Consider the following 57,435-nt stretch of genomic DNA (forward strand, 5'->3'; position numbering starts at 1 on the left):
CCCGCGGCCGGGTGCTCACCAGCCTCAGCCGCCTCGCCTCCCTGGACGCGCTGGTGGGAGACCGGGCCTATGTCAACTGGCTCACCGGGCTCGGGGTGAACACCGCCGACCTCGACCCGGAGCAGGCCGCGTTCATCATCGGCAACATGCGCAAGGACACCAAGGCCGCCGAGGACTGGTTCACCCGGGCCCTCGCCGAGTCCTCGGCGGGTGCGCCGCGCCTGCGTGCCCCGCTCGTCTCCGTCGTCGGCGACCGCGACCCGGCCGCCGACTTCTACCAGGAGCGGTACCGCGAGTGGCTGCTCCTCGCGGAGCGCTCGGCCGTGACCGTGCTCGACCAGGGCGGGCACTTCTTCCTCAAGTACCGGGCCGCCGAGGTCGCCGACATCGTGACCACCGTGCACCCGGCCCTCCTCGCCGAGCGCGCCGACGACCTCCCGGACGCCGCCCCGACGGCCTCCTGGTGGCTCCACGGCGACACGGGCCCTGCGGGCGCACGCCCGGGCACCGACACCGGTGCCGATCCCGACGCCGAGCCGCTGATGCCCGTACAGGCCCCCGAGGAGACGGGACCGCCGCCCGCCCGCAGGCTCCGGGCCCGCGAGCGTTCCGCCCCGGAGCCGAGCATGCGCCGGTTCCTGGTGGTGGCGGGCGGGCAGCTGGTGTCGATCACCGGCTCCGCGCTCACCGAGTTCGCGCTGCCGCTGTGGATCCTCGTCCACACCGGCTCTTTGACCCGGTACGCGCTCTACGCCGTGGTGGCGATGGTGCCCGGCATCCTCGTCGGGCCCGTGGCCGGAGCCCTCGTCGACCGCTTCGACCGGCGCCGGATGCTGCTCGCCGGAGACGCCGCCGCCTGCGCGACCCAGGCGGGCCTGCTGACGCTGCTGCTCACCGACCGCCTCCAGTCCTGGGAGGTGTACGTCCTGCTGGGCGTCCTCTCCGTGGCGCTGACCTTCCAGCGGCTGGCCTACGCCTCCGCCGTGCCGCAGCTCGTCCCCAAGCGATACCTCGGACACGCCAACGGCATCGTGCAACTCGCCTTCGGCACCGCCCAGTTCGTGGTGCCGCTCGCGGCCGTGGCCCTGATGGCGGCGATCGGCCTGAGCGGCATCCTCGTCATCGACGTGGCCAGCTACGCCCTCGCCCTCGGTGTCCTCCTCGCGGTCCGCTTCCCGCGCAGTCTGCCGTGGACGCGGCGCGAGTCGCTGGTCGCCGAGATCCGGCACGGCTTCGGACACACCTGGCGCAACCGCGGCTTCCGCGCCATGCTCCTGTGGTTCGCCGGTCTGAACGTGTTCCTGTCACCGCTGTTCCTGCTGGTCACCCCCCTGGTGCTCGCCTTCGACGATCTCCAGGGCGCGGCGCGGGTCGCCGTCGCGGGGGGCGCCGGAGCCGTCATCGGCGGGATCCTCATGGGTTTCTGGGGCGGCCCCCGGCGCCACCGGCTGCGCGGCATGCTCGCCCTCGCCTCGCTCCTCGCGCTGGCCGGGGCGGTCACGGGACTGCACCAGAGCCTGTGGGTGATCGCCGCCGGCGCGTTCGGCATGTCCTTCGCTCTGTCCCTGGTCAACGGCGTCTACGCGGCGATCGTCCAGGTGAAGGTCCCCCAGCGTTTCCACGGCCGCGTCTTCGCCCTGAACACACTGGTCGCCTGGTCCACGCTGCCGCTCGGGCACGGCGTCATCGCCCCGCTCGGCTCGAAGCTCTTCGGCCCGCTGATGGAACCGGGCGGAGCGCTGGCCCCGGTCTTCGGCCCGCTCATCGGTACCGGACCCGGCCGCGGGATCGCCCTGATGTACGTGCTGTTCGGCTGCGCGATGCTGGGCCTGGTCGCGCTCGGCCTGCGCCTGCCGGTCCTCGCCCGCTTCGACCGGGACGTGCCCGACGCGGAACCGGACGACCTGGTGGGGCTGCGCGAGCGGGCCCGCCTCGCCGCCGCCCGCCGCGCGAACGGGGGCAGGCCGTGAACCCCGCCCCTCGTACGCTGCCGGAGCTGCTGGAGCGGCGGGCCCTCGCCCACGGGGAGCGCACCGCGCTGATCACGGGCGCGGAGCGGCTCGACTTCGCTTCCTGGCAGGCCCGTTCGGGCGCCCTCGCCGCCGCGCTGCGCGGTGCGGGGCTGCGGCCCGGCGACCGGGTCGCCCTGCACCACGGCACCGCGCAGTGGAACGAGTACGCCGTGGCGTTCCTCGCCGTGCTCCGCGCCGGCGGGGTGGCGGTGCCGCTGTCCGACCGCGCGGCACCGGCCGCCGTCGACCACGTCCTGCGCGACGCCGGGGCCCGCTTTCTGCTGCGCGGCGCCGACGGTCCGGCCGCACCCGCCGGGGTCACCGCACTGACCGAGCGGGACGCCGCCGGGCACACCGCCCCGGACGGCCTGCCCGCCCCGGCGCCCGACGACCTCGCCCAGATCCTCTACACCTCCGGCACCACGGGCGCCCCCAAAGGCGTCACCGCCCGCCACGCCAACCTGACGCACGGCTGCACGCTGGACGACCGTCGCCGCCCCCTGCGCCACTCCGAGGCGTTCCTGCACGCTTTCCCCGTCGGCACCAACGCCGGCCAGACCATGCTGGTCAACGCGGTGAACGCGCACGCCGCCTGCGTCACCGCACCCCATTTCACGCCGTCCCGCTTCCTGCGGCTGCTCACCGAACACCGGGTCGGCAGCGTCTTCGTCGTCCCCGCCATGGCCATCGAACTCCTCGCCTCTCCCGCCCTCGCCGCCGGAGCGGCGGGCGCCCTGGACGGCGTGCGGCTGGTCGGTTCGACGGCCGCCGCGCTGCCGCAGCCGGTCGCCCTGGGCCTGGCCCGTGCCTTCGCCCGCGCGCAGGTCGTCAACTACTACACCTCGACCGAGGCGGCGCCCGCCCAGATCACCCTGCTGTTCGACCCGGCCCGGCCCGCCTCCCCGGGGCGCCCCGCCTCGCTCGCCGACCTCAGGGTCACCACGCCGGACGGCCGCCCGGCGGCGCCCGGTGAGCCGGGCGAGCTGTGGCTGCGCAGCCCCGCCGTGCCCCGCGCCTACCTGGGCGAGCCCGACAGCGAGGTGTTCGCGGGCCGCTGGGTGCGGATGGGCGACCTGGGCCGGCTCGACGAGGAGGGGTTCCTGCACCTGCTCGACCGGGAGCGCGACGTCATCAAGTCCGGGGCCCACAAGGTGTCCACGCTCCAGGTCGAGGACGCCCTGCACGCCCACCCGCGGGTGCTGGACGCGGCGGCCGTCGGCGTCCCGCACCCCGTGCTCGGCAGCGTCGTCGCCGCCGTGGTCGTCGCCGAAGGGGAGCTGACCGCCGCCGCGCTGCGTGCTTTCCTCCTCGACCGGCTGGCCGCCCACGAACTGCCCGACACCGTCGTCTTCCGTTCCGAACTGCCCCGCAACGAGGCCGGCAAGGTCCTCAAGCGCGACCTGCGCCGCATCCTCACCCCCGACCACCGCGAGGTGCACCCGTGACCCAGTCGTCCCGCCGCGTCAGCACGGCCCTGAGCCCGGCCCAGCACGGTGTCTGGCTCACCGAACGGGCCCTGGCCGCCGACGCCGCGTACCACCTCGCCGTGACCGTCGACCTGGCCGGCCCGCTCGACCCCGACCGGCTGCTGCGGGCCTGCGCCGCCGTCGCCGCCCATCACCCGGCGCTCACCACCGGGTTCGGGCCGGAGGGCGACCCTCGTCCCGTCCCCGCGGGCACGCCCCGGCGGGCCGCGTGCGCCGAGGACGGGCTCGACGCGTTCCTGGCGGACGAGCGGTCGCGCCCCTTCGACCTGGCGGCCGGCCCCGTGCACCGCTTCGTCCTGGTCGCACTCGCCCCCGCCCGGCACGTCCTGTCGCTGACGGTGCACCACCTCGCGTTCGACGGGGAGTCCAAGGAGCGGCTGGTCGCCGATCTCGCCGCCGCCTACCGGGGCGAACCGTCCGCTCCTGCCGGCACACCCCCGCACGCCGAGCCCGCCGCGCGGGCCGTCGCCGACGCCGAGGCGTTCTGGGCTCCGCGCTGGCAGGAGCCCGACCTCCCACGGCTTCCCGGACTCGCGGCCGTACCCGGAGCGGGGACGCAACCCGCGCCCGGCGCCGAGGTCGCCTTCGCCCTCGGCGCCGACCGCGCCGCCCGCCTGGACGGCGTCGCCCGCAGACTCGGCATCACCCGCTTCGAACTGCTCACCGCCTCCTGGCACGCCCTCCTCGCCCGCTACGGCGACCCCGCCCCGGTCACCTCGGTCGAACTGTCGCTGCGCCGCCCCGGCACCCCCGTGGCCGTGGGGCTCGCCGTCAACGAGCTGCCCCTGTCCAGCACTTGGAGCCCGCACACACCGTTCGCGACCTGGTCCCAGTCGGTGCGAGCCGGACTGCGCGCGCTCTACGCCCACCGGGACGTGCCGCTGGGCCGGTGCGTGCGCGGTCTGACCCCGCGCACCGCCCTCACCCCGCTCTCCGTCAGCTACCGGCGCCGCCCGCACGACGGCCGCCCCGACTTCGGTCCCCAGGTCCGCGCGGACGTCCGCTGGACCGGCTTCTGCGGCACCGCCCGCAATCTGTTGCACGCGCAGTGGGTGGACACGGGCAGCGAGGTCCTCACGAGCCTTCAGTTCCGCTCCGACGCCCTGACGGCCGACGCCGTGCGGCGCATCGCGGGGCACTGGACGACGCTCCTCGACGGCGCGCTCACCGACCCGGCCACCCCGCTCGGCGAACTGCCGCTGCTCACCGACGCGGAGACCGCCGCCCACCTCGCCACCGACGCCCCGCGCCCCGGTCTCGCCCGACGCACCGTGCCCGAGCTGTTCGCCGAGGCGGCCCGCACCCGGCCCGGCGCCGTGGCGGTCGTCTCCGGCGCCGCCACCCTGACCTACGGCGAACTCGCCGACCGGGTCGCCCGCGCGGCGGCCGTCCTGCGCGCTCGGGGCGCGGACCCCGGCACCCTCGTCGGCATCGCCCTGCCGCGCGGCACCGACCAACTCGTCACGGTCCTCGCCGTCCTCGCCTGCGGCGCCGCCTACCTGCCCCTCGACCCGGACTACCCTTCCCAGCGTCTGGAGTTCCTGCGCGCCGACGCCCGGCCGGCCCTCTGCGTCACCGCGCTGCCCGCCGGTCCCGACGAGCTGGGCCCGGCCGACCTCGCCGCCCCCGGCCTCCGTCCGGCCGCGCTGCCACCGCCCGCGCCCTCGGACCCCGCCTACGTCCTGTACACCTCGGGATCGACCGGCCGCCCCAAGGGCGTGGAGGTCCCGCACGCCGCGCTCGCGAACGTGCTCGGCGCGCTCCGCGACCACCTGGGCTCCGCCCCCGGGAACCGGTGGCTCGCGCTGACCTCCCTGTCCTTCGACATCTGCGTGGTCGAACTGCTGCTCCCCCTGACCACCGGAGGCAGCGTCGTCCTGGTGCCCGAAGGGGCGCACCGGGACGGACCGCTCCTGCTCGACCTCGTCAAGAACCAGGGGATCACGCACGTCCAGGCCACCCCGAGCGGCTGGCGGATGCTGCTCGACGCGGGCCTCGCCGACATCGCGACCGGCCTGACGGCGCTGACCGGCGGCGAGGCCCTGCCCGACGACCTCGCCACGGAGCTTGCCGAGGTGAGCGAGCGGCTCCTGAACGTGTACGGCCCCACGGAGACGACGGTGTGGTCCACGCTGGCCGAACCCGTCCGGGCCACCGACGGCCGGGTCCGGATCGGGCGGCCGCTGGCCAACACCCGGGCCTACGTCCTCGACGCCGGGATGCGGATCGTGCCGGACGGGCTGCCGGGGGAACTCTTCCTCGGCGGCACCGGCGTGGCCCACGGATACGTCCGCAGGCCCGGGCTGACCGCCCGGCGGTTCGTGCCCGACCCGTTCGGCCCGCCCGGCAGCCGCCTCTACCGCACCGGTGACGTGGTGCGCCGGCTGCCCGACGGGAGCCTGGTCCACCTCGGCCGCGACGACACGCAGATCAAGCTGCGCGGTCACCGCATCGAACTCGGCGAGATCGAGACCCGGCTGGCAGCCCACCCCGACGTCGCCCAGGCCGTGGTCACCGTCCGCGGCGACCCGGGCCGGCAGTGGCTCGCCGCCTACGTCGTCCTCTCGGGACCGGCCGCCCCCTCGGCCGCCGACCTGCGCGCCCATCTGGCCGCATCCCTCCCCGCGGCGGCGCTCCCCGCCACCTGCACCGCACTCGACGCCTTTCCGCTGACCCCGAACGGCAAGCTGGACCGGGCGGCTCTGCCCGAGCCCGTCCTGCCGCGGACCGCACCCGGCGGGGACAGCGGCCGCGACGCCGGACAGGACGCCGTCACCCAGGCGGTCCTGGACATCTGGCGCGCGGTGCTGGAGCTGGACGATCTGGGCCCCGACGAGGACCTGTTCGACCTCGGCGGGCACTCGCTGACGATCACCGCCATCGCCGCCCGGATCCACCGGGCCCTCGGCGTGGACGTCCCTCTGGACGTCTTCTTCGACACCCCGACCGTGCACGGCGTCAGTTCCGCCGTCACCGCGCTGCGCAAGGAGCAGACCCCATGAGCCGACCCGACCGCTATCTCGTGGCCGTCAACGACGAGGAACAGCACGCGCTGTGGCCCGACGGCACACCGCTGCCCGCCGGCTGGCGCGAGGAGGGCTTCCACGGAACCGAGGAGGAATGCGCCGCCCACGTCGACGCGGTGTGGCCGGACATCCGGCCGCTGAGCGTACGCCGTCGGCTGGCCGGAGACTCGGCCGCCGCGCACGGCGGCACCCGGTGAGCGCGACCACGCCGGACGTCGCCCGGCTCGCCGAACTCGTCGCACGGGCCACGGACGACCGGGTCACGGCCGAGGAGATCGTCGGTTCGACCGAACCCCTGGCCGCGCTGGGCGTCACCTCGCTGGCTCTGCTGCGACTCGCGGACAGCCTGGAGAGCGAGTACGGCATCCTGATCGACCTCGGCGACCGGGCGCTGCACACCGAGGGCCTTCCGGGACTCGCCGTGCACGTCGAGGAGTTGACGATGCGGGGGACGCGGTGACCCCCGCCACGGCGCGGGACACGGTCCTCACCGTTCCTTTCGCGGCCGACACCTCGGGCACGAGCCCGCTGACCTGGGGGCAGCGGGCCATCTGGAACGCCATCGGGCGCACCGCCCCCAACGACCACTACTTCAACATCGGCCGGGTACTGCCGCTCGCCGACCGCGGTACCCCGGTCACCGTGCCGCGCCTGGCCGAAGCGGTTCGCTCCCTGCTGGTACGCCACGAGGCGTTGCGCACCCGGGTGACGACCGGGCACGAGGACGGCCCGCACCAGCAGCTGCACGCGACGGGCGCTCTGGACGTGACCGTGCGCGACGTCACCGACGCCGAGGACGCGGAGCGAGCCGCGTCGGCCTTGCAGGACGCGCTGCTTTCCGACCGGTTCGACTACGCCGGGGAGTGGCCGCTGCGCGTGGGCGCCGTACGGCAGGGGCAGCGGATCACGCATGTAGTACTGGCCGTGTGCCACCTGGCCGCCGACGGCCACGGAGCCGAACTCCTCGTACGCGACCTGCGGTTGCTGGTACGGCGCGGCTCCGCGGGATCCGCGCCTCCCACGACCCCGTTCGCACTCGCCGCGCACCAGCAGTCGCCGGCCGGGCTGCGCGCGGGCCGCGCCGCGCTCGCGCACTGGGAGAACGGGCTGCGCCTCGCCCCGCCCACCATGTTCCCGACCCCGGTCGCCGTGCCGCGCACTCCGCGGTTCTGGACGGGACGGCTCGTCTCCCGCGCGCTGCCGCCCGCCGTCGACGCGCTCGCCGCCGAGCGTCATGTCAGCGGCTCGACCGTGCTGTTGACCGCGGCGGCCGCCCTGGTGGCAGCAGGCCAGGGGCACCGCGTCGCCGCCGTCATGCCGATCGCCGGAAACCGGGCCGTGCCCGAGCACCGCACGCTCCTCAGCACCATGTCGCAGGACGCCCTGTTCGTGCTTCCGGTGGACGACGCGGGCCCGGACGCGGACTTCACCGACCTGCTCGCCCTGGCCTGGCCCGCGGCGCTCGCCGGATACCGGGCGGCCGCCTACGACCCCACGGCCTGGGACGCCCTGCTGGAACGGGCGACCCGGGAACGCGGCACCGATGTCCACCCCTACTGCTGCTTCAACGACATGCGCCTGGCGGAGCGGCCCGTTCCCGCCGGGCACGCGCCGGGAGCCGACGCACTCGCCGCACTGAGCCGGCACACCGTGCTCGACTTCCCGGCCACGCAGGACCGGGTCGCCTGCCGGTACTGCCTGCACGTGACGGGCGACGACCGCGCCCTCACGGTCACGCTGACCGCCGACACCGCCTATCTGCCGCCCGACGCCGTCCACGCCCACCTGCGCGCCATCGAGGACGTCGTCGTCGCGTCCGCGTCCGGTTCCCCGCCGCGCGTGGACGAACTGGCCGGGCTGCTCGCCGCCCGGGGAGCGGGACGATGACCGGCCGCGCCGCACCGGTACCCCGTCCCGTGGCGTCGGCGGGCGCCACCTCGTGCGCGCAGGGCGGCACGCTCCTGTTCACGGTGGCGGCCGGGGACGGCGGCCCGCTGCGCGGACACGTGGTCGTCACCGACGTCGTCGCCGGGCGGGACGTGCTCCGGGCGCCGGTGCACGGAACCCGCTGGACGCTGGACGTCCCCGCCGCCTGGCCCAGTTCGCTCTACCGGGCCGCTTTCCACGACGATCGTCCGGAGGAACCGGAGCCCGAACGCGACGCCGAGCACGAGGTGTGGTTCGCGGTGCGGGCCGAGCGGCCCGGCACGGACTCCCGGATCCTCGTCTCCGTACCGTTCCCGACCTGGCGGGCCTACCACCGCGCGGGCCAGGCCGGGCGCAGCATCTACTACGCGGAACAGCCCCACCGGGCCGCCCGGGTGCGGTTCACCGACCCCGGTGGCGGGCCGCCTCCCGAGCGGTGGGAGGAGCCGCTGCTTCGCTGGCTGCCCCGCGCGGGGTACCGGGTCGACGTCTGCTCCGCCCTCGACCTGCACGACGGGGACGAACTGCTGTCCGCGTACCGGCTGCTGGTCGTCAACGGGCACGACGAGTACTGGACCGCGGGCATGCGCGACACCGTGGAGTCCTTCGTGCGCCGGGGCGGCAATCTGGCGGTCTTCGCCGGGAACACCGCGTGGTGGCAGATCCGTCTGGAGGACGGCGGCACGACGATGGTGTGCCACCGGGACGCGACCGCCGACCCGATGGCCTCCCTCGATCCCCGGCTGACGACCGTCGAGTGGTCGAGCGCTCCCGTCGACCGGCCCGAGAACCGGATGACCGGGGTCAGTTTCCGGGCCGGGGCGGGCGCCTGGGGCGAGGGGATGCGGGTCATGGGACGCGAGGCGTACACGGTGCGCTTCGCCGACCACTGGGTGTTCGAGGGCACCGGACTGCGCGACGGCGACTCCTTCGCACGCGGCGCGCTCGGTTACGAGACGGACGCCTGCGAACTGGACTGGTCGGCGGGGGTGCCCCGGCCGAGCGGACGTGACGGGACCCCGCGGTCCTTCGCCGTGCTCGCCACGGCCGACCTGCGTCACTGGCGGGCCTACGGCCAGGGCGGCTGGGCCACGCTCGGTGTGTTCTCCTCCGGGGCGGGGACCGTGTTCAACACGGCCACCATCAACTGGGGCCGCGCGCTGAGCGATCCGCAGGTGGACCGCGTCACCCGCAATGTCCTCGACCGTCTCTCGGGCGTCTCGCCGGGACCCGGCTGGCACAGCGCCGGGCCGGCCGAGGGGCTCCGGGCACTGGCCGCGTGCGAGGGTCTGCTGTTCGCCGTCGGCGCGGACGGCTCCACACTGCTGCAGCGCGAGCCGTCCGACCAGAACCTGCCCTGGTCCCCCTGCGCGGACGTGCCCGGACCGCAGCCGGTGCTCCGGTGTCTCGCGGCGCCGCGTGAGGCATCCGGTGCGGTGCCGCTGGCGCTGCTCGCCGTGGACGACGACGACCGGCTGCTCACCCGGGAACCGACGGCGGGTGCCGCCCCGTGGTCGCCGATCGGCCGGGTCCCGGCCGGGACGTCGGCGCTGGCGATGTGCGACAACACCCTCTTCGCGGTGACGGGCCACGACGACACGCTCCACCAGTGTCCGGCCGCCGACCCGAACGGGCCCTGGACGGTGCTGGGCGGCGCCGATAAGGCGGGCTGCCTCACCGTGCTCGACGCCCGGCTGTACGCGGCGGGTCCCGACGGTCTGCTCGAGCGTCCCCCTGTCACCACCGACACCGCGTTCCGGCCCGTCGGCGCCTTCCCCGCCGTGACCGCGCTGGCCTCGTACGCCGGCCGGCTGTTCGCGGTGTCCGACGACGGGCGGCTGACGGTCCATGTGCCCGGGGTGGCTCTGGCCAGTCCTCGCCGGTCCTGGTGACTCACAGACCAAGCCCCAGCACCACGGCGAGTGCCACCAGCAGCACGCACAGGACGACATTGGCCTTCCGGTGCTCCCAGAACACCGCGACGAACTCCCGGATCGTGGCACTCGGCCAGAAATAGGAAGCGGTGGGAGAACCCAGCACCTGCCCGCGCACCCCCTCCCGGCGTGCGGTCATGGCCGCGCGGAACGCGTGGAAGTTGTTGGTCACCACCACGCACACGTACCGTTCGTCGGCCTCCTCCATCATGGCGCGGCTGAAGCGCAGGTTCTCCGATGTCGTACGGGATCGGGGCTCCTCCAGGACCAGCGCGGGGTCGGCTCCCTCGTCGATCAGCCAGCGGCCCATCGCCCGGGCCTCCGGGAGTCGTTCGTCCGGGCCCTGGCCGCCGGAGACCAGCAGCACCGGAGCCTCGGCGCCCCGCGCCACCTGCTGCGTGTGGATGCTCAGCCCGGCCCGGAGACGGGAGGCGAGCAGCGGCGGCACGCGGTCACCGCCGATGAGCCCCGAACCCAGCATCACCACGAAGTCCACGTCGCCCCGCACCCGGATACGCCCGTACAGAAAGGCGTAGGCGAGAAAGCACAGGAAGAGAAACGCGATGTAGCCCGTGACGAACACGACGGCCAGGATGAAGGCCCGGTAGCCCTTCGAGTCGCCCACGTAGTCGGCCGTGATCACGAGGGCGAGGATGGCGAAGATGCCCACCCCGGCCAGGGCTGACAGCAGATTGGCCGGTCTGCGGCCCTCTTTGCGGACCATGGTGAGACCGTTGGCGATGAGGAAGCCGCCGAGAACGATGACGGCGAGTACGGGCAGGAGAAAGACCAGCGAATACACCAGGACGGCCAGATTCTGCGGCAGCCTGTCCACCTGGGTGAGCAGGGCGAGCGAGAGGCTCAGCACGGTCAGGCCGAGCAGAACGGCGTTGCGGAACTGGCGGCGGTCCTGCCGGACACCCCAGCAGAACCAGAGCAGAAGGACGGTCGGCGGAGCGAAAGCGAGCACGGAGGACCTCGGGGGGGGCGTGGGCCGCGCGGACGTCGGCGCGGAGCAGAACGGGTGGGGGCCGGGGCGGAGTCGGCAGCGCGGGCGGTGGCTACTCCCCCGACCGGTGGTTTTCCTCCACCCAGTCCTTGTTCGTCTGCCAGGCATACAGGGTGTCGTTGTCCAGCGAGACGTAGTAGGAGCCGCAGCGCCCCTTCGCGGCGTCGTCGGCGTCCGCGGGGAACCATGAGGCGCTGATCTCGGGAGGCGGAGCGGTCCTGCCGTCGAGCGGCACGCATTGCGCGGGCAGTCGGCCGGTGCCGAGCGTCGCTTTCAGGATGCGTTCACCTCCGGTGGTCCTCATCGCGTAGGTCACCGACGCGGCATCGTCCGGCAACCAGCGGGGAACGCTCTCACGCTGTTCCTTCGCCTCCTTGCCCGTGGCGTAGGAAGACGTCTGCTCATGGCGCCCGTCATACCACTGTTCGGCCTCGGGTACGGCTACCGCTGCCGCGACCACGACCACTGCCGCGGCCCCCACGACGGCTACCAGAACGCCACGCATTGTTCTCTCCTGTTCGCATTCGCCCCCGCCCGATTTCACGCGAGGATGTCGATCTCTTCGTCCTTACATTCTTCCGTCTCTTAAATCCGTCATAGTCATTCTTTGCGACATTTAGCCGTACGCCTTGAGTCGCACCCTCCCCTAGGGGCCGTCCGGCGGATCATGCAGCCGTTCGGCCGTTCCGCGTTCATGAACTGCGGCTACGGTCGCCTCAGTTGATGTCCAGCACCCAGGGAGAGTCATGAGTCAGCCGACCGGCTCCGCACAGCGGACCGCCTTACGGGGTCCCGGAGTCCTCGTCGTCACCGGTGGTACGGACGGGATCGGGCGTGCGCTCGCCGAGCGGCGGCTCGGGGAGGGGGACACCGTCGTCGTCATCGGGCGGGCGCCGGAGAAGGGGGAGGCGTTCCTCGCGCACGCCGAGGAGACCGGCGCCGCGGACCGGGCACATTTCATCCGCGCCGATCTGGCCCTTCTCACGGAGAACCGGCGGGTGATCGACGAGCTGCGCGACGCCTTCCCGGTCATCGACACGCTGGTGTTCTGCGCCCGCTACTACCGTTCGGACCGGGCGGAGACGGCCGAGGGCATCGAGGAGACCTTCGCGCACTTCTACCTGAGCCGGTATCTGTTCGGGCACGGGCTGGCCGACTCGCTGCGCCGCTCGGCGCACCCCGTCGTGGTCAACGTGGCCGGGCCGGGCGCCGGTCTGGACGTCATCCGATGGGACGACCTGGAGTTCCGCGACGGCTATCACGGGGGCGCGGCCCTGGGGCAGGCCGGCAAGCTCAACGACCTGCTGGGGGTGACGTCCGCCGAGCGGTACGCCGACGCCGGACTGCGCTACGTGCTCGTCCATCCGGGTGCGACCGTGACCAGCATCGCCGGTCAGTACGACGCGGCGACCCTCCGGCACATCGAGGAGATGCAGCGCACCGCGAAGACGGTCGCCCAGGCCCTGGAGCCGATCGCCGCGGTCGTCGACCGTCCGCCGCGGCAGCCGCTCAGCGCGTTCGTCGAGGGCGCCGAACTCGACGTACGGACAGCGGACTTCGACAGGGCGGCCGCCCTGCGCCTGGACGAGGCGACCGAGGCGTTCCTCAAGGGCGCGTCGGCGTAACGAGCCGCGACGAGCCGAGGGAAACCGCACGAACTCGCCCGCGCGGTGGGCCGGTCAGCCCGCCGCGGGGGTCTCGGGCCCGAAGGCGTACAGGAACGTGTCGACCGCGGCGTCGGCCAGCTCGCGCAGTTCCGCGGGGCCGATCGTGCGGGTGCCGAGCCGCGAGCGGACCTCCAGCGGCCCGGTGATCAGGGCGAGGAGCTGCTCCGCCGCGAGCGCGGGGTCGCAGGGTCGCAGCCGGCCCGACAGGGTGAGCCGCGCGAGCCGGTCCGCGAGGGCCTCGCCGATCCGCAGGGAGGTGCGGCCCTGGACGATCTCGATGAGGTCCGGGAACCGGGCGACCTGCGCGTAGGTCAGCCAGCGCAACGAGCGGGAGCGTTTGTCACAACAGGAGCGGGCGAGACGCAGCGCCACGCCGGAGAGGGCCGCGCGCAGGTCGGCGCCCGGCGAGCGCAGCCCGTCGAGCACCTCGATGTTCCTCTGCATCACGGCCTCCGCCTCCGCGGTGAGGCTCGCGCGGAACAGCGTCTCCTTGTCCGTGAAGTGGTTGTAGACCGTCGGCTTGGCGACGCCCGCCTGCTCCGCGATCTCCTGCACCAGAGCCTGTGCGTAGCCGTGGGCGGCGAAGACGTCGAACGCCGCGCCGAGGATCGCGTTCCGCTTGTCGATGCGCCCGCGCGGGGGCGTCTTCGCTGCTGGTGCCGCTGCTGATGCCATGCCCCCAGGGTAGCCGCCGGCCTCTCGGAGTGAACCGGTGGATACAGATTTTCTGACCCGCCTGTTGCGTTCCTCATGAGGTTGCTAGATTGAACCTGCTGGTTCAATTTGAAGGCATCGACGTCCGTGGACACCAGGAGAGGACCATGACCAACCCTCTGGAAGACAAGCTCGATCCGGCCTTACGCAGGACGATCGGGGTGATCCTCGTCGGCGGGATCATGGGCATCCTCGACAGCTCCATGACCGCCGTCGCGGTGGACACCCTGTCCACCAGGTTCGACGCCTCGATCAGTGCGACCGGCTGGGTCTCCACGGGCTATCTGCTGGCACTGACCGTGACGATCCCCGTGACGGCCTGGGCCGTCGACAAGGTCGGCGGCCGGAAGCTTTGGCTGTCCGGTCTGGTCCTGTTCATGGTCGGCTCGGTCGCCTCCGGACTGGCCTGGAACATCGGCAGCCTCATCGCCTTCCGGGTTCTCCAGGGCTTCGGCGCCGGGCTTCTCGATCCGCTGATGCTGACGCTGCTGGCGCGCGCCGCGGGACCGGCCCGGATCGGCCGGGTGATGGGCGTGATGGGCATCGTCAGCTCGACCGGCCCGGTGCTCGGCCCGATCGTCGGCGGGGTCATCCTCCAGGGCCTCGACTGGCGCTGGATGTTCTTCGTGAACGTACCGATCGTGATCGTCGCGTTCCTCCTCGCCCGCCGCACCCTGCCCGCCGACGCCCCCGGGGCGCAGGCGTCCGTCGGCAAGCTCGACGTGGTCGGCGTCGCGCTCATCGGCCCGGGTGTCGCCGTCGGCGTGCTCGCCCTGTCGGAGGTCGCGCTGCGCGGCACGTTCACCACCTGGCAGGTGCTGCTTCCGCTGGCCGCCGCCGTCGTCCTCCTGGCCGCCTACGCGGTGCACGCGCTGCGCGGACGCGGGACGCCGCCGCTGATCGACCTGCGGCTGTTCACGCGCGGCAGCTTCACCGCGAGCGTCGTCGCGGCGGCCATCCTGGGCATCGCCACCTTCGCGAGCATCTTCGTGATCCCGCTCTACTACCAGCAGGTGCGCGGCACCGGCGTGTTCGAGGCCGGACTCCGGCTCGCCCCGTTCGGCGTCGGATCCGCGCTGGTCATGCCGCTGGCGGGCCGGCTGTCCGACCGCTGGGGCTCGCGGAACCTCGCGCTGACGGGTGCGGTCGTCGCCCTCCTCAGTTCGCTGGCGTTCTCCCGGTTCGACGCCGGCACCAGCCCGTACTGGCCGCTGCTCGCCGCGTTCACGCTCGGCATCGGCACCGGGTCGGCCGGGGCGCCCGTCATCGGCTCCGTGTACCGGACGCTGCCGCCCGCCCTCGTCCCGCAGGGCAGTTCGGTGCTGTACATGCTGAACCAGCTCGGCGCCTCACTGGGCATCGCCCTGGTCGCCCTGCTCATGCAGAACGCCGGGGCAGACCGTCCCGTCGCCGGATTCCAGCACGCGTACGTGGCCGTCATCGCGGCGCTGGCCGTCATGGTCGTCGCGACCTTCTTCATCCCGGGGAAGGCCGCTCCCCCGCCCGCGCCGTCCGCCGGACCGGACGATGCCGAGGTTCCCCCGGCCGCCGCCCAGGTCGGCGGCGAGCAGCCCGCCAGGTGAGCGGTGGCGTACCGGGCCGCGCCCACGACGCGGGCGCGGCCCGGTACGCCGTGCCAGGACAGACCGTCATGGAAGGTGATGCCCCATGTCCGAGCGGTGGATCGACATCCTCCTCGCCCCGGAACGCGACCGGCTGTCCGTCGCGGAGGTCTGTCGACGCAACGGAATCTCCCGCAAGACCTTCTACGTGTACCGCGACCGGTTCCGTGCCCTGGGCCCGGACGGTCTCGCCCCGCGTTCGCGTCGGCCGCTGAACTCCCCGCTGCGTACGGCGCGTTCGACGGAGCAGCTCATCACGCGGATCCGCGACGCCCGGCCCGGCTGGGGCGCCCGCCGCATCCGCAACGAGCTGGTGCGCCAGGGCGTCTCGCCCGTGCCGGCCGTGTCGACGGTGCACGCGATCCTGCGCAGGGGCGGCTTCCTGAGGGACGTGGACGACTCGGACCTGCGCGACACGGCGGGCGGGCAGGAGTGCGCGCGCGTCTGATCGGTCACGACGAAGCGGGTGGGTCCACCGGGACGATCGGTGGACCCACCCGCTTCGTGTGCCGCGACGGCCTCCTACCAGGCCACCGGCAGCCGGTTCACGCCGAACACCAGGGCGTCCTCCCGGTAGGCGACCTCGTCGAGGTCGACGGCGAGCCGCAGCGCGGGCAGCCGGCGGAGCAGGGCGGGCAGCGCGATCCGCAGTTCCAGGCGGGCGAGTTGCTGGCCGATGCACTGGTGGGCGCCGTAGCCGAAGGCGAGATGGGCCACCGCCCTGCGGCGGACGTCGAGCCGGTCGGGACCGTCGGGCACCAGATCGGTGCCGTGGTTGGCGGCGAGCGTCGACAGGACGACCCGCTCACCCGCCTTGACGGTCTGCCCGTCGAGATCCATATCGGTGGCGGCCTGGCGCACCAGGGGCGGCGCCACGGACAGCAGCCGCAGCAATTCCTCCACGGCGTCCGGCGCCGCCGTTCCGTCGTCGCGCACGATCGCCAGTTGATCGGGGTCGCGCAGCAGCGCGAGGGTGCTCAGGCCGATCATGCTGGACACGGTCTCGTGGCCCGCGACGAGGATGCTGTTGCCCATGCCGATCAGCTCGTCGTCGCTGAGGTCGTCGCCGTGCCTGCGGATCAGGTCGCCGAGGATGTCGTCACCGGGCCGCTCACGCTGACGGCGGACCAGGTCGCCCATGTAGACGGCCATCGCCGCGAAGTTCTCCAGCTGCTCCTCCAGGGTGTTGGCGACGTCGGTGCCGGTGGCGCTGCGGCGCTGGATGCCGTCGCGGTCCTCCAGGGGAATCCCGAGCAGTTCGCAGATCACGAGCAGCGGGACCGGTCCGGCGAACGTCTCGATCAGGTCGGCGCCGGGACCGGCCTCCTCCAGGGCGTCGAGCTGCGCCTCGACGATCCGGGAGACGGCGGGCTCGAGCGACCTGACCCGCTTGACGGTGAAGGCGCCGGTGAGCATCCGCCGGTAGCGGGCGTGCTCCTCGCCGTCGTAGTTGAGGAGGATCCCCGGCTGATTCATCACGGTGCGCGGGCCGGTGCGGTCGAAGGCGAAGCCGGCCTCGTACCGGTGGTCGGCCAGCACCGCGCGGGCGTCGGCCGCGCGGGTCACCAGGACGGCGTCGAAGGAGCCGAGCTGCGGATTGCTGACCGGTACCCGCGGGAGCCGCGGGTCCTCCCGCACCCGTTCCAGTTCCGCGTCGGGGCGGAACGGGCAGCCTGCGGGGCGCCGGTTGTTGGGCATGGGTACGGAACCCGTCATGGTGGGCCTCCTGTTGTGTCTGGTGGGTTCTGTGTCTTCTGCGTGGTCAGAGCGGTCGGATGGGGAGGGCCGTCGCCGGGGCGGGCCCGGTGGTGTCGAGCAGCCTGCGGGCCGTGCGGAGGCTGCCCGCGGAGTTCCAGCCGACGACGCCGACGAGCCGTCCGGCGAGCTCGGCGTGGGCGACGAACCGGTGGCTGTCGAGGGTCCCTTCGACGATCCGGACCGAGGACCGCGCGGGGACGGATCCGTAGACCTGGATGCGGACCTGGTACTGGTCGGACCAGAAGTAGGGCACCGGCCGGTAGCCGGCGGCCGGCGTGCCGAGGAGGTCCGCGGCCACGAACAGCGCCTGCTCGGTGGCGTTCGTACGGTTCTCCAGGCGGACGCCGCGCCCGGCGGGGCCCGCGCCGCCGAACCGGGCGACGTCACCGACCGCGTACACGTCGTCGGCCGCGCGGCACCGGTCGTCGCAGACCAGGCCGTCGTCGACGGTGAGGCCGCTGCCCGCGAGCCAGTCCGTGGCGGGGCGGGCGCCGACCGCGACGACGACCACATCGCCGGGAACCACGTCACCGGCGGCCGTGCGCACTCCGGTCACCCGGCCCGCCGCGCCGACCGGACCCGTCACCGGCGTCGAGGTCAGCAGACGGACACCGTGCCCGGTGTGCAGCCGGGCCAGCTCGCCGCCGATCGTGGCACCGAGCAGCCGCTCCATGGGGTGTGCGGCCGGTTCGACGAGCGTCACCGGCAGGCCGAGATCCCGTATCGTCGCGGCGATCTCGCAGCCCAGGACACCGGCGCCCACGACGACGGTCCGCCGGGCGGTGCGCAGGTCGGCGCGGAGCCGGACGCTGTCGGACAGGGTGCGCAGCGTGTGGACTCCGGCGAGACCGCTCTGCCCGGGGAGGCTTCGTGCGTGGGATCCGGTGGCCACGACGAGCCGGCCGTAGCGCAGGGTGGCGCCGTCGCTCAGGGTGAGGCGGTGCCGCGCCGCGTCGAGGGCGACGGCCCGCCGGCCCAGGCGCAGATCGAGGCCGAGGCCGTCGAGTGCGGGACGCTCGCTCAGCCGGGTGCGGTCGGGCGGCCACCGACCGGAGAGCACCTCCTTCGACAACGGCGGCCGGTCGTAGGGCAGTTCGTCCTCGGCGCCGATCAGGGCGAGGCTGCCGGGGAAGCCCCGCCGCCGCAGCGCCCGCGCCACGGTGAGGCCGCCGACGGACGCGCCGACGATCGCCACGTCCGTGGCGGCCGGTTCCGCGCTCACGCCGCGCCGTTCACCAGGCGGATGGCGGCGGCCGGGCACAGCAGGGCCGCCTCCTCGACGGTCTCGCGGAAGCCGGCCGGCGGCCGGGGGTCGAGGAGGACGACGACGCCGTCGTCCTCCCGCTGGTCGAAGACCTCGGGGGCCGCCACGACACAGTGTCCGGCGGCGACGCAGCGGTCCTCCGCGACGCTGATGCGCAGCGTCCCGGTCTCCTGCGGTGCGTTCATCGGAGCTCCTCGATGACCTTGGCGAACGCCTCCATCTCGGGTTCGAGCACGCTGAAGTAGGTCAGGCCGAACCGTTCGCTGCGCTCGCGGAGCTGGTCGGCGCAGTCGCGGGGCGACCCGATGAGGATGGAGGGGAGCTGGGCGAGTTCGGCGGGATCGAGGTCGAGGGTGTTCTGCCACACGTCGGTGACGTCGCCGAGCGGTCCCGAGGGCAGTACGCGGTGGACCGGGACGTTCAGCTCGACGTCGCGGGCGCGGTCGCCGAGCAGAGCGTGCACCTCGTCGACCTGCCGGGTGATCTCGTCGAGTCCGCCGAGCCGCAGCCCGTCGCCGTCGCGCACGGGCGCGGTCGCGGTGAACCCGATGATGTCGGCGTGTTCGGCGGCCAGGCGCAGCACGCGGCGGCCCCGTCCCGCGATCATCAGCGGAGGTCCCTGCGGCTGGTCCGGCGGCGGGGTCAGTCCGGAGCGGCCGGAACCGCCGAGGATGCGGCGCAGTTCCCGGACGGTGCGCTCCAGGTGGTCGACGCGTTCGCGCGGCGCCGACCAGGGCAGGCCCGCGGCGTCGAACTGTGCCTTGTCGTAGCCCGCGCCGAGCCCTATCTCGACGCGGCCGCCCGTGTAGTGGTCGACGGTCGCGATGTCCCGGGCGAGGACGGTGGGGTTGTAGAACTGCGTGTTGAGGACGAGGGTGCCGACCCGGATCCGCTCGGTGGCCTCGGCGGCCAGCGCGAGCGTCGTCATCGGGGCGGGCATGCCGAGGTGGTCGGAGACGGACACGACGTCGTAGCCGAGGCTCTCGGCCTGGCGGGCCTTGGCCACCCACTGGGCCCGGGTGCTGGGCGTGAACGCGCAGAGGCCGAAGCGCAGGGGCCGGTGGTGCGGGCTGGTCACGGGGGAACCCTTCTGTCGGATCTCGGGGGGCCGGGCGGCGCCGGGCCCGGCGGGTCAGCGCTGGTAGGGGCGCAGGGCGCGGGCGGTGCGCAGGGCCTCGGCCCACCAGACGAGCCGGCTGAGCATGGTCTTCGCGGCGACCTCGCTCTCCTCGGCGTCGCGGGGGCGGTCACCGTCGAACTTGTTCCACGCCTGGTGGAAGACGAGCGATTCGCGCAGGGGCACCGCGTGCAGTTCGGTGAAGACGTGGCGCAGGTGGGCGACGGCCCACAGGCCGCCGCTCATCCCGCCGTAGGAGACGAAGCCGACGGGCTTGGCCGCCCATTCGTCGAAGATCCAGTCGATGGCGTTCTTCAGGGCGGCGGGGAGGGTGTTGTTGTACTCGGGGGTGACGACGACGAACGCGTCGGCCCGGGCGAGTCGTGCGGCCAGGTCGTCGCGGAGCCGGCCGGTGGCCTCGTCGGGCGGGTCGCCGGGCGTGGCCAGTTCGAGGGGCAGCGGGTAGTCGATCAGGTCGATGAGGTCGACGGTCACGTCGTCGCGCTGGGTGGCCTGCCCGGCGAACCAGCGGGCCACGGTGGGGCCGAAGCGGCCGGCGCGGACGCTCCCGATGAGGACCGCCACGGTGAGCGGTCCGGTGGGCGATGCCGGGGTCGGCGGGTGTGCGCTCATGTCGGTTGGCTCCCTGAGGTGGAAGGGCCGCGCAGGCCGGTGAGGGCGACGGCGAGACCGGCCGCCCCGGCCAGCGCGATCGTGAGCAGGGCGGCGCGGTCGCCGCCGTGGGTGAGCAGGGCGCCGACCGGTGGCAGCAGCAGGACGCCGCCGAGCTGGACGCCCGTCTGGTACAGGGGCACGGCCGCGCCGCGCTCCAGCGGCGTGAGCCCCTGGGTCACCTGGAGGTTGAGCGCTCCGAAGGCGAGGACGAACGCGATGCCGACCAGCAGGAGCGTCGGCAGCAGGACCGCCGCGTAGGACCCTGTCCCGGGGCGCAGCAGGAGCAGCAGTTGTCCGGCGAACGCGGCCGCCGCGCCCGCCGCGACGGGCCCCCGGGTGCCGAAGCGTGCGGCCAGGCGTCCCGCGTACGCGGCCGACAGGGCGAGCGGGACACAGGCCGGCAGGAGGGCGAGCGCCGTCTGCCAGGGCTCCCAGCCGTATTGCCCGGTGACGCGGAACGTGATGAGCAGCAGCAGACTGGCGTACGTGCCGTTGAGGCAGGCCGCGACGAGCGTGGCGCGGATCGGCGCACGATGGCCCCGGAGCACCGGTGCCGGGCGGGGCGCGGCACTCCCCCGTGCGGTGCGCGGGATGACCCGCAGGCCCCGGGCGAACAGCAGCAGCGCGACGGGCGCCGGGAACAGGAAGGTCCAGCGCCAGCTCACCGGGGTCAGCACTCCGGACAGCAGCAGGCCGAGGGTGAAGCCGGAGGCGCCGAACAGCGAGTAGACGGACACCGCCCGGCGCAGTTGCGGGCCGTCGGGGAAGGTGGCGCCGATGAGCGTCAGACCGGCCGGCGCGGTGAGCGCGGCGCAGCCACCCTTGACCACGCGCGAGGCGATCAGCAGCCCCGTCGTGTCGCTGAGCCCGCCCGCGACCGAGGCCAGGGCGAAGACGAGGAGCGCGACGAGATAACAGCGGCGCAGGCCCCAGCGGGCCGTGAGCCGGGGGCCGACGAGCAGGACGGCCGCGAAGCCGAGGGCGAAGCCGCTCATCAGCCACTGCACCGTCCAGAGCGACAGCCGCAGATCGGCGGCGATCGACGGCAGGGCCACGAGCACCAGGGAGACCTCGATCGAGTCGAGGACCATGTTGCCGGACAGGACGAACAGCATCCGGCCCGCGCCCCGGTCGGAGCGCGCCGGTGCGGCGGTGGTCTCAGCCACCGGCCGCCGCCCCGGCGAGCGACGTTCCGAGCCGCTCGGCGAGCAGCACGGGCAGCCGCTCGCTGATCAGCTCGATGTTGCGTACGACGAGGTCGTCGGGCATGCCCGCGACGCTCGCCCAGAAGATCAGGTGGCGTACGGGGAGTCCCCTGATCCGCTCGGCGATCCGGGTCGCCGCGTCCTCGGGTGTGAGGATCTCCAGGAGCGACCAGGAGCCGTCCGCGGCCGGCGGCTGGGGGAAGTCGTCGGCGTCGAGGAGGGGCGGCCTCGGCTGGTCGGTGCCTTCGACGGAGCCCTGCTGGTAGCTGTTCATCTGGTGGGCGAGATGGGGGGCGACGCGCGGCCAGGCGGCCTCGGGGTCGTCGGCCAGGATGACGGGGAGCAGGTCGGACACGCGGGCGGTGGCCGGATCGTGTCCGCCTTCGGTGAGGCCCGCGCGGTAATGGCCGTACATCGCTTGGGAGATGTGCAGGAGGCCGATCCCGAGGCGGCCGGCGAGGCGGGCGCCGCGCGGCCCGTAGAAGCCGCCCCAGACGGGCACGGGCGACTGGAGCGGGCCCGGGGTGACGCCGCCCTCGTCCCACAGGCGCCGGATCTCGCGGACGTTGTCGCCGACCTGGTCGATGCGCCGCTTGAAGTCCGCGCCGTACAGCTCGTACTCGGGGACCCGGTACCCGGCGCCGAGGCCGAGTTCGAGGCGGCCGCCGCTGATGAGGTCGACGACGGCGGCGTCCTCGGCGATCCGGGCGGGGTGGTGGAGGTTCGGCAGGAGCACCGAGGTACCGATGCGGACGTGGCGGGTCCGGGCGGCCGCCGCGGCGGCGAACGTCAGCGGCTGCGGCAGGTAGCCGTCGTCGAACAGGTGGTGCTCGGTGAACCAGACACCGCCGGCGCCGCGCAGGTCGGCCTCCTCGCAGTACTCCAGGGAGCGGGCGTAGTGGTCGGCCCACGGGCGGTGCCACTGCCGGGGGTTGCGCAGGTCGAAGAGAAGTCCGACGTCCATCCTCAGCTCTCCGTTCGGGCGGTGCGGGGCGGTCGGGCGCCGAGCCGGTCGGGCGCGGTGGCGAACACGCGGGCGACGAGCGCGCGCAGGTCTCCGGTCTCGTCCGGTTCGCGGACCGGGGCCGCGGGGATGCGGCGCGGGGGCGGCGGCCAGAGGATGTGGGCGGTGGTCATGGTCGGTCACGCTCCTTCGCGGGTGGGCGGACTGCGGGGCGGTCAGCCGAGGAGGGTGCCGCCGCTCGCGTCGATGAACGCCCCGGTGACCCAGCGGGCGTCGGGCGAGGCGAGGAAGGTGACGACGTCGGCGACGTCGACGGCCTCGCCGACCCGTTTGAAGGCGGAGAACTGGGCCATCTGTTCGACGGCCTCGGGGATGTCGAAGAGCGCGCTGCCGTTGTTGGTGATGCCGGGCGCCACGCTGTTCACGGTGATGCCGCGCGGGGCCAGGTGCCGTGCGAAGTGCAGGGAGATCTGCTCCACGGCCGCCTTGGTCATGGCGTAGGCGGCCTGGTCGGGGCTGGCGAACCGGGTGAGGCCGGAGGAGATGTTGATGATGCGGCCGTTGTCGCGGAGCAGTCCGAGGGCGCGCTGGACGATGAGGAACGGCGCCTGGGCGTTCACGGCGAAGAGCCGGTCGAGTTCCTCGGGGGTCACGTCCTCGGGCTGGATGCCGGCCGGGGTGGTGATGCCCGCGTTGTTGACCACGATGTCGAGCGCGGCTTCCCCGGTGCGTTCCTTCAGTCCCTGTTCCACGCCGAGGAACAGTTCGTGGACGTCGCCCGGTACGCCGAGTTCGGCGCGGACGGGGAAGGCGCGGCCGCCGTCGCGCTCGATCAGTGCGACGGTCTCGCGGGCGGCGTCCTCTCCGGTCGAGTAGTGCACGGCGACCAGGGCTCCCTCGTCGGCGAGGCGCTGGGCGATGGCCCGGCCGATGCCCCGGCTCGATCCGGTCACCAGTGCCGTCTTGTCGGTGAGCCTGCCCATGGGGTGAGTCCTCTCGGTGGTTCGGTCGGGGGATGTGCGGGTGGTGGGGTCCGGGCCGGGGGCGGCCGGCGCGGCGAGGCCGCTGACGGACCGGGCCAGGCGGTGGCGTACGGGCTCGAACCGGAGGAGTTCCGCGACGAGTTCGCGCAGCGGCTCGACCTCCGCGCCGCCGAGGAGCAGCAGCGACTGCGCCTGGATGTCGGTGAGGGTGCGGGCGCCGTCCGCTCTGCGGGTCCTGTCGTACGTGTCGAGCGGGTCCCGGCCGGGTCCGGCGGGGCGGCGTGCGGCGAGCCGGACGCCGAGTTCGGCCGCGTCCCGCAGGCCCAGGTTGAGGGCCTGTCCGCCGACCGGCATCTGTACGTGGGCGGCGTCCCCGGCGAGCAGGACGCGGCCCTTGCGGTAGCGGGTCGCCTGACGGCGGGTGTCGTCGAAGGCGTTGAGCCAGGTCGGCCGGCCGTGGCCGATGTCCTCGCCGGTCACCTCGGCCCAGGCGGCCACGACCTCGTCGAAGCCGGGCGGTCCGGTGCGCCTTTGGGGGGCGGTGCCGGTGACGTGCACCATCACGCGGGTGCTGCCGTCCGGCCAGCGGTGGGCGGTGGCGAGGCCGCGGGGGTGGCGTTCGAAGCGGCGGTCCGGGATGTCGAGGCCGTCGACGTCGGCCCGGAGCATCTCGCGTCGGGCGTCCGTACCGGCGAAGTCGAAGTCCCACAGCCTGCGCACGGTGCTGTCGCCGCCGTCGCAGCCGACGACGTGGGCGCAGGTGAGGGTGGTCCGGCGGCCGTCGGGGTCGACGGCCGCCACGGCCATCCCGTCGCCGGTGTCGCGCAGGCCGACGACGCGCAGGCCGCGCCGGAGGTCGGCGCCCAGCTCCGTGGCGCGTTCCTGGAGCACCGCCTCCAGCCGGGTCTGCGGGCACTTCCACTGTCCGGCGTACGGGTGGGCGGGGTCGGCGGCGGTGAGGTCGAGCGGCAGGCCACCGAAGTGGCCGGTGCCGCCGCCCGTCAGATCACCAAGGCGTTCCAGGACGCCGCGCCGCGCGAGCAGTTCCATGGTGCGGGTGTGCAGGGTGGACGCCCGCGACTCGGTCATCGGCTCGGTGAGCTGCTCCACCACGACCGTCGGTACGCCGTGCGTGCGCAGGTCTCCGGCGAGGAGCAGCCCGACCGGTCCGGCGCCGACGATCACGACTCCGTCGTCCGGCATGGGTCAGCGCCGCGCTTCCGCGTACTGCTTGGCGTGTTCCAGGGTGGCCCGGCTGTTGGTGCCGAGCGCCTTGCGGACGAAGGCCCGCGCCTCGGGCACCCCGGCGTCCGGGCCGAGGACGGTGGTGATGTTCCCGGCGTTCAGCACGACGGTGTGCTGGGAGCTGGCGGTGACGACGCCGTCGTCGTCCGTGCGGAACTCCCAGTACCCGGTGTGCAGGGCCATGAGGGCCGGCAGCGTCGTCTGCTTGTACGCGATCTTGTGGTGGGGGAAGCAGACCCGTACGGACTCCGTGGTGTGGGTGCTGCCGTCGACGGCCTTGGTGTCCATCCGCAGGACCTGGAGTCCGGGCGTGTCCTCGGTGAGCCGGACCGCGCTGACGTGCGGCAGCCGCTCGGTCCACCGGTCGGCCTCGTTCACGAAGTCGTACAGGTCCTTCACGGAGCCGTTGACCCGCACCGAGTCGACGAACGACAGCGTCAGTTCGTAGTGCGTCGCCGCCTGTTCGAGCCCGTCCTTGAGGCCGGGGAGTTCCTCACGGCTGTTGCGGTCGACGGCGCGGTCGATCCAGGCGAGCCCGTCGGGGTCGTCGTCGACGGCACGGTAGGTGTGCAGCAGCCGCAGCCGGGTCTCGTCCGGGCCCTGCGGTTCGACGATCCAGGTGCCGCTCATCTCCGCGACCGGCGGTGCGGAGACCTCCTGGCGGAACGTGATGCACAGCGCCTCGCCGTCGAGTTCGCGCACCGAGGTCCAGTTCTTCGCCTCGCCGTTGGCGGTGGCCCAGATCCGGATGCGTTCGTGGCCCGCGTCCCGCTCCAGGTACTCGACGTGCACGTTCGGCGGGAAGAGGCGCGGCCAGTTCTCCACCTCGGCGAGCAGCCGGTAGACGTCGGCGGCCGGGGCGTGCACGGTGATGCCGTGTTCGACCTCACGGACGGTCATGGGTGAAATCCCTTCAGCGGTCGGTGGCTTCGGTGGCGGGTCAGAAGTTGCCGAGGCCGCCGCAGACGTTGAGGGCCTGCGAGGTGATGGAGGCGGCGGTGTCCGAGGCGAGGTAGCCGACGAGGCCGGCGACCTCCTCGGGCGTCGAGTAGCGGCCGAGCGGGATCTTCGCCTCGAACCTGGTGCGGATCGCGTCCTCGGAGGTGTCGTAGGCGGCCGCGTAGCCCTGGCGCACGCGCTGGGCCATCGGCGTCTCGACGTAGCCGGGGCAGACCGCGTTGACGGTGATGCCGGTCGGCGCGAGTTCGTTGCCGAGCGCCTTGGTGAAGCCGACGACCCCGTGTTTGGAGGCCGAGTAGGGCGCGCCGAGCACGACGCCCTGCTTGCCCGCGGTGGAGGCGATGTTGATGATCCGGCCGCGGTCCTTGCCGCGCATGCCGCCGGTGGTCAGGACGGCACGGGTGACGAGGAAGACGCTGGTGAGGTTGGTCGCGATGACGTCCTCCCAGAGGTCGTCGTCGAGGTCGGCCGTCACGCCGCCGCCCGAGCGGCCCGCGTTGTTCACCAGGACGTCGATCGGTCCGAAGCGGGCGACGGCCTCCCGTACGACCGTCTCGATCTGCTCCCTGGAGCGGACGTCGCCGGTGGTGCCGTCGACGTCGAGGCCCTCGTTCTGGAGGGACTTGACCGTGTCCGCGACCGCCTGCTCGTCGCGGGCGCACAGGAAGACGCGGTGCCCCTGCCCGGCGAGGAGCCGGGCCGACGCGAGGCCGATGCCGCTCGTGGCGCCGGTGACGAGGGCGACGCGGGCCGCCGTGCCGTGGCTGCTGTCCGTCATGGCTCGTCCCCCGGTCAGACGGTCGCGGCGACGGTCAGGTGGCTGTTGACGAGGTCGATGAGCTGCCGCGGTGTCCTGGCGCCGGCCAGCGCCTCCTCGTCGAGACTGATCCCGCGGGTGCGCTCGATGCGGCCGGCGGTCTCCAGGAGCGCCAGCGACTCGTAGCCGAGTTCCTCGAAGTCGTTGTCGAGGATGTCGCCCGCGAGGTCGACGTCCTCGTCGGTGCCCGCGGCCTCCAGGAGGACGGTCCTCAGGTCGTTCAGGGTGAATGCGCTGGCTGACATGTCAGGCCTTTCGTACGGAGGTGGAGGGTTCGGCGGCGCGCACGACCATCGCGGAGTTGAATCCGCCGTGGCCGCGGGCCAGGACGAGGGCGGCGCGCGGCGCGGCGGGCCGCGGGGCGCCGGTCACCAGGTCGATGTCGTACGCCGGGGACAGCACGGATCCGGTGGTGGGCGGGATGACGCCGTCGCGGAGGGAGAGCAGGGCGGCGGCGAGGTCGAGCGGAGCGGCGCCCGAGTAGAGGCGGCCGGTCGTCGTCTTCGGCGCGGTCACCGGTACGCCGCGCACTCCGAACACCTTGGTGAGGGCCTCGGCCTCGGTCCGGTCGAGTTCCGGGACGGCGGCGGCGTCGGCGAAGACCACGTCGATGTCGTCGGGCGTCAGGTCCGCGTCGGCGACAGCCAGTTCGACGGCCCGCTGGAGCCCGGGGCCGCGGTCGCTGCCGGGGCGCGGGTCCATGGTGGAGGCATAGCCCGCTATCTCGCCGTAGACGTGTGCGGCGCCGCGCTCCCGGGCGTCGTCGGCGTTCTCCAGGACGAGGAGCGCGCCGCCCTCTCCGGGGACGTGTCCGGCAGCACGGTCGTCGAACGGCAGGTAGGCGCGCTCGGGGTCGTCGCCGGTGTTCAGGCGTCCGCTGGTCAGCTGGGCCACCCAGCCCCAGGGGCACAGGGAGGCGTCGACGGCGCCGGAGACCACCATGCGGGTGCCCTTGCGGATCTGCCGGCGGGCCTGGGCGACGGCGTCGAGGCCGCCCGCCTGGTCGCTGACCACCACGCTGCTCGGTCCGCGCAGTCCGCCGCGGATCGATATCTGGCCGCTGTTGACCGCGTAGAACCAGGCGAACGACTGGTAGGCGCTGACGTACTGGCCGCCCTGGCTCCACAGCGCCCGCAGTTCGTTCTGCCCGAACTCGAAGCCGCCGGAGTGGCTCGCCGTGATGACGCCGACGTCGTAGTCGGGCAGTTCGGCGGGGACCACGCCGGCGTCCGCGAACGCCCAGTCGGCGGCGACGAGGGAGAGCCGGGTCATCCGGTCCGTCTGCGGGAGCAGCCGGCTCGGCAGGTGTTCGGCGGCGTCGAAGCCGCTGATCTCGCCCGCGAGGCGCGCCGGGTACCCGGAGGCGTCGAACCGGGTCACCGGGCCGATCGCGCCGCGTCCGGCGAGCGTCGCCGCCCAGTACTCCTCGACGCCCAGGCCGGTCGGCGCGAGCACGCCGAGCCCGGTGACGAGCGTGCGGCGCGTCATCGCTGCCTCCGCTCGGGGTCGGCGAGCACGATCGCGCTCTGGAATCCGCCGAATCCGCTGCCGACGGAGAGGACCGCGTCGGTGAGCTGGTCCCGGGCCGTCAGCGGTACGTAGTCCAGATCGCACTCGGGGTCGGGCGTGTGCAGGTTCGCGGTCGGCGGTACGACGTCGTGGACCATGGCGAGCACGGAGGCGGCCACCTCGATGGAGCCGATGGCGCCCAGCGAGTGCCCCACCATCGACTTGATGGAGCTGACCGGGGTGCGGTGGGCGTGCGCGCCGAGGCTGCGCTTGAAGGCGGCCGTCTCGTGCCGGTCGTTCTGCTTGGTGCCCGAGCCGTGCGCGTTGATGTAGTCGATGTCCGTGGGGTTCAGCCGGGCCTCGTCGAGCGCGACCCTGATCGCCTCCGCCATCTCCTTGCCGTCGGGGCGCAGGCCCGTCATGTGGAAGGCGTTGGAGCGGGTCGCGTAGCCGGCCACCTCGGCGTAGACGCGGGCGCCGCGGGCGCGGGCGCTGGTGAGCTCTTCGAGGACGAACACGGCGGCGCCCTCGCCGAGGACGAAGCCGTTGCGGCTGGCGTCGAAGGGGCGGGAGGCGTGCTCCGGGTCGTCGTTGCGCGGGGTCGTCGCCTTGATCGCGTCGAAGCAGGCCACGGTGATCGGGGAGATCGGCGCGTCGGACGCGCCCGCGACCATGACGTCGGCGGTGCCCTCGCGGACCAGGTCGGCGGCGTAGCCGATCGCGTCGAGGCCGGAGGTGCAGCCCGTGGAGACGACGGTGGCCGGGCCCTCGGCGCCGACCGCCCAGGCGACCTCGGTCGCGAACGAGCTCGGCACCATGAAGTTGTAGAGGTGCGGCACCGCGTAGGTGTGGTCGACGAGTTCCAGGCGGCCGTCGTCGCTGACGGTCCGGTACTCCTGGTCGAGGCCCATCGTGGCGCCGACCGCGCTGCCGACGGTGACGCCGGTGCGGCGCGGGTCGAGCGTCTCGAAGGCGAGCCCGCTGTCGGCCACCGCCTCGCGCGCGGTGACCACGGCGAACTGCGCGGCGCGGTCCATGCGCCGGATCTCCTGCGGGGTCAGGCCGGCCGTTTCGGGGTCGAAGTCGACCTCGGCGGCCACCTGCGAGCGGAACGGCGAGGGGTCGAAGGTGGAGATGCGGCGGGTGGCGGTGCGGCCGTCGGTGAGGAGGCTCCAGAACGCCTTGGCCCCGACGCCGCCGGGGGCGGTCACGCCGACTCCGGTGATGACGACCCGCCGTTCCCCGGCGCTGCGCAGGGCGCCTGCCATCAGGCACCCCACGCGTAGAAGCGCTGGGCCATCGCGTCGGCGGGCGAGCGCCAGGTCGCCGGGTCGTACGCCTCGATGTAGGGCTTGAGGTCCTGGCTGATCGCGGTGAACCGCGGATCGTTCCTGGCGTCCTCGATGCGTCCGGCGCCGTCGTTGCCGTCGAAGTCCTGGAGGTGGAAGTAGAGGCCGCGGTAGGCGAAGAGCTGGCGGCGGCGGGTGCCCATCCGGGCGGGCATGTCGGTGCGGTCGAAGGCGTCGAAGAGTTCGGCGACGTTCTCGGCGGCGGCCGGGGCCATCCGCGCGACGATCAGTGTGCTGTGCATGGTTCTCCTTGGTCGCGTGTGCGGCGGTGGCTCAGGCGGCGGTCGCCCGTGCGGGTTCGGCCGCGCGGGCGGGTCCGAACCAGCGGGTCAGCGCCATGGGAAGGTCGTGGTGGCTGCCGGGCGCGGCCCAGGCGACGTGTCCGTCGGGGCGGACGAGCAGGCCGGTGGTCCCGCTGGGCGCGCCGGAGTCCGGCAGGTCGCCCGTGGTGGCCGTCACGATGTCGATCCGGTGGCCCCAGGGCTGTGCCCGGCGGCGCAGTCCCGCGCTGTCGTCGAGGTCGAGGAGCAGTCCCCGGCCCGGGCGCAGCAGTGCGGTGGTGGTGGTGCTCCGGCGACCGTCGTGCAGGGCGAGTTCGGGCAGCCGGGCGCCGAGCAGCGGGTGGCGGCCGCCGCCGACGTCGTAGCGGATGTCGAGGCCCGCGGCGCGTTCGGCGAGTCTGCGGGCCACCTCGTCGATGTCGAGGAGGCCGCCGAGCACGGTCCGCAGGGGTGCCACGTCCTCGCCGCCGAGGATGAGCAGGCTCTGGGCGCGGGTGTTGAGGAGCAGCCTGCGTCCGACCTCGTGGCGCTCCTCGTGGTAGCTGTCCAGGAGGGTTTCGGGGGCGGTGCCGCGGACCACCGAGGCCAGCTTCCAGCCCAGGTTGACGGAGTCCTGGAGCGAGGTGTTCATGCCCTGGCCGCCGGCCGGGAGGTGGATGTGGGCGGCGTCGCCGGAGAGCAGTACGCGACCGCGCCGGTACTCGGTGACCTGCCGGGCCGCGTCGGTGAAGGCGCTGAGCCAGACCGGCCGGGCACCGGAGATGTCGACGTCGGTGAGGCGCTTGAAGAGGTCGGCGACCTCGCTGAACTCCGGTGGGCCGGTGCGGCGTACCGGGGGTGCGCCGCGTTCGGCGGCGATGATCCGGGTGCTGCCGTCGGGCAGGGGGGCCACCATGACCAGGCCGCCGGCGGACGGGTCGGCGGTCATCTTGGGCGCGAGGTCCACGCCCCGCAGGTCGGCGACGAAGAGTTCGGTCGTCGCGGGGGTGCCGGGGAAGTCGAAACCGGTGAGCTTGCGGACGGTGCTGCGGCCTCCGTCGCAGCCGACGACGTAGTGCCCGCGCAGCGGCCGGTCGGTGCCGGCGACCGTGACGCTCACCCCGTCGGCGTCCTCGGTGAGCGAGGTGACCTCCCGGCCGCGGCGGATGTCGGCTCCCAGGTCCCGTGCCCAGGCTTCGAGGACGGCCTCGGTGCGGGACTGCGGGACGGTGCGGGCGGCTTCGTGGGCGGCGCCGAGGATCGTGAGGTCGAGCGGGAGGCCGCCGAAGTGCCCGGCGGTGCTGGTCTCGACGGTGCCGAACCGGGGCAGCAGTCCGCGCTGGTCGAAGATCTCCATGGTGCGGACGGTGAAGCCGATGCCGCGGGACTGGCCGGTGGGCCGTTCCAGGCGTTCGAGGACGGTGACGTCGACGCCGGCGAGGCGGAGTTCACCGGCCAGCATGAGTCCGGCGGGGCCCGCACCGACGACGATGACCGAGGTGTCGGTGCTGTCGGTGCTGCCAGTGCTGTGTGTGCGATCCGTGCGATCCGTGCGATCCATGGGATTCCCCTAGAGGTAGGCCGAGTTGGGTTCGAGACCGCACAGGGACCTGCCGTAGAGCTCCACGTTGACGCCGGGCGTGATCATGGCGTGCACGGTGGCGGCGTGCAGGTCGCGCTGGATCCGGGTGAGGGGGACGTCCTGGTGGATCGAGGACCCGCCGCCGGCCTGGGCGAGGATGTCGACGGCCTTCTTGCACTGCTGGGCGATCCAGCCGATCTGCACCCGGGAGGCGACGCGTTCGTCGGTGCTCCACGGCTCGTCGCGCGCGGTCTTGGCGGCGATCCGGTCGGCGAAGCGGTGGGCGCGGTTCTCGGCGTCCTCGATGAGCAGCGCGGCCTCGCCGACCTGGAGGTGGGTGAGCGGGGCCTCGCGCTGGCTGGGGTAGTCGGTGTACGTCATCGGGCGTCCGGGCAGCCGCTCCAGGAACGCGGAGAGCGCGTAGCGGGCGGCCCCGAGCAACTGGCCGATCTGGAGGGCGTTGGTGGTGACGAGGACGGGAACGCCGTACGCGGGTTTGGCGGCGTTGGCCCGGGACTTGCCGCCGCTCTGGTAGAAGTCGGCGCCGGTGATCACCCGGTGCTCGGGGACGAAGACGTTCTCGGCGACGGTGGTGACGCTGCCGGAGCCGCGGAGCCCGGTGGTGTGCCAGTCGTCCTCGATCCGGAGGTCGGCGACGGGCACGAGACAGAAGAGCGGGATCGTGGGCCCGGTGCTGTCCTCGGGCAGCGCGACGGTGATCTTCCACTGGCTGTGCAGGACCCCGCTGTTGAAGCCCCAGCTGCCGTTGAGGAGGTAGCCGCCCTCGGTGCGGCGGGCCGTGCCGGTGGGTGCCGTGGTGCCACTGACCCGCGTGTGGGGGTCGGCGTACACCTCGTCGAGCGCCTCGTCGGGCCACAGGCCGGTCATCCAGCCGAGCGAGGCGTACACGGAGAGGCAGAAGGCGACGGAGCTGTTTCCCCTGGCCACCTCGGCGAGCACGTCGACGTAGGAGCGGATGTCCGACTCGTAGCCCCCGTACTGGACCGGCACCTGCATCTTCAGCAGTCCGGAGTCCTCGATCGCCTCGATGACGTCGTCCGGCAGCCGGCGGTGCTCGTCGATCCACAGGGCGCGGGAACGCAGCAGGGGCACCAGCTTGGCCGCCGCGTCGACGAGTTCGTCGCGGCTGGGGGCGGTGGGGTGCGGCATCGGATCCTCCGGCGGTGGCGTGTCGCGGGTCTCGGGCATCTGGTGCTCCGTCACTCGCTCTCGAGGTTGGCGGCGATGCGGGCCAGTACGTCGTTGGCCGCGAGGAATTCGGCTTCGGAAATACCGGCGAGGGAATTGGCGGCGTGTGCGTTGACGAGCCGTTCGGCCCGCTCGTGCGCGAAGTGCCCGACGTCGGTGAGGGCGATCTGATCACCGGTGGCCGCGACCCAGCCGCGCTCGGTGAATTCGTCGACGACGGGCTGATAGGTCTGTTCGCCGTCGATGGCCAGGAACGGGGAGAAGGCGTCGTCGATGGCCGATACGGTGGGGAGTCCGATGCTGATGGCGTGCAATACCTGCCACTGCCGCCGGTTCAGTTTCTCCTCGGTGAGCGCGTGCGCGGTCGCCTCGTCGAAGAGCCGGTGCAGATGGAGCAGCCAATAGCCGAGCCGCTTCGTGGTGTTCTTCTGGAGCATGGGAATTCCGCCTGCCTCGCTGTGGGGTGTACGGCTTTACGCGGCCGGTTCGTTCTGCGCGGAGAGGCCCGCGGGGTGCGGAAGAACCCAGTAGAGGGTGAGTTCGACGCGGGAGAAGAGCCAGGTGCCGTTCTCGCGGACATAGGTGTCGGTGAACTTGCCGGCCACCATGGCGCTGTCGTCGTCGAAGACGACCCGCTCCTCGAAGAAGCTGACGCCGGTGGCCCGGTCCCCGATCACCTGCACGTCGTGGGCGTGCAGGAACTGCTTGAGCAGGAGCCGGGAGCCGGGCTTGTCCTGCTGTACGAGGCCGGGAAGTGCGGTGAAGTAGTCGTGGATCGCGGTCTTTCCGGCGGCCTGGCCGAGGTGCGCGTAATCGAGGTGGGCGTCCGGCGCGAAAAGGTCGGCGATCCGGTCCCACTGTTCGTCGTTGATGCGGCGGGGCAACTCCGCGCGCAGCCGGTTGAGTTCCTGGATGTCTTCCAGAAGCCGGACCCGCTCACCGAGCGACTTCACGATGTCGGCGAGTTCCGCCGCGTCCGGCTTTTCTTCGGTTCTCAAGTCCTGCGACATGAACGAATGGGCCCCTCGGTCGAAGGTGCGGTCATCGGAAAGGCTGTCCGGCCATTCGACCTTCGCAGCCCGTGCCGCTTCCTCACAAGGGACGCAGGGACAGTCTACGGTTCAACCGTAGGGTCCTCTGCGGTTCACTGCGGGAGGCCGCAGCGGAAACACAAAAACGCCGCTCACCCGGTGTCCGGGTGAGCGGCGCGGAGCCGTTGGGGAAGCCTGGATCGGGGCGTTTTCTATTGCCCGGAATAGTCAGAGCTGAGCGCTGCATGCAGTTCCCTGCGGCCGGAGATCTCCAGTTTGCGGTAGACGCTGGACAGGTGGAACTCGACGGTGCGCACGGCCAGGAACAGCGTTTCGGCGATCTCCCGGTTGCTGTACCCCGAGCGTGCCAGCTGGCTGATGCGCAGCTCCTGGCTCGTCAGCAGGGGGACGTCCTGCCGGTCGAGCGCCGCGGTGACGCGGTCCAGCCACAGGCCGTTGCGGCTCTCGCGGGCGACCGCGACAGCGCTCTCCAGCCGGCCGCGGCCGGCGGCCGGGTCGCCGCGCTCGCTCTGCAGCTCGGCGAGGTCGTGCAGGGCGTGGATCAACTCGCCGCGGGCGTGGGCGAGATCGAGCAGGTCGACGGCCTCCTCCAGGAGTGCCACCGCGGGCCCGTCCCTGCGGGCCGCCGCGGCGGCGTGCAGGGCGAGACCGATGCCGCGTGGCGCTCCCCAGGTGCGGGCTGCGGTGAGTTCGTCGTCGGCCAGGGCGCCCGCGAGGTCGTGGCGTCCGGTGCCGAGGGCCGCGAACACCGCGCGGGAGCGCCAGGGGATGACGGCGGGGTTGGCGACGTTCCACGTGACGAGGAGCCGGCCGCACGCGGTGAGGTCGTCCAGGGCGTGCTGGAAGTGGCCGGTCGCCAGGTGCAGGGAGCCGCGGGCCGCGAGGACGTGCACGACATCGGGCAGGTCCGGGGAGAGCCGGCCCGCCAACTCCTGCTGGAGCAGGGTGCGGTGGGCGTCCTCCAGGCGGCCCGAGAGGGTCTGGGCCTCGACGAGCCAGGCGGCGGCCAGCCGGGAGACGGATTCCGGCAGACCCCGGCCGAGGGCGTCGGCGAGCAGTCCGGCCGCCTTGACGCCGTCGCCGGCGAGCAGGCTGATCCGGGCGCGCAGCAGGGTGAGCATGACCTGGTGCCGGGGCGAGCCGAGCCAGCGGGGGTCGCGGGCCAGCTGGCGGCACTCCTCGTGGGCGGAGTGGAGGTCTCCGGTGTAGAGGAGGGTGAGGATCGCGAGCCACATGCAGTAGGCGTGGCCGCGCCGTTCCTTGGCGCCGAGGATGTCCTCGACCTGTTCGTGCACGGCGGCCCGGCGGACGCCGAGGTGGGCGAGTTCGAGGCTGTGCAGGGACGAGCAGACCTCGTCGGGCGGTATTCGTTCGGCGTCGGCGGCTTCGAGGCGGCCTGGTATGTAGATCGCCGAGCCTTCCCGGAAGAGTGCGGCACCGCCCCGCGTCCGGCCGAGCGGTGCGGCCGTGGCCTCGGCGGCTCCCCGCGCCGTCATGGGCCGTACGCTCGCGGTCGTCTTCATCATCGATTCCCCCTGGCCTGGCTGGTGGGTCCCGTGCTCGCGACGTCGGTGCCTCCGGGTGCGCGCCCCGGCCGCATCGGCACGCCGACGTCTGTGCGATGACGGGAAGTCGAAGGGTGATCAGGCGTGGAGCGGACGCGCGGCCCGGAGTGTGACGGCTGTGGGCGGACACCGTTGTCCGCGCGCCTGACCGTCTCCCTGTGGGGCGCGACGCGGCCGGATCTCACTGTGGCGACCTGGCCTCCGCCAAGGCGGGCCGGGCTGGTTCGTCCCGACCGTACACTCCTGACATTGCTGCCGTGTGAAACGGCCGACCGGTCGGTAACGGCTCATTTCTGCCACGGTCCGGTGGCCGGGAGGAGCGGGGCGGGCCCCGGGGACATCCGTTCGCCCGAGGGCTCCACCAGTTCTCGAACCGTTTCCGGAGTCCGGTCGCACCGGCTTTACGGCGCTGTCCGAAAACCATCGAACGGGACCGGATCCGACTGCTGAAACGTGAGGGTTACCACAACGGGAAACGCGTCAGGGGCCGAATTGCCATCTCTGTATGTGAAACACGCCGGCCGCCCGCGGAATGTTCCGGATACATCGGTGACAGTTATTCGGGAACATCGGTGACAGATGATCGGTGGCGGCGGCAGCGGGTTTGCACAGACATAGGTGACAGGTAAAAGCAGACCAGTGCGCCGCAATGCGGCGGCACCGGTGCGTCGTTACATCGGCCCCCTCCCCGCGGCGACGAGTCCGGCGACCGGCGCGACGCGACGCCGGCTGATCAGCCAGCGGCCGTCCTCCTGCTCGAAGTCGTCCTCCACCAGACCCACCACGGTCCAGTCGGCGGGCCGGTGGTGGCCTTCGGGGGTACGGGTCGCGCTCCAGTGCCAGACGGTCGCATAGGCCTGGACCTGGGGTTTTCCGTCGTTCCAGTCGACGATGGTCTGCCCGAGCACGTGGGCGACGGTGGGTTCGCGCTTCCACGGCAGGCTCCGGGACATGAAGGCCGTGAACTCGTCACGCCCGTGGAACCGCTGGGTCGGTCCCGGCATCACGTCGTACTCGATCAGCGCGTCCTTCGTGAAGCATTCGACCAGCTGCTCGTACCGGTTGGTGTCCACCAGCCTGAAGAACTTGTAGAAGGTCCGGTAAATCTCCCGCTCCGCGGCGATGGTGGCGAGGAGATCATCGTTCGATGACGTCACTTCATTCCTTCCGGATCATGTGCGGCTGTTTCTCGCTCATGATGACACGGCCCTGCCCGGCATCCCTCCGGCGGCGAACTGTTGAGGAATTGTCGCGCGAACGTGAATTCGCCCGGGACACTATTGACCGGGTTCCCGGGATCTCTGTATGGTTCCCGGCATTCGGCGGTCCGGCATCCGCAGGCAGGAGGTTCACCCACCATGCGGAAGTCGTGTCTTCCCGCCCTCCCGGGTGCGCCCGCCACGGCCACCCGTCTCCTCGTCTCACGGCGTCACATCGATCTGGCGCGCGTCAGCAGCGCGGTGTGTCCCGCCGGCTGACCGGTCCCCCTGTCCTCGTCCCGGCCTTCCTTCCGCGGTGACGACCCCTGGCACTTCCCTTCTCCCGTGCGCTGCCGCCGTGTCGGCGCGGCGCCCCTTCCGCATGGAGTTGCGTCCGTGAAGACGTTGAGATCCCGGCCTGCCCGCATGTTCTGGATCCCCGCCCTGTCCCTCACCACCCTGGCCTGTGCCGCCGCGTGCGGCGGCGCCGGATCGGCCAGCCAGAAAGGCGATGCCGGTCCGCCGCGGCCGGGCGGGAACCTGACCTTCGCCGTGGGCACCGACGCCGGGTGCCTGGACCCGCAGCAGGTCGGCAGCAGCGACACCCTGTACGCGCTGCGGCAGACCGTCGACACGCTCACCGACCAGGACCCGTCCACGGGCCGTATCGGACCCTGGCTCGCCCGGAGCTGGAAGGTGAGCGACGACGCGCGGACCTTCACCTTCCGGCTGCGTCCCGGTGCCACGTTCAGCGACGGAGCCCCGGTGGACGCGGCCGCGGTGAAGAAGAACTTCGACGCGATACCCGGGCTCGGCGGCCTCGCCATCCTCGCCCAGGGCCATCTGGCCGGGTACCGCCGGGCCGAGGTAGTCGACCCGCACACGGTCGAGGTCGTCTTCGACCGGCCCAACGCCCAGTTCCTCCAGGCCACTTCGACGCCCGCGCTCGGGCTGGTGTCACCCGCCGACACCGTCCGCACTCCGCAGCAGCGGTGCACGGACGGCGTGCACGGCTCGGGCCCGTTCACGGTCTCGCGCTACCGCCCCAACCAGACCCTCGTGCTGAAGAAGCGGGCCGCGTACGACTGGGGCCCGGCACGGTGGGCGAAGAAGGGCGCCGCCTACCTCGACACCGTGACGTTCGACGTCGTCGCCGAACCGGGCGTGCGCACCGGCAGCCTGGGCTCCGGGCAGGTCGATGTGATCGGCGGCATCCGTCGGCAGGACGAGGCCGCCCTGCGCCGGTCGGGATCGACCGTCGTGCGGCGGGCCAACCCGGGCGTCGTGCTCAACCTGGGCTTCAACAACGGCCGTCCGCTCACCCGGGACGCCCGCGTGCGCCGGGCGGTGCAGATCGCGGTCGACCGCCAGGAGATCAGCAAGGCCGTCTTCCCCTCCGGTACCCGGCCCGCGACGAGCGTGCTGTCCCGTACGACACCGGGCCACGTGGACCTGGGAACCGATCTCGCCTTCGCCCCCGCGCGGGCGAAGTCCCTGCTGGACGAGGCGGGCTGGCGCGAGGGAGGCGACGGCATCCGCCGCAAGGGCGGGCAGCGGCTGAGCCTGACCGTGGTGTCGTTCAGCACGGCGGGGGCCCAGCGCACCGCGCTCGAACTGGTGCAGCAGCAGTTGAAGGACGTGGGCATCGAGCTGACCGTCCGCCAGCTCCAGGTGCCCCAGTTCCCGGAGACCCTGCGGGCGGGCAAGTACGACGCCCTGTGGGGCGGTGACCTCACCCGCGCCGACCCCGACGCCCTGCGCACCCTCTACTCGACGCACCTCGTGAACTCCTACCGGCTCCCCGACGGCACCGGACTCGACCCCCTGCTCGACCGCCAGGCGGCCACCCTCGACCCCGCAGCCCGCGACGGATTCGTCTCCGAGGCACAGAAGTTGATCGTCCGTCAGGCGTACGTCGTGCCGATCGTCGACCAGGAGACCCTGATCGGCGCCTCCCGCAGGGTGCACGGCCTGACCGTCGGCGCGTCCGGCGGCGTACAGCTGCACGACACGTGGAAGCGCTGAGACGCCGGCCGGGACCGCGAACGTACGGAACACGTGGAGAGGACGAGATGGGACGGTACGTGGCCTGGCGTCTGGTGCAGACGCTCGGCGTGCTCTGGGGGGCGTACACGCTGACCTTCTTCCTGCTGGACCTGCTGCCGGGCGATCCGGTCGCGGCGATGGCGGGAACCGGGACGGACTCCGGCCCCGTGGACCAGCGGCGGCTCGACGAGCTGCGGACGGAGTACGGCTTCGACGAGCCGGTCCTGGTCCGGTACGCGACCTCGCTCGGCCGGGCGCTGCACGGCGACTTCGGCAACTCCCTCGCCTCCGGGCGTCCGGTGACGGACATCCTCGCGGACGCGCTGCCTCCGACACTCCAACTGACCTGTGTGGCACTGCCGTTGGCGGTGCTCCTCGGCGGTGGGCTCGCGCTGGCCGCGACCTCTGTACGCCGACGCAGGCTGCGCGGTCTGCTGCTCTCCGTGCCCGCCGTGGGCATCAGCCTGCCGTCGTTCTGGGTCGGCCTGATGCTCGTCCAGCTGTTCGCGTTCCGGGTCCCGCTGTTCCCCGCGTTCGGGGACGGCGGCCCGGCCGGGCTCGTGCTGCCCGCCGTCACGCTGGCGCTTCCGGCGGCGGTCCTCGTGGCGCAGGTGCTCTCCAAGAGCCTGCTCACCGAACTGGACACGGCGTACGTGCGCACCGCCCGGGGCAAGGGCGCGGGACGGTGGCGGGTGCAGTTCCACCACGCGCTGCGCAACGCGTCACTGCCCGCGCTCACGGTGGTCGGGGTGCTCGCGGGGCAGCTGACGGCCAACGCGGTCGTCGTCGAGAACGTCTTCTCCCGGCACGGTCTGGGCCGGGTCACCACGGACGCCGTCACCGTCCAGGACGTGCCGGTGGTCCAGGGCGTCGTGGTGTTCGGCGCGCTGGTCTTCGTCCTCGTCAATCTGCTGGTCGACCTGGTGTACCCGCTGCTCGACCGGCGCATCGCCGTCTCCGTGCGAAGGAGCCCCGCATGAGTCAGGACACCGGGACGGCGACCGTTCCGGAGCAACTGCTGCTGCCTCAGCCGCCGCTCGCCCGGCGCGCGCGTGCGGCGAGCCGGGTGCGTCTGCTGCGCTTCCTGGTGCGCCGGCCGGGGCTCGTGCTGGCTCTCCTCGTCGTGGCGGCACTGGTGGTCGCCGCGTTCTGGCCCGGTCTCTTCAGCGGCCGTGACCCGTTGCGCGGGACGCCCGCGGAGATGCTCCAACCGCCCAGCGCAACGCACCTGTTCGGCACGGACGAGCTGGGCCGTGACCTGTTCGCGCGGGTGGTGCACGGTGCGGGTGTCTCCCTGCGCGCGACGCTGATCGCCGTGGGCCTCGCGTTCGTCGTGGGCGGTGGGCTCGGGCTCGTCGCCGGATTCGCCGGGGGGCTGGTCGAGAGCGTGCTGATGCGGATCGTCGACGTACTCCTCGCCGTGCCGGGGCTGTTCCTGTCCCTCGCGGTGGTGACGGCGCTCGGCCGGGGCACGGTGCCGGTGGCGCTGGCGGTCGGGGTGGCGGGGGTCGCCGGGTTCGCCCGGGTCACCCGCGCGGAGGTGCTGCGGGTGCGGCACACCGAGTACGTGGAGGCGGCGCGGCTCGGCGGCGCCCGGTGGTACTCCGTCCTGGCCCGCCATGTGGTGCCGAACGCGGCCGGGCCGGTGGTCGTGCTGGCCGTCCTCGACCTCGGCACGGCCGTCCTGTCCGTGGCGTCGCTGAGCTTCCTCGGTTACGGAGCACCGCCGCCCGCTCCCGAGTGGGGCACCCTCGTCGCCGACGGCCGCGACTATCTGTCCGACGCGTGGTGGCTGTCGACGATCGCCGGTCTCGTCGTCGCCGCGTTCGTGCTGTCCACGCACCGCATCTCCCGTGCACTGGGCGGCGAATGGGAGGAGAGCCGATGACCGCGGCGGACCGGCACGACGAGAAGCGACCGGACCCGGCCCTGCTGTCCGTGCGCGCCCTGACGGTCTCCTACCGCACCCGCGCCGGCCGGGTGACGGCCGCGCGGGGCGTGGACCTCGACATCGCGGCCGGGGAGATCGTCGCGCTCGTCGGCGAGTCCGGGTCGGGCAAGAGCAGTACGGCACACGCGATCACCGGGCTGCTGCCGCCCGGCGGCCGCGTCGACGGCGGGCGGATCACGTTCGGCGGGCGCGAGCTGACCGGTCTTGCGGAGCGGGAGCTGCGGACGGTGCGCGGCGCCGGCATCGGGCTGGTGCCGCAGGATCCCGCGGTCTCCCTCAATCCGGTGCAGCGCGTGGGGACGCAGGTCGCCGAGGTGCTGCGCATCCACCGGCTCGCGTCCCGGCGCGACGCCCGCGAGCGGGCCGTCGAACTGCTGGACCTGGTCGGGCTGCCCGAACCGCGCACCCAGGCGCGGCGCCGCCCCCACGAGTTGTCGGGCGGGATGCGGCAGCGCGTCCTCATCGCGATCGCGATGGCGGCGGGCCCTCGCCTGATCGTCGCGGACGAGCCCACCAGTGCCCTCGACGTCACCGTGCAGCAGGGCATCCTCGACCATCTGCGCTCCCTGGCCCGGGACTCCGGAACGGCGGTGCTGCTCGTCACGCACGATCTCGGCGTCGCCGCCGACCGGGCCGACCGGATCGCCGTCATGGCGGACGGGCGCATCGTCGAACAGGGCCCGACCGCGCGGGTGCTGAGCGCACCGGCCGCCGCCCGTACGCGCCGGCTCCTGGACGCCACGCCCCGGCTGGACGACCGGCCCACCCTGGCGCCGGCACCGCCCGTCGCGGACGGCGGGGCGCCGCTGCTGGAGGTCGAGCACCTCACCAAGGACTTTCCGCTGCCCCGCTCCGGCACCGGCCCTCGGACCGTGCGTGCCGTCGACGACGTCGGACTGACGCTGCGCCGCGGCGAGACCCTGGCGCTGGTCGGTGAGTCGGGCTCCGGCAAGACGACGACGGCCCGGCTCGTCCTGCGGCTGCTCGCGCCGACCGCCGGCCGGATCCGGGTCGACGGCGACGACATCACCGGCGCCACCGGCAGCAGGCTGCGCGCACTGCGCCGACGCGTCCAGCTGATCCACCAGAATCCGTACGCCTCCCTGGATCCGCGCCAGGACATCGCCGACATCGTGGCCGAACCTCTGCGCGCCTTCCAGGTGGGCGACCGTGTGTCCAGGGCGGACCGGGTGCGTACGCTGATCGACCAGGTCGCCCTGCCCGCGGAGGTGCTGGGCCGTCGGCCCGCCGAGCTCTCCGGCGGGCAGCGGCAGCGCGTGGCGATCGCCCGGGCGCTGGCCCTCTCCCCCGAGCTGGTGATCTGCGACGAGCCGGTGTCGGCGCTGGACGTCGCGGTGCAGGCGCAGATCCTCGACCTGCTGGCCGCGCTCCAGGCGGAGACCGGTGTGGCGTATCTGTTCGTCTCGCACGACCTGGCCGTGGTGCGCCGGATCGCCCACCGGGTCGCCGTCCTGCGGTCGGGGCGGCTGGTGGAGTCGGGGCCGACCGGCGAGGTGTTCGCCGCGCCCTCCCACCCGTACACCCGCACCCTGCTGGACGCCGTGCCGGGCCGGGCCGGGACCCGGTGAGAGGAGACCGAGGTGCACATCCTGGTGGTGGAGGGCTCGCGGGCGGCCGGCTGGTCGCCGGTGGCCGATCTGCGGCGCGCCGGGCACCGGGCCGTCGTCGTCGGCACCGGGCGCGCCGCCCTCGCGGCCTGCCGGGAGACGGATCTGGTCCTGCTCGACCTGCGGCTGCCGGACCTGGACGGGCTGGAGGTCTGCCGACGGATCCGGGAGGCGACGCCGGTGCCGGTCGTCGCGCTCACCGACGGCGCGGCCGGGATCGAGCGGGTCCTCGCGCTGCGCGCCGGAGCCGACACCTGCCTCGACCGGCCCTGCCCGTTCCAGGAACTCCTCGCCCGGATCGAGGCGTTGGCCCGTCGACCCGGCTCCCGCCCGGCCGTGCAGCCGCCGGAAGGCCCGATGACGCTCGGCCCCCTGCACATCGACACCGGCGCCCGTGAGGTGCGGGTGGCGGGGGCCTCGGTGGTGCTGACCCGCAAGGAGTTCGACCTGCTGCACTGTCTCGCCCTGCACCCCGGTTCGGTGGTCGCCCGGCGGCACCTCATGCGGGAGGTCTGGACGGGGGACGAGGGGGCCGGGAGCCGGACCTCGCGCACACTCGACACCCATGTCAGCTCGCTGCGCGGCAAGTTGGGGCACAGCGAGTGGATCCGCACGGTGCGGGGTGTCGGGTTTCAGCTCGCCCTCGGTGCCTCCGGCGCCGCGGGGCCCGTCCGCCCCCGGACGGGCCCTCCGCGCGGCGTGCTGGTGGCCGTGGCCGACGCCGGTACGCGCACGGCGCTGGCCGCGCAGTTGCGCCGGTACGGCTGGCACGCCCGCGTCTGCGGTACCGGCGCCGAGGCGCTGGCCGTGCACGAGGCGTTCGATCTGCTGCTGATGGACACCCAGTTGCCCGACATGGACGGCATCGAGGTGTGCCGGAGGGTACGTGCTTCGGGCGGCCTGCCCGTCATCGCGTTCACCGAGCCCGGCCGGACGCTCGACCGGATCCTGTTCCTGCGGGCGGGCGCCGACGACTGCGCCACCCACCGGGACGATCCGCGCGAGCTGGTGGCCCGCGCCGAGGCCGTGCTGCGCCGGGCCGGGTCCGGCCGTACGCGGACGCGGAGTTCCGCGCTGCGGCGGGGGCGGTTGCGGCTGGACTCGACGACCGGGGACGTGTGCTTCGGCGGCCGGGCGGTCCGGCTGACGCGCAAGGAGTTCGAGCTGCTGCACCGGTTGGCGTCCGAGCCGGGGACGGTGCACGCGCGGGCCGGGCTCATCGCGGACATCTGGGGCGGCGGCGCGGTTCGCGCCGGATCGGGACCCGGTTCAGGGCGCACGCTCGACACGCACGTCAGCACGCTCCGGTCCAAGATCGGGCGGCCGGGGCTCATCGTCACCGTGCGCGGAGTGGGGTTCAGGTTCGGGGAGGCGTAAGGGCGGTATGGCCCGGACGCGCCCCCGTGCGGCCACGAACACGGCCGCCACGGTGGCCGCGCCCAGCGACAGCAGGCCCCCGGCGACGAATCCCGAGCGTGCGCCCGCCAGTTCGCTGAGCCGTGCCACGAGCAGCGCGCCCACCGGTGTCGAGCCTTGCAGGATCAGCGTGTACAGGCCCAGGACACGTCCTCGGTAGCGCGGGTCGCTGCCCAGCTGGATGCGATGGTTGGCGGCCTGGGCGAAGTGGGTGGTGGTGAAACCGGTCAGGAACAGCAGGGCGATCGCGGACGGGTAGGTGGGCGCCCAGCCGGTCAGGGCCTCCGCCGCTCCGAACACCGCGGCCGATCCGATCACCAGCCGCTGCGAGGGCCGGCCGCGCCTCAGGGTCCCCGAGAACGCCGCCGCCAGCGAGCCGGCGGCGAAGGCGGCGGTGACCAGGCCGAAGGACGAGGCGTCGGCGTGGAACACGGTCTTCGCCAGGAGGGGCAGCGTGAGCTGGAAGTTCATGCCGAACACCGCCACCGCCGCCACCAGCGCGAACGGAACGAGGAGATCGGCGCGGCGCGTCACATGGCGCAGCCCGTCGCGCACCCCCGCCTTGTCCGGCCCGCGCGCGGCACGCCGGATGCGGGCCGGGTCCATCAGCCGCAGTGCCACCACCGTCGCCAGATAGCTGCCCGCGTTCAGGAGCATCACCCAGCCCGTACCGACGACGCTGATGAGCAGTCCCGCTCCGGCCGGGCCCACGATCCGGGCGACGTTGAAGTACGCGGCGCTCAACGCCGAGGCGTTCGGCAGGAGTTCGGGGCCGACCAGCTCGCCCACGAAGGACATCCGGGTCGGGATCTCGACGGCGTTCACCAGGCCGAGGGCGAACGCGAACCCGTACACGGCCCACAAGCGGGCCGAGCCCGTGAGCACCAGAACGGCGAGGATCAGGGCCAGGGCACCCGACGCCACGTTGGTGACCGTCAGCAGCCTGCGCTTGTCGAACCGGTCGGCGAGCCGGCCACCCTGAAGGGTCAGCAGCAGCACGGGCGTGAACTGAAGGGCGGTCACCGTCCCGAGAGCCGTGCTGGAGTCGTCGGTCATGCCGAGGACGAGCCAGTCCTGCGAGACGACCATCATCCAGGTGCCCGCCGCCGACACGATCTGGCCGATGACGAAGAGCCGGAAGTTACGGGACCGCAGCGACGCCACCGACCGGGCGGCGGTCGACATCACCGTCACGGCCGGACCCCCGGAACCGCGCCCCCGACCGGCTCGGGCGACGGGCCCGTACCGGAGCCCCTGCGCAGCGATTCCTCCAGGAAGGCGAGGGCCCGCAGGTGGTAGGTGCGGGCGGCCAGGCCGAGGCTGATGTTGTGACCGGCTCCCGGGAGCCGGTCCAGGACGACGCGGGGCGCGCCGGTCAGCCGGGCGCGGAGATCGGCCAGGTCCTCGTCGGTGTGCCGCCACCACGCCTCGTACTCGGCGAACGTCATCCGGACCGGTACCCGGATCCGGGGCAGCAGGGTTTCGCTGCGCCGCTCCCAGTCCGCCACGCCCGCCGCCTCGCGGGGCGGCATGGGCGTCAGCAGGTGGGCGCTCGACGTGACGGCGCCGGGCGGGTAGAGCCGCGCGGGCCCCCAGTTGAGGCGCCGTGCGCGCAGTCCGCGGGGAGTACCCGCCGGATCGTTCAGGTCGACCGCGGGGCGGCGTCCGCACCCCGACACGTCCACGGCGATCACGGGATCCGGGGTGGACGTGGCGGTGAGGCTCAGGGCGAGCTTGCCGCCGTAGGAGTGGCCGAGCAGCAGTACGCCCGCTCCGGTGTCGTGACCGGCGGCGAACTCCTCGATCGCCGAACGGACCGCCACCGTCTGTTCGGCGAGGCTCCTGCCCTGTGGATGGCGTGCGGCGGACCGACCGTAGCCGGGCCGGTCGAGGGCGAGAACGGTGCAGCCCAGTCGGGCCCCGAGGGTGAGCAGCGACAGGTCGGGATGGGCCGTGCTGTCGAAGTAGCCCGCGCCCGTGCCGCCGCCGTGCAGGGCGACGACGGTGGCGCGGGGCGGCCCCGCCTGCGGTTCGCAGAGCAGTGCGGACAGCGGACCGTCCGCGGAGTCGAGCGTGACGGCCCGTACGCCCGCGGACATCGTCCCGGCCGTGGTGGCTCCGCGCATGCCCGCTCCCCGTCTCATGCCGGCCGCTCGGCCGTGTTGAGGTCCACCGCGTGGTGCGGTTCCGTCGCCGCCATCGGGCCCGGCGCCCGGATCGCCCGTCCGGGAACCGTGCGCAGCGTCACCCGGTGGTCCTGTCGCGTGCGCACGGCGAGGGCCGCGACGGCGTCCCGGACCTCGGCGCCGCCCAGGGCCTCGCCCGGCAGATCGCGTACGAGCCACTCGCCGTCGGCCGAGTCGCCGTGGCCGCCGAGGTAGTCGGCGTCGAGCCTGCGGGACAGGCCGACGCCGAGCCCTTTCAGGTACGCCTCCTTGCGGGACCACACCCGGGCGAAGGCCCTTGGCCGCTCCGCCGGCGGGAGTTCGGCGACCTCGTTCCGCTCGCACGGGTGCAGCCGCTGCACGTTCAGGTCCGTGGCGCCGGGTGAGGGAACGGTCTGGACGTCGACGCCGACCGGCACTCTCGCCACGGCCACGGTCGCCAGGTCTCCACTGTGCGACAGCGAGAAGTGCGGCGCGCCCACGGCGTCACGTACCTCTGGCCGTCCGTGCGGCCCCGAGCAGCGCCGGCACGCGGCCCGGCCGAAGCGGACGGCCCCTGGCGTCAGGCCGAGGTAGAGCGCCAGTACGCGGCGCAGCGCGACGTGCGCGGCCACGTAGCGGATCCGGTCGCGGGAGCGCAGGAACGCGGCAGCCCGGTCCCGTTCGCGCCGGTCCAGTTCCGCCAGGACCTGACTCGGCGGTTCCGGTCCGGCTCCGGGGAGGCTCAGGGTCCACAGATGCGTCTCGCGGGCACCGAGGGGCAGGAGGGGCGTCTCGCGTGGGGCGCGGGGCGGCGCTTCCCGACGGTCGCCGAGCAGTTCGCACACAGGGCCCCTCCCCCGAACGTCACCGGACGCGATCCCGGTGCCGGGCCCGCTCCACAAGCCTTCCGTCGCGCGGCCCCACTCTTCAACACGGGCCCGGCGGAATCCTCGCGCGCCGCTACAGGCGCGGTACAGAAAGGTGTGCTGCGCGTCAGGCAGTGTCAGAGGGACGTCAAATCGCGCACGTCGCCCCGATGGTGAGTGGAGTGGTGGGGGCGGGGCGGAGAGTGACCGTCCTGGACGTCGTGCACGACAGCCGGGACTGCCGTGACGTCCTGAAGCGCAGCACCCCCGCGCGGACTCTCCGGTGCGCAACACCCGCCGGAGCGTGTCCTCTCCGCGCCGGTCCCCCGCGACAGATGTTGAGGATCTATTTTTTGCGGGGGAATCTCAAATTCTTGCGCACACTCATGGACTTTCTGCGTCGGCCGCTCCTAGCCTGCTCGCGACCCCCACCGCCGAGCCGCCCGAAGGACACGCCATGACCCCAGCGCCTCCTCCCCTCAGACGCAGATCCATGCGGCGGGCGATATCCGCCTCGCTGTCCCTGACCCTCGCGGCCGTCGGTACGGTCGTGGCCGTGGCCCTGGCGGCGCCCAGCGCCGTCGCGGCCGGGGTCCCCGCCCCCTCCCCGGTCGGCATCTCCGGCCGCGGTGCCACGGTCCCCTTCAAGGAGCAGGAGGCCGAGTACGCGGCCACCAACGGCACGCTGATCGGTCCGGACCGGCTCTACGGCAAGCTGCCCTCCGAGGCGTCGGGGCGGCAGGCCGTGACGCTGGACGCGGTGGGCGAGTACGTCGAGTTCACGCTGACCGCGCCGGCGAACGCGATGTCGTTCCGCTACTCGCTGCCCGACAACGCCGCCGGCACCGGCCGGGACGCCGCCCTCGATGTCAAGGTCAACGGCAACCAGCTCAAGAGCGTGCCCGTCACCTCCAAGTACGGCTGGTACTACGGCGGTTACCCGTTCAACAACAACCCGGGCGACACCAACCCGCACCACTTCTACGACGAGACCCGGACCCTGCTGGGCTCCACGCTGCCGATCGGCACGAAGATCCGCCTCCAGGTCTCCTCGGTGAGCCAGTCACCGACGTTCACCATCGACCTCGCCGACTTCGAGCAGGTCGGCGCCCCGATCGGCAAGCCGTCCGGGGCGATCGACGTCGTGAGCGACTTCGGCGCCGACCCGACCGGCGCCACGGACTCGACCGCGAAGATCCGGGCCGCGGTCGCCGCGGGCCAGGCCCAGAACCGGACCGTCTACATCCCGCAAGGCACCTTCGAGGTCCGCGACCACATCGTCGTCGACCAGGTCACCCTGGCCGGGGCGGGACCCTGGTACAGCGTCCTGACCGGCCGCGACCCCTCCGACCGCTCCAAGGCCGTCGGCGTCTACGGCAAGTACGCGGCCCAGGGCGGCAGCAAGAACGTCGTCCTGAAGGACTTCGCGATCATCGGTGACATCCGTGAGCGCGTCGACGACGACCAGGTCAACGCCATCGGCGGCGCCCTGTCGAACTCCACGGTCGACAACGTGTGGATGCAGCACACCAAGTGCGGGGCCTGGATGGACGGCCCGATGGACAACTTCACCATCAAGAACAGCCGCATCCTGGACCAGACCGCCGACGGCGTGAACTTCCACATGGGCGTCACCAACTCCACCGTCACCAACACCTTCGTGCGCAACACCGGTGACGACGGACTGGCGATGTGGGCCGAGAACACGGCGAACGTGAAGAACAAGTTCACCTTCAACACCGTCGTCCTGCCCATCCTGGCGAACAACATCGTCACCTACGGCGGCAAGGACATCACCCTGTCCGACAACGTCATGGCGGACACCGTCACCAACGGCGGCGGCCTGCACATCGCCAACCGCTACCCCGGCGTCAACTCCGGCCGCGGCACCCAGGTCTCCGGCACCATCACCGCCGCCCGCAACACCCTCATCCGGGCCGGCAACAACGATTACAACTGGCAGTTCGGCGTCGGCGCCATCTGGTTCAGCGGCCTCAACGAGACCCTCGACGCGGACATCGACATCCGCGACAGCGAGATCCTCGACAGCTCGTACGCCGCCATCATGCACATCGAGGGCGCGACCCGCGGCCTGCGCTTCACCAACATCCGGATCGACGGCGCGGGCACCTACGCGCTGCAGGTCCAGGCGCCGGGCACCGCGACCTTCACGAACGTCACCGCCACGAACATCGCCCAGAGCAACCCGCTCCACAACTGCGTCGGCGCCGGCTTCCAGATCACCCGCGGCGCCGGCAACAGCGGCTGGTACGCCGACCCGCCCGCCTGCACCGGCAACTGGCCCGCCCCGCAGTGGACCAACAACGGCGTGCCCGGCGGCGGCACCCAGCCTCCCACCACACCCCCGACGACTCCCCCGCCGACGACCGAGCCGCCCACCGACGACCCGTCCGTGAACCTCGCCAAGGGCCGCCCGACGAGCGCGACCAGCAACGTCGACGTCTACCGGGCCTCCAACACCGTCGACGGAAACGCCAGCAGCTACTGGGAGAGCGCCAACAACTCCTTCCCGCAGTCGCTGACCGTCGACCTCGGATCCGCCAAGGCCGTCAAGCGCCTCGTGCTCAAGCTGCCCCCGGCCGACGCCTGGGGCACCCGCACCCAGACCCTTTCTGTGCAGGGCAGCACCGACAACACCACCTTCACCACCCTGAAGTCCTCCGCGGGCTACACCTTCAATCCCGCCGGCGGCAACACCGCGACCGTCACCCTGCCCGGCACCCAGACCCGCTACGTGCGCGTCACCATCACCGCGAACACCGGCTGGCCGGCCGGTCAGCTCTCCGAACTGGAGGCCTACACCGGCTGATTCCTCCCGCGCCGGTCCCGACCGGATCGCGTGTACGACAGCCGGCGGTGGCGTCCGGGGCCTGAAGCCCGGGCGCCACCGCCGTCTTGGCCGGTCCGCACCGATCAGGGCGTCACGATGTCGAAGTCGGGGTCGAACGTGTCGAGGAGTCCGGCCAGCGCCAAAAGGATGGTGTCGTCACCGTCGAGCCGCAGCTTTCCGGCCTCGGCGAGCGGGGCCGCACTCGCCGGGTTCAGCAGAACACCCACCAGCGCCGCCTTGGGGCCCGTGACGGTCAGTCGCGTGTCAGAGGAGGCGCCGCGGCGGGCGTTGAGAACCCCGCGCGCGACCCACATGGTCCAGGTCTCGTCGCCGTCCGTCTCGCCGGTGTCCGTGAAGCGGAAGTCGATCCGCAGGTCGGCCTGCGCGGCCTTGTCGCCGATCAGGTGGACGGCGGCGTAGTCGAAGAGGATGTCGATGGGCATGGCGAGGATGGTGTCCGGGCTCGCCGTGGCGAACGTGGCGGGCTGGACGCCCTCGCGCAGTTCCTTGGCCGCGGTGAGGAAGATGCCGCGCCACTGCGGTCCCTCGGCCTGGTAGCCCATCTGCTCGTAGGCGTCGGCCTGTAGATCGCGCGCCGCCTGGTGGTCCGGCTGCGCGAAGACGAGGGTGTGCAGGATCTGGGCCGCCCAGCGGTAGTCGCCCGCGTCGAAGGCCCGCTTGCCCTCGGCCATGACCTGGTCCGCGCCGATCAGGTCGACGAAGCGCCGGGCCGACTCGGTCGGCGGGTGGGGGTGGAGGGAGACGGGGTCGCCGTCCCACATGCCGAGTTCCTTGGTGAACACCGCGCGGACGTCGTGGTGGAGCGTGCCGTGGTAGCCGCGGTTGAACCACTTGCGGCCCAACTCCTCGGGCAGCCCGATGACTTCGGCCGCCTCCAACGGTGTGTACCCCTTGTTGGCGAGCCGCAGGGCCTGGTCGTGGATGTACTTGTACGTGTCCCGCTGCGACGCCAGGAACGAGGTGACCGCCTCGTTCTCCCAGACCGGCCAGGTGTGCGGGCCGTAGTGCACCTGGACCTCGTCGCCCCACCGCTCCAGCGTCTCGTCGAGGTAGCGGGCGAAGTTGCGGGCGTCGCGGGTGCGGGCGCCGCGCAGCGTCTGGATGTTGTGCAGGGAGTGGTTGGCGTTCTCGGCGCAGGTCAGCGCGGCCAGTTGCGGGATCCAGATGTGCATCTCCTCCGGCGCCTCGGTGTCCGGGGCGTAGAGGAACTCGAATTCGAGGCCGCCCAGGTCGCGCCTGGTTCCGGTCTCGGTGATCGGATCCGTGGGCGAGATGTACGAGACCGTGACGCCCGGCACGGTCGTGATGCCGATGCCGCAGGTCACGCAGCCCGTGTCGGAGTAGTCGAGCAGGCTGTTGAAGGCGTACGAGGCACGGCGGGACATCGCGTTGCCCGCGATCACGTTCTCGCCGATGGCGTGCTTGTCGAAGGAGGCGATCGTGCCCGGCGCGATGATGGGCACCCTGCCCGACGCGACGTCCTCGGCGCTGACCACACCCTTGACGCCGCCGTAGTGGTCGATGTGGGTGTGCGTGTAGATGACGGCAGCGACGGGTTTGTCACTGACGTGCTCGCGGATCATGGCCATGCCCTGCGTGGCGGCCTCGACGGAGGCCATGCAGTCGACGACGACGAGTCCGGTGTCGCCCTCCACCACGGTGAGGTTGGCGATGTCGTTGTTGCGGACCTGGTAGACGCCGTCGACGACCTTGTAGAGCCCGCCTTTGCGGATCAGCTGGGACTGGCGCCACAGGCTCGGGTTGACGGTGTCCGGCGCCGGGGCGTCGTCGTCGATGTGGTCGAACCGGCTCGCGTCGAAGATGACGCGGCCGTCGGCGGCGTACAGCTTGTCGGGGAACGGGGCGATGTATCCGCGGTCGTTGTCGTCGAAGTCCTGCCGGTCGTCCATGGCGTACCGGGCGACGGCCGCGCGGTTCGCGTCGACGGTGGCGGGCGTCGCGCCCTTGGGTGTGTAGGTCATGACGACCCTCCCGCCCACCGCAGCCGCGCCCCGTCCGGGCGCCGGAGGCCGTGGGCCTGCTCGACTCACCGCCACGCTCCCCTCGGGCCCTGTGGGCCGCGAGGCAGGTGGACCGTTCGGGTGAACGTCGGGCGTCGGCCGGCGGGAGCCGTGCGGTCGCGTTCGACCGCACGGCTCCCCGCTCCGGCATCCTCGGACGAGCCGTCATCCCACGATGTCGATGACGGTGCGCAGCGCCTCGCCGGTGTGCATCTGGCGGATCGCCTCGTTGATGTCGGTGAGCGGGACGTGGTGGGTGATCATCGAGTCGAGGTCGATGCGGCCCGCGCGCCACAGGTCGATGATCGTGGCGTAGGTGCGGCGGATGTCGTCGCCTCCGTAGAACGAGGGCAGGATCGCCTTCTCGCTCATGACCAGCTCCGCCATGCTGATGTCCGGCAGGTCGGTGCGGGATCCTGCGCCGACCAGGCAGACCGTGCCGCCGAGGCGCGTCGCGTCGTACGCGGCCCGCAGGGTGCCCGTCTTGCCGACGGCCTCGAAGGCGTAGTCGACGCCGAACCCTCCGGTCAGTCGCTTCACGGTCTCCGCGAGGTCCTCCGGCGCGACGGCCTCGGTGGCGCCGAACTTCAGGGCCCACTCGCGGCGGTTCGGTGTCGGGTCCACGGCGATGATCCGTGCCGCGCCCGCGACCTTGGCACCTTGCAGGATGCTGATCCCCACACCGCCGAGGCCGATCACGACGACCGACGAACCCGGCTTCACCCGCGCGGTGTTGAGCGCCGCGCCGATGCCGGTGGTCACGCCGCAGCCGATCAGGGCGGCGATGTCGTACGGAACGTCGTCGGGGATGGGGATGGCCGCGTACGCCGCGATCACCGTCTCCTCGGCGAAGGTCCCGGCGCCGAGCATGCCGGGCACGATCTCCTCGTCCGTACCGCCCGCCGCCGTGGAGAAGTTGGGGGTGCCGAGGTTGCGGTAGCCGCTGCGGCACAGGTGGCCCTCGCCCTTCTTGCACGAGGCGCACGTGTCGCAGGGCGGCATCCAGCAGACGATGACGCGGTCGCCGGGCTTGACGTGGGTCACGCCCTCACCGACCTCGACGACCTCACCGGCGCCCTCGTGCCCCGGGACGAAGGGGGCGGGGTGGGTGAGTACGCCGCTCATGGCCGACACGTCGGAGTGGCACAGGCCGGCCCTGTGCATCTTGACGCGGACCCGGCCCGGGCCGAAGGAGACCGTCTCGGCGTCGACGACGTCCAGTGTCGTGTCGCCGGTCCGGTGCAGGACTGCTGCGTGCATGCGCGAAACTCCTTGTGCGGTACGGGGATTGGTGATTGGAGAGGTCAGGACACGGCCGGGGCGGGCAGGTTGACGGTCTTGTACTCGAAGTAGGTGGCCAGCCCCTCGGGGCCGAACTCGCGGCCGATACCGGAGTTCTTGTAGCCGCCGAAGGGCGCGGCGAGGTCGAGGCGGAAGCCGTTGACGGTGAGGGTGCCGGTGCGGATCCGGCGGGCGACCTCGGTGGCGCGCTCGATGTCGGTGCCGAACACGGCGCCGGACAGGCCGAAATCGGAGTCGTTGGCCAGGTCGACGGCTTCGGCCTCGGTCTCGTAGCGGATGAGGCAGACGACCGGGCCGAAGATCTCCTCGCGGGCGATCCGCATGTCGTTGGTGACGTCGCCGAAGAGGGTCGGCTCGACGTACCAGCCGGTGTCCAGGCCCTCGGGGACACCACCGCCGACCAGAACCTTCGCGCCTTCCTCCTGGCCGATGCGGATGTAGTCGAGGTTCCGCTGCTGCTGCGCCCGGGTCACCATCGGGCCGACGACGGTGGCCGGGTCCGCCGGGTCGCCGACGGTGAGCGCGGCGAACGCGGCCGTCAGGGCCGCCGCCACCTCGTCGTAGCGGGAGGCGGGGACGAGGACGCGGGTGAGGGCGACGCACGCCTGGCCGCTGTTGGCGGCGCAGGTCCCGCCGACGATCGCCGGGACCGCGACGGACAGGTCCGCGTCGTCGAGGACGATCGCGGCGGACTTGCCGCCCAGTTCCAGGGACACCCGGGTGAGGTTCCGGGCGGCGGCCGCCATGATCGCCTTGCCCGCCGCGACGGAGCCGGTGAACGCGACCTTGTCGATGCCGGGGTGCGCCACCAGGTGGGCACTGGTCTCGCGGTCGGCGGGCAGCACGCTCAGGACGCCCTCGGGAAGCCCGGCCTCCGCGCACACCTGCGCCAGCCAGTTCGCGTCGAGCGGTGTCTCGGGCGACGGCTTGAGGACGACCGTGCAGCCCGCGAGCAGCGCCGGGGCGAGCTTTCCGGCGATGGTCAGCTGGGGCACGTTCCACGGAGTGACGGCGGCGACCACACCGACGGGCTCGCGGCGTACGAGGACCGGGCCGCCGGTGCCCTGGCGCTCGTCCTCCTCCTGGAAGCCGGCGGCCGCCGCCAGCGCCGAGGCGAAGACGCCGACCGCGGACAGCGCTTGGCCGCGCACGGCGAACAGCATCGGCGAGCCGTTCTGCAGGCTGACCAGTTCGGCGAGTTCACGGTGGCGGGCGGCGAGCGCGTCCTTGATGCGACCGACGATCCCGACGCGTTCGGCGAGTGTCATGCGCGGCCAGGGTCCGTGGTCGAACGCGTCGCGGGCGGCGGCGACCGCTCGGTCCACGTCGGCCGGAGTCGCGCGTGGGACGCGTCCCACGACCTGTTCGGTCACCGGCGAGACGACCTCGATGGTGTCGGGTCCTGCGGGCTCGGCCCAGCGGCCGCCGATGAAGAGCGCGTGGTGTTCCAGGATCTCGGTCACGGAGGAAGAGTGCGCCCGATTCGCCTCCTTGGCAAGCGTCAGCTCACGCAATCCACTCACACCCGCCCCCTGACTGGGAATATGAAGGCCAAACCCTGGACAGGAAGGTTATGGCGAATTAACTTATGCGTCGTCCGGCGATGCCTGTCGAGCAGGCCAGGAAGGAACCGTGACCGTGCGCCGCACCGTGTTCACCAAGGACCATGAGGCTTTCCGTGCGACGATCCGGGCGTTCGTCGCCGAGGAGGTCGTCCCTCATTACGCGGACTGGGAGCGGCAGGGCCACGTCCCGCGCGACCTCTACCGCAAACTCGGCGCCCTGGGCGTGTTCGGCTTCAACGTGCCGGAGGAGTTCGGCGGCGCGGGCGTCACCGACCTCACGTACCTGACCGTGCTGCGCGAGGAGTGCGGACGGGCGGGCGTCGTCCTCGGCGCGGAGTCCGTGCACACCTGCCTCGTGCTGCCCTACCTGCTGGAGTTCGGCAGCGAGGACCAGAAGCGGCGCTGGCTGCCCGGGTTCCTCTCCGGTGAAATCATGACCGCCATCGCCATGACCGAGCCGGGCACCGGCTCGGACCTGGCGGGCATCGCGACCCGTGCGCGGCTGTCCGACGACGGCACGCACTACGTCCTGAGCGGCGCCAAGACGTTCATCACCGGAGGCGCGCGGGCGAACCTGGTCCTCGTCGTGTGCCGCACGACGCCGTACGACCCCGACGACCGGCGGGCCGGTCTGTCGATCCTGTGCGTGAAGACGGACTCCGAGGGTTTCGCGGTCGGCCGCAAGCTGGACAAGATCGGCCTGCGCGCGCAGGACACCGCCGAGCTGTCCTTCGCCGATGTCCGCGTCCCCGTGGAGAACCTCCTCGGCGAGGAAGGCGCGGCCTTCTCCTACCTCACCCACAACCTGGTGGTGGAGCGACTCGGCGCCGCCGTCGGCGCGTACGCCAACGCGGCGGGCGCGATGGGCCTCACCCGGGAGTACGTACGGGAGCGCGAGGTCTCCGGTACGCCGGTGGCCGCGTTCCAGAACACCAAGTTCGTGCTCGCCGAGTGCGCCGCCGAGGTCGAGGCGGCGCAGTGCCTCGTCGACCGCGCACTGCTGGCGCACGCGGCGGGCGGACTGACGCCCGCGGACGCCGCCCGCGCCAAGCTATTCTGCACCGAGACCGCCGGCCGCGTCATCGACAAGTGCCTTCAGCTGCACGGCGAACACGGCTACCTCCGCGAGTCCCCGATCGCCCGCCTCTACGCGGACACCCGCGTCAACCGGATCTACGCCGGGACCAGCGAGGTCATGAAGACGATCATCGCCAAGGACCTCGGGCTCTGAGCCCGCCGCCCCCACTCCCCTTTCCCCAGGAGGACCCCATGCGCGACGCAGTGATCGTCGACGCCGTACGCACCCCGGTCGGCAAGCGCGGCGGCTCGCTCGCCGCGCTGCACTCCGCCTCGCTCTCCGCCCATGTCCTCAAGGAGCTGGCCGAGCGCAACCACCTCGATCCGGTGCTCGTCGACGACGTGATCTGGGGCTGCGCCTCGGCGGTCGGCATGCAGGCGGGCTGTGTCGGGCGGGCCGCCGTGCTGGCGGCCGGCTGGCCCGAGTCCGTGCCGGGGCTCACCGTCGACCGGCAGTGCGGCTCGTCGCAACAGGCCGTCCACCAGGCGGCGGCCGGTGTCGTCTCCGGGCAGTACGACGTGGCCGTGGCCGGTGGTGTGGAGATCATGAGCCGGCTGCCGCTGGGCACCACGCGCGGCGACGGCAGCTTCGGGGAGCCGTTCGGCCCGGACGTCTTCGCCCGCTACGACGGTGTCCGCTTCCACCAGGGCACGGGCGCGCAGCTGATCGCCGACGAGTACGGCATCACGCGCGCCGAGATGGACCGGCACGGGCTGGACTCCCATGAGCGGGCCGCCCGCGCCATCGACGAGGGACGCTTCAAGAACCAGATCGCCCCGCTCACGCTCACCGCCGCCGACGGCACCGCCCGCGTCTTCGACACCGACGAGGGCGTGCGCCGCGGCTCCACCCCCGAGACCCTGGCAGCGCTGAGGCCGGCCTTCCGCGAGGACGGCGCCATCACCGCGGGCAACGCCTCGCAGGTCTCCGACGGGAGTGCCGCCCTCCTGGTCACCACCAGCGAGTTCGCCCGGGCGCAGGGCTGGACCCCGATGGCCCGCGTGCACACCGCCGTCGTGACCGGCACCGATCCCGTCACCATGCTCAAGGGCCCGATCCCGGCGACCGCCAAGGCGCTGAAGAAGGCCGGGCTCGCCCTGGACGACATCGGCGCGTACGAGATCAACGAGGCGTTCGCCTCCGTCACCCTGGCCTGGCTGCGCGAGACCGGCGCCGACTACGCGCGGATGAATCCGCTCGGCGGCGCGATGGCCATCGGCCATCCCATCGGCGGCTCCGGAGCCCGTCTGATGACCACGCTCGTCCACCACATGCACGACAACGGCATCCGCTACGGGCTGCAGTCCATGTGCGAGGGCGGCGGCATGGCCAACGCCACGATCCTCGAACTCCTCTGAGCCCGAACGATGTCGAACGCGAAGCCGCTGATCGGGCCGCACCAGGATTTCGGCGGGTTCCTCGGTCTGGAGCGACTGGACGAGGACCTGTTCCGCGGGTGGTGCCACGACGGCATCCCGCTGCGGGCCTTCGGCGGGCAGGTCGCCGCGCAGGCCCTCACGGCGGCGGGCCGCACGGTGCCGGGCGGCCGGGCCGTGCATTCCCTTCACGGGTACTTCCTGCGCCCCGGCGACACGGCCCGTCCGCTCGACTACCGCGTGGAGCGGGTCAGGGACGGCTCCTCGTACCTGTCGCGCCGGGTCACCGCGGCCCAGGACGGCGCGATCGTCTTCACCCTGTCCGCCTCCTTCAAGAAGCCCGAACCCGCCGCTGACCGGCAGCCCGTGATGCCGAGGGCTCCCGGTCCCGACGAGCTCCCCGACCTGTACGAGATCTGGGAGCGCACCAATCCGGACGACTACGCGCAGGCCGAGTTCCGTCGCGTACTGGAGATGCGGTACGTCCCCGGACCCGCCGAGCCCGTGCCCGGCACGACGGAGCAGAAGCTCTGGATCCGCTCGCGCGAGCGGCTGTCCGACGATCCGTTGCTGCACGCCTGCGCGCTCGCGTACGCCTCGGACCTGTTCCTCGCCCCGGCCGTCGCCCTGTCGACGGACCGGCCACGGATGCTGCGGGACGCACCGGCCTCGGTCTTCCTGACCTCCCTCGACCACGCGGTCTGGTACCACCGGCCGTTCCGCGCCGACGCATGGCTGCTGTTCGCCCAGCGCAGCCCCACCGCGGGCGACGGTCGCGGGCTCGCCTTCGCCGACGTGTGGAGCACCGACGGCCGGCTCATCGCCCACGTCGTCCAGGAGACGGTGGTGCGCCCGGCCCGGCACCACCACACCTGACCTCCCCTTATCGCCCTTGCACGTTGCCCCTCCCCGTAAGGAACCACCATGTCCGATCTCGTCCTCACCTCGTTCGACGACGGCGTCGCCGTCATCACGATCAACCGTCCCGAGGCGCGCAACGCCGTCAACCGTGCCGTCGCGGAGGCGGTCGCCGCGGCCGTCGACGAGCTCGACGCCC

General features: G+C 72.8%; 51 protein-coding genes (2 of these 51 running past the window's edge). 21 read left to right on the plus strand and 30 right to left on the minus strand.

Features of this window, described 5'->3' with window-relative positions:
- The 7 genes in view from ABT127_RS31035 to ABT127_RS31065 are tightly spaced (each overlapping or abutting the next) and all read left to right on the plus strand, a layout consistent with a single transcriptional unit that may run on beyond the window.
- Positions 1-1,970, plus strand: partial view of a non-ribosomal peptide synthetase/MFS transporter gene (locus tag ABT127_RS31035; protein ID WP_351457203.1) — the final stretch only. It extends 3,637 nt beyond the left edge of the window; 1,970 of the gene's 5,607 nt are visible here — the last part of the coding sequence; its start codon lies beyond the left edge, outside the window; its stop codon occupies positions 1,968-1,970.
- The gene (locus tag ABT127_RS31040) at positions 1,967-3,457 is read left to right on the plus strand and encodes a class I adenylate-forming enzyme family protein (protein ID WP_351457206.1); all 1,491 of its coding nucleotides are present in this window, start codon (positions 1,967-1,969) and stop codon (positions 3,455-3,457) included. Before ABT127_RS31035 ends, ABT127_RS31040 begins: the two co-directional genes overlap by 4 nt.
- Positions 3,454-6,501, plus strand: coding sequence for a non-ribosomal peptide synthetase (locus tag ABT127_RS31045; protein WP_351457209.1), 3,048 nt, complete (start codon positions 3,454-3,456; stop codon positions 6,499-6,501). The genes ABT127_RS31040 and ABT127_RS31045 overlap by 4 nt, the downstream gene beginning before the upstream one ends.
- The gene (locus ABT127_RS31050; protein ID WP_351457211.1) at positions 6,498-6,722 is read left to right on the plus strand and encodes an MbtH family protein; all 225 of its coding nucleotides are present in this window, start codon (positions 6,498-6,500) and stop codon (positions 6,720-6,722) included. The genes ABT127_RS31045 and ABT127_RS31050 overlap by 4 nt, the downstream gene beginning before the upstream one ends.
- Positions 6,719-6,985: an acyl carrier protein gene (locus ABT127_RS31055; RefSeq protein ID WP_351457213.1), complete on the plus strand. Its 267-nt coding sequence runs from the start codon at positions 6,719-6,721 to the stop codon at positions 6,983-6,985. Before ABT127_RS31050 ends, ABT127_RS31055 begins: the two co-directional genes overlap by 4 nt.
- On the plus strand, positions 6,982-8,412 hold the full coding sequence (locus ABT127_RS31060; RefSeq protein WP_351457216.1) for a condensation domain-containing protein: 1,431 nt from the start codon (positions 6,982-6,984) through the stop codon (positions 8,410-8,412). The genes ABT127_RS31055 and ABT127_RS31060 overlap by 4 nt, the downstream gene beginning before the upstream one ends.
- Positions 8,409-10,343 carry a N,N-dimethylformamidase beta subunit family domain-containing protein gene (locus ABT127_RS31065; protein WP_351457219.1) on the plus strand — a complete coding sequence of 645 codons (1,935 nt, stop codon included), beginning with the start codon at positions 8,409-8,411 and terminating at the stop codon, positions 10,341-10,343. The genes ABT127_RS31060 and ABT127_RS31065 overlap by 4 nt, the downstream gene beginning before the upstream one ends.
- 1 nt (position 10,344) lies before the next feature.
- Here ABT127_RS31065 and ABT127_RS31070 read toward each other — a convergent pair whose 3' ends face one another.
- Positions 10,345-11,355 carry a YdcF family protein gene (locus tag ABT127_RS31070; protein WP_351457222.1) on the minus strand — a complete coding sequence of 337 codons (1,011 nt, stop codon included), beginning with the start codon at positions 11,353-11,355 and terminating at the stop codon, positions 10,345-10,347.
- Between the two features lie 91 nt (positions 11,356-11,446).
- Positions 11,447-11,899, minus strand: a complete 453-nt coding sequence (locus tag ABT127_RS31075) for a hypothetical protein (protein WP_351457225.1) — start codon at positions 11,897-11,899, stop codon at positions 11,447-11,449.
- Between the two features lie 241 nt (positions 11,900-12,140).
- On the opposite strand from ABT127_RS31075, the gene ABT127_RS31080 reads away from it, so the two are divergent.
- On the plus strand, positions 12,141-13,019 hold the full coding sequence (locus tag ABT127_RS31080; RefSeq protein ID WP_351457227.1) for an SDR family NAD(P)-dependent oxidoreductase: 879 nt from the start codon (positions 12,141-12,143) through the stop codon (positions 13,017-13,019).
- Between the two features lie 54 nt (positions 13,020-13,073).
- Here the strand turns inward: ABT127_RS31080 and ABT127_RS31085 are convergent, their stop codons facing one another.
- Positions 13,074-13,736 (minus strand): TetR/AcrR family transcriptional regulator, encoded by a 663-nt coding sequence (locus tag ABT127_RS31085; RefSeq protein WP_351457230.1) that lies wholly within the window; start codon positions 13,734-13,736, stop codon positions 13,074-13,076.
- 146 nt (positions 13,737-13,882) lie between these two features.
- Between ABT127_RS31085 and ABT127_RS31090 the strand changes: the two genes are divergently transcribed.
- Positions 13,883-15,358 carry a DHA2 family efflux MFS transporter permease subunit gene (locus ABT127_RS31090; RefSeq protein ID WP_351457233.1) on the plus strand — a complete coding sequence of 492 codons (1,476 nt, stop codon included), beginning with the start codon at positions 13,883-13,885 and terminating at the stop codon, positions 15,356-15,358.
- A gap of 85 nt (positions 15,359-15,443) precedes the next feature.
- The gene (locus ABT127_RS31095) at positions 15,444-15,845 is read left to right on the plus strand and encodes a helix-turn-helix domain-containing protein (protein WP_351457236.1); all 402 of its coding nucleotides are present in this window, start codon (positions 15,444-15,446) and stop codon (positions 15,843-15,845) included.
- Positions 15,846-15,919: 74 nt separating this feature from the next.
- Here ABT127_RS31095 and ABT127_RS31100 read toward each other — a convergent pair whose 3' ends face one another.
- From ABT127_RS31100 to ABT127_RS31200, 21 genes are all read right to left on the minus strand, one after another.
- A complete protein-coding gene (locus ABT127_RS31100) occupies positions 15,920-17,113 on the minus strand; it encodes a cytochrome P450 (protein WP_351457239.1) in 1,194 nt (397 codons plus the stop codon).
- Between the two features lie 46 nt (positions 17,114-17,159).
- Complete coding sequence (locus tag ABT127_RS31105) at positions 17,160-18,377, minus strand: NAD(P)/FAD-dependent oxidoreductase (protein WP_351457241.1); 1,218 nt, start codon at positions 18,375-18,377, stop codon at positions 17,160-17,162.
- Positions 18,374-18,577: a ferredoxin gene (locus tag ABT127_RS31110; protein ID WP_351457366.1), complete on the minus strand. Its 204-nt coding sequence runs from the start codon at positions 18,575-18,577 to the stop codon at positions 18,374-18,376. The genes ABT127_RS31105 and ABT127_RS31110 overlap by 4 nt, the downstream gene beginning before the upstream one ends.
- Positions 18,578-18,600: 23 nt before the next feature.
- Positions 18,601-19,497, minus strand: coding sequence for a TIGR03621 family F420-dependent LLM class oxidoreductase (locus ABT127_RS31115; protein ID WP_351457244.1), 897 nt, complete (start codon positions 19,495-19,497; stop codon positions 18,601-18,603).
- 54 nt (positions 19,498-19,551) lie between these two features.
- Positions 19,552-20,169, minus strand: a complete 618-nt coding sequence (locus ABT127_RS31120; RefSeq protein WP_351457246.1) for an NADPH-dependent FMN reductase — start codon at positions 20,167-20,169, stop codon at positions 19,552-19,554.
- The gene (locus ABT127_RS31125) at positions 20,166-21,377 is read right to left on the minus strand and encodes an MFS transporter (protein ID WP_351457249.1); all 1,212 of its coding nucleotides are present in this window, start codon (positions 21,375-21,377) and stop codon (positions 20,166-20,168) included. Before ABT127_RS31125 ends, ABT127_RS31120 begins: the two co-directional genes overlap by 4 nt.
- The gene (locus ABT127_RS31130) at positions 21,370-22,380 is read right to left on the minus strand and encodes an LLM class flavin-dependent oxidoreductase (protein ID WP_351457252.1); all 1,011 of its coding nucleotides are present in this window, start codon (positions 22,378-22,380) and stop codon (positions 21,370-21,372) included. Before ABT127_RS31130 ends, ABT127_RS31125 begins: the two co-directional genes overlap by 8 nt.
- Positions 22,381-22,382: 2 nt before the next feature.
- Positions 22,383-22,553 (minus strand): hypothetical protein, encoded by a 171-nt coding sequence (locus tag ABT127_RS31135; RefSeq protein WP_351457255.1) that lies wholly within the window; start codon positions 22,551-22,553, stop codon positions 22,383-22,385.
- Between the two features lie 42 nt (positions 22,554-22,595).
- Positions 22,596-24,566, minus strand: a complete 1,971-nt coding sequence (locus ABT127_RS31140; RefSeq protein WP_351457258.1) for an SDR family oxidoreductase — start codon at positions 24,564-24,566, stop codon at positions 22,596-22,598.
- Positions 24,567-24,569: 3 nt separating this feature from the next.
- Positions 24,570-25,508: an aromatase/cyclase gene (locus ABT127_RS31145; RefSeq protein ID WP_351457260.1), complete on the minus strand. Its 939-nt coding sequence runs from the start codon at positions 25,506-25,508 to the stop codon at positions 24,570-24,572.
- Positions 25,509-25,548: 40 nt separating this feature from the next.
- The gene (gene fabG, locus ABT127_RS31150) at positions 25,549-26,346 is read right to left on the minus strand and encodes a 3-oxoacyl-ACP reductase FabG (protein ID WP_351457263.1); all 798 of its coding nucleotides are present in this window, start codon (positions 26,344-26,346) and stop codon (positions 25,549-25,551) included.
- Positions 26,347-26,360: 14 nt separating this feature from the next.
- On the minus strand, positions 26,361-26,630 hold the full coding sequence (locus ABT127_RS31155) for an acyl carrier protein (RefSeq protein WP_351457266.1): 270 nt from the start codon (positions 26,628-26,630) through the stop codon (positions 26,361-26,363).
- 1 nt (position 26,631) lies between these two features.
- Entirely contained in the window at positions 26,632-27,873 is a 1,242-nt protein-coding gene (locus ABT127_RS31160; protein ID WP_351457269.1) for a ketosynthase chain-length factor, read from the minus strand.
- Positions 27,870-29,162 carry a beta-ketoacyl-[acyl-carrier-protein] synthase family protein gene (locus ABT127_RS31165; RefSeq protein ID WP_351457272.1) on the minus strand — a complete coding sequence of 431 codons (1,293 nt, stop codon included), beginning with the start codon at positions 29,160-29,162 and terminating at the stop codon, positions 27,870-27,872. The genes ABT127_RS31160 and ABT127_RS31165 overlap by 4 nt, the downstream gene beginning before the upstream one ends.
- Positions 29,162-29,485, minus strand: coding sequence for a TcmI family type II polyketide cyclase (locus ABT127_RS31170; protein WP_351457275.1), 324 nt, complete (start codon positions 29,483-29,485; stop codon positions 29,162-29,164). The genes ABT127_RS31165 and ABT127_RS31170 overlap by 1 nt, the downstream gene beginning before the upstream one ends.
- 31 nt (positions 29,486-29,516) lie before the next feature.
- On the minus strand, positions 29,517-31,064 hold the full coding sequence (locus ABT127_RS31175) for an FAD-dependent monooxygenase (protein WP_351457278.1): 1,548 nt from the start codon (positions 31,062-31,064) through the stop codon (positions 29,517-29,519).
- 9 nt (positions 31,065-31,073) lie between these two features.
- Positions 31,074-32,294, minus strand: coding sequence for an acyl-CoA dehydrogenase family protein (locus tag ABT127_RS31180; protein ID WP_351457280.1), 1,221 nt, complete (start codon positions 32,292-32,294; stop codon positions 31,074-31,076).
- 11 nt (positions 32,295-32,305) lie between these two features.
- On the minus strand, positions 32,306-32,731 hold the full coding sequence (locus tag ABT127_RS31185; protein WP_351457283.1) for a MarR family winged helix-turn-helix transcriptional regulator: 426 nt from the start codon (positions 32,729-32,731) through the stop codon (positions 32,306-32,308).
- A 36-nt stretch (positions 32,732-32,767) separates the two neighbouring features.
- Complete coding sequence (locus ABT127_RS31190; RefSeq protein WP_351457285.1) at positions 32,768-33,292, minus strand: nuclear transport factor 2 family protein; 525 nt, start codon at positions 33,290-33,292, stop codon at positions 32,768-32,770.
- A 245-nt stretch (positions 33,293-33,537) separates the two neighbouring features.
- Positions 33,538-34,872, minus strand: a complete 1,335-nt coding sequence (locus ABT127_RS31195; protein ID WP_351457287.1) for a helix-turn-helix transcriptional regulator — start codon at positions 34,870-34,872, stop codon at positions 33,538-33,540.
- A 710-nt stretch (positions 34,873-35,582) separates the two neighbouring features.
- Positions 35,583-36,068, minus strand: coding sequence for a nuclear transport factor 2 family protein (locus tag ABT127_RS31200; RefSeq protein WP_351457290.1), 486 nt, complete (start codon positions 36,066-36,068; stop codon positions 35,583-35,585).
- A 201-nt stretch (positions 36,069-36,269) separates the two neighbouring features.
- Here ABT127_RS31200 and ABT127_RS31205 point away from each other — a divergent pair, with 201 nt between their 5' ends.
- The 6 genes from ABT127_RS31205 to ABT127_RS31230 all read left to right on the plus strand — a co-directional run bounded on the left by ABT127_RS31205 (position 36,270) and on the right by ABT127_RS31230 (position 43,112).
- Positions 36,270-36,389: a putative leader peptide gene (locus ABT127_RS31205; RefSeq protein ID WP_351457293.1), complete on the plus strand. Its 120-nt coding sequence runs from the start codon at positions 36,270-36,272 to the stop codon at positions 36,387-36,389.
- 117 nt (positions 36,390-36,506) lie between these two features.
- Complete coding sequence (locus tag ABT127_RS31210) at positions 36,507-38,135, plus strand: ABC transporter substrate-binding protein (RefSeq protein WP_351457295.1); 1,629 nt, start codon at positions 36,507-36,509, stop codon at positions 38,133-38,135.
- A 47-nt stretch (positions 38,136-38,182) separates the two neighbouring features.
- Positions 38,183-39,136: an ABC transporter permease gene (locus ABT127_RS31215; protein WP_351457298.1), complete on the plus strand. Its 954-nt coding sequence runs from the start codon at positions 38,183-38,185 to the stop codon at positions 39,134-39,136.
- The gene (locus tag ABT127_RS31220; RefSeq protein WP_351457301.1) at positions 39,133-40,044 is read left to right on the plus strand and encodes an ABC transporter permease; all 912 of its coding nucleotides are present in this window, start codon (positions 39,133-39,135) and stop codon (positions 40,042-40,044) included. The genes ABT127_RS31215 and ABT127_RS31220 overlap by 4 nt, the downstream gene beginning before the upstream one ends.
- Positions 40,041-41,696 (plus strand): dipeptide ABC transporter ATP-binding protein, encoded by a 1,656-nt coding sequence (locus ABT127_RS31225; protein WP_351457304.1) that lies wholly within the window; start codon positions 40,041-40,043, stop codon positions 41,694-41,696. The genes ABT127_RS31220 and ABT127_RS31225 overlap by 4 nt, the downstream gene beginning before the upstream one ends.
- 12 nt (positions 41,697-41,708) lie before the next feature.
- On the plus strand, positions 41,709-43,112 hold the full coding sequence (locus ABT127_RS31230; RefSeq protein WP_351457307.1) for a response regulator transcription factor: 1,404 nt from the start codon (positions 41,709-41,711) through the stop codon (positions 43,110-43,112).
- On the opposite strand, the gene ABT127_RS31235 is transcribed toward ABT127_RS31230, so the two are convergent.
- Genes ABT127_RS31235 through ABT127_RS31245 form a run of 3 tightly spaced genes read right to left on the minus strand, consistent with a single transcriptional unit; the run spans position 43,005 to position 46,143 of the window.
- The gene (locus tag ABT127_RS31235; RefSeq protein WP_351457368.1) at positions 43,005-44,336 is read right to left on the minus strand and encodes an MFS transporter; all 1,332 of its coding nucleotides are present in this window, start codon (positions 44,334-44,336) and stop codon (positions 43,005-43,007) included. The two genes, ABT127_RS31230 and ABT127_RS31235, sit on opposite strands and share 108 nt — an antisense overlap.
- A 5-nt stretch (positions 44,337-44,341) precedes the next feature.
- The gene (locus tag ABT127_RS31240; RefSeq protein WP_351457310.1) at positions 44,342-45,277 is read right to left on the minus strand and encodes an alpha/beta hydrolase; all 936 of its coding nucleotides are present in this window, start codon (positions 45,275-45,277) and stop codon (positions 44,342-44,344) included.
- A 14-nt stretch (positions 45,278-45,291) separates the two neighbouring features.
- Positions 45,292-46,143 (minus strand): 4'-phosphopantetheinyl transferase family protein, encoded by an 852-nt coding sequence (locus tag ABT127_RS31245; protein WP_351457313.1) that lies wholly within the window; start codon positions 46,141-46,143, stop codon positions 45,292-45,294.
- A 514-nt stretch (positions 46,144-46,657) separates the two neighbouring features.
- Here ABT127_RS31245 and ABT127_RS31250 point away from each other — a divergent pair.
- A complete protein-coding gene (locus ABT127_RS31250) occupies positions 46,658-48,994 on the plus strand; it encodes a galactose-binding domain-containing protein (protein ID WP_502971811.1) in 2,337 nt (778 codons plus the stop codon).
- 104 nt (positions 48,995-49,098) lie between these two features.
- Here ABT127_RS31250 and ABT127_RS31255 read toward each other — a convergent pair whose 3' ends face one another.
- From ABT127_RS31255 to ABT127_RS31265, 3 genes are all read right to left on the minus strand, one after another.
- Positions 49,099-51,018, minus strand: coding sequence for an alkyl/aryl-sulfatase (locus ABT127_RS31255; protein WP_351457318.1), 1,920 nt, complete (start codon positions 51,016-51,018; stop codon positions 49,099-49,101).
- 204 nt (positions 51,019-51,222) lie between these two features.
- Complete coding sequence (locus ABT127_RS31260) at positions 51,223-52,317, minus strand: zinc-binding dehydrogenase (RefSeq protein WP_351457320.1); 1,095 nt, start codon at positions 52,315-52,317, stop codon at positions 51,223-51,225.
- Positions 52,318-52,361: 44 nt separating this feature from the next.
- Positions 52,362-53,822: an aldehyde dehydrogenase gene (locus ABT127_RS31265; RefSeq protein WP_351457323.1), complete on the minus strand. Its 1,461-nt coding sequence runs from the start codon at positions 53,820-53,822 to the stop codon at positions 52,362-52,364.
- Positions 53,823-53,997: 175 nt separating this feature from the next.
- Here ABT127_RS31265 and ABT127_RS31270 point away from each other — a divergent pair, with 175 nt between their 5' ends.
- The 4 genes in view from ABT127_RS31270 to ABT127_RS31285 are tightly spaced (at most 48 nt apart) and all read left to right on the plus strand, a layout consistent with a single transcriptional unit that may run on beyond the window.
- On the plus strand, positions 53,998-55,155 hold the full coding sequence (locus ABT127_RS31270) for an acyl-CoA dehydrogenase family protein (protein ID WP_351457326.1): 1,158 nt from the start codon (positions 53,998-54,000) through the stop codon (positions 55,153-55,155).
- Between the two features lie 38 nt (positions 55,156-55,193).
- Positions 55,194-56,360, plus strand: coding sequence for a thiolase family protein (locus ABT127_RS31275; RefSeq protein ID WP_351457329.1), 1,167 nt, complete (start codon positions 55,194-55,196; stop codon positions 56,358-56,360).
- Positions 56,361-56,369: 9 nt separating this feature from the next.
- A complete protein-coding gene (locus tag ABT127_RS31280; protein WP_351457332.1) occupies positions 56,370-57,254 on the plus strand; it encodes an acyl-CoA thioesterase in 885 nt (294 codons plus the stop codon).
- Between the two features lie 48 nt (positions 57,255-57,302).
- Positions 57,303-57,435 carry the 5' portion of a crotonase/enoyl-CoA hydratase family protein gene (locus ABT127_RS31285; protein WP_351457334.1) on the plus strand. It continues 632 nt past the right edge of the window, so 133 of the gene's 765 nt are visible here — the first part of the coding sequence; the start codon lies at positions 57,303-57,305; its stop codon lies off the right edge, out of view.

This window comes from Streptomyces sp. NPDC001904 (assembly GCF_040297005.1).
GTDB lineage: Bacteria > Actinomycetota > Actinomycetes > Streptomycetales > Streptomycetaceae > Streptomyces.

Coding starts and splice junctions, on each gene's coding strand:
- ABT127_RS31275 (WP_351457329.1), top strand. CDS start 55,194: ATGCGCGACGCAGTGATCGTCGACGCCGTACGCACCCCGGTCGGCAAG.
- ABT127_RS31120 (WP_351457246.1), bottom strand. CDS start 20,169: ATGAGCGCACACCCGCCGACCCCGGCATCGCCCACCGGACCGCTCACC.
- ABT127_RS31240 (WP_351457310.1), bottom strand. CDS start 45,277: ATGCGCGGAGCCACCACGGCCGGGACGATGTCCGCGGGCGTACGGGCC.
- ABT127_RS31180 (WP_351457280.1), bottom strand. CDS start 32,294: ATGCCCGAGACCCGCGACACGCCACCGCCGGAGGATCCGATGCCGCAC.
- ABT127_RS31185 (WP_351457283.1), bottom strand. CDS start 32,731: ATGCTCCAGAAGAACACCACGAAGCGGCTCGGCTATTGGCTGCTCCAT.
- fabG (WP_351457263.1), bottom strand. CDS start 26,346: ATGACGGACAGCAGCCACGGCACGGCGGCCCGCGTCGCCCTCGTCACC.
- ABT127_RS31160 (WP_351457269.1), bottom strand. CDS start 27,873: ATGACGCGCCGCACGCTCGTCACCGGGCTCGGCGTGCTCGCGCCGACC.
- ABT127_RS31090 (WP_351457233.1), top strand. CDS start 13,883: ATGACCAACCCTCTGGAAGACAAGCTCGATCCGGCCTTACGCAGGACG.
- ABT127_RS31250 (WP_502971811.1), top strand. CDS start 46,658: ATGCGGCGGGCGATATCCGCCTCGCTGTCCCTGACCCTCGCGGCCGTC.
- ABT127_RS31065 (WP_351457219.1), top strand. CDS start 8,409: ATGACCGGCCGCGCCGCACCGGTACCCCGTCCCGTGGCGTCGGCGGGC.
- ABT127_RS31100 (WP_351457239.1), bottom strand. CDS start 17,113: ATGACGGGTTCCGTACCCATGCCCAACAACCGGCGCCCCGCAGGCTGC.
- ABT127_RS31255 (WP_351457318.1), bottom strand. CDS start 51,018: ATGACCTACACACCCAAGGGCGCGACGCCCGCCACCGTCGACGCGAAC.
- ABT127_RS31170 (WP_351457275.1), bottom strand. CDS start 29,485: ATGCACAGCACACTGATCGTCGCGCGGATGGCCCCGGCCGCCGCCGAG.
- ABT127_RS31130 (WP_351457252.1), bottom strand. CDS start 22,380: ATGGACGTCGGACTTCTCTTCGACCTGCGCAACCCCCGGCAGTGGCAC.
- ABT127_RS31095 (WP_351457236.1), top strand. CDS start 15,444: ATGTCCGAGCGGTGGATCGACATCCTCCTCGCCCCGGAACGCGACCGG.
- ABT127_RS31220 (WP_351457301.1), top strand. CDS start 39,133: ATGAGTCAGGACACCGGGACGGCGACCGTTCCGGAGCAACTGCTGCTG.
- ABT127_RS31205 (WP_351457293.1), top strand. CDS start 36,270: ATGCGGAAGTCGTGTCTTCCCGCCCTCCCGGGTGCGCCCGCCACGGCC.
- ABT127_RS31215 (WP_351457298.1), top strand. CDS start 38,183: ATGGGACGGTACGTGGCCTGGCGTCTGGTGCAGACGCTCGGCGTGCTC.
- ABT127_RS31085 (WP_351457230.1), bottom strand. CDS start 13,736: ATGGCATCAGCAGCGGCACCAGCAGCGAAGACGCCCCCGCGCGGGCGC.
- ABT127_RS31165 (WP_351457272.1), bottom strand. CDS start 29,162: ATGGCAGGCGCCCTGCGCAGCGCCGGGGAACGGCGGGTCGTCATCACC.
- ABT127_RS31280 (WP_351457332.1), top strand. CDS start 56,370: ATGTCGAACGCGAAGCCGCTGATCGGGCCGCACCAGGATTTCGGCGGG.
- ABT127_RS31155 (WP_351457266.1), bottom strand. CDS start 26,630: ATGTCAGCCAGCGCATTCACCCTGAACGACCTGAGGACCGTCCTCCTG.
- ABT127_RS31195 (WP_351457287.1), bottom strand. CDS start 34,872: ATGATGAAGACGACCGCGAGCGTACGGCCCATGACGGCGCGGGGAGCC.
- ABT127_RS31075 (WP_351457225.1), bottom strand. CDS start 11,899: ATGCGTGGCGTTCTGGTAGCCGTCGTGGGGGCCGCGGCAGTGGTCGTG.
- ABT127_RS31225 (WP_351457304.1), top strand. CDS start 40,041: ATGACCGCGGCGGACCGGCACGACGAGAAGCGACCGGACCCGGCCCTG.
- ABT127_RS31235 (WP_351457368.1), bottom strand. CDS start 44,336: ATGTCGACCGCCGCCCGGTCGGTGGCGTCGCTGCGGTCCCGTAACTTC.
- ABT127_RS31145 (WP_351457260.1), bottom strand. CDS start 25,508: ATGACCGTCCGTGAGGTCGAACACGGCATCACCGTGCACGCCCCGGCC.
- ABT127_RS31135 (WP_351457255.1), bottom strand. CDS start 22,553: ATGACCACCGCCCACATCCTCTGGCCGCCGCCCCCGCGCCGCATCCCC.
- ABT127_RS31260 (WP_351457320.1), bottom strand. CDS start 52,317: ATGCACGCAGCAGTCCTGCACCGGACCGGCGACACGACACTGGACGTC.
- ABT127_RS31080 (WP_351457227.1), top strand. CDS start 12,141: ATGAGTCAGCCGACCGGCTCCGCACAGCGGACCGCCTTACGGGGTCCC.
- ABT127_RS31175 (WP_351457278.1), bottom strand. CDS start 31,064: ATGGATCGCACGGATCGCACGGATCGCACACACAGCACTGGCAGCACC.
- ABT127_RS31050 (WP_351457211.1), top strand. CDS start 6,498: ATGAGCCGACCCGACCGCTATCTCGTGGCCGTCAACGACGAGGAACAG.
- ABT127_RS31140 (WP_351457258.1), bottom strand. CDS start 24,566: ATGCCGGACGACGGAGTCGTGATCGTCGGCGCCGGACCGGTCGGGCTG.